The following is a 56,020-nucleotide window of genomic DNA, read 5'->3' as shown; positions in this document are numbered from 1 at the left end:
GCCACACGAACAAGGCGATGGCGCCGGAGGTGTTGACCATGAATAGGAACACCTTATCCGGGGACAGGTAGTTCAGGCCCACGGTCACGAAGCCCACCACGGTGGAGGCCAGAACGGCACTGACAGGGACTCCGCGCTTGGAGATCTTGCGCCAGGACTTGGGAGCATCGCCGCGCGTCGACAGCGAGAAAAGCATCCGGCTGGCCGTGTACAGGCCCGAGTTCAGGCAGGACAGCACGGAGGTCAGAACCAACACGTCCATGATGGTGCCGGCGCCGGGGATTCCAAACAGTTCAATGACTGCAACGTAGGGGCTCTTGGCAACCGACGCATCATTCCACGGCAGCAGCGTCACAACAATGGCAACGGAACCAATGTAGAAGACCAGGATGCGCCACACAGTGGACTTCACGGCCTTCTTCACAGCATCCACGGGGTTCTCGGACTCTCCGGCGGCAATCGTGGCAATTTCAGCACCAAAGAAGGAAAACACCACCACCAGGACGCCCGCCAGCACGGCACCTGGACCATTCGGGAAGAAGCCGCCGTTGCCGGTGAGGTTCGCCAGGCCTGGCGCGTCAACGCCGGGCAGGAATCCCAGGATGGCAGTGACGCCCAGCAAGAGGAAGACGATGATGGCGGCAACCTTGACGGAGGCAAACCAGAATTCAAATTCCCCGTAGGACTTCACGGAGGCCACGTTGGTCAGCGTCAGAAGCACCATCAGGACCAGCGCCCACTGCCACTGGTCAACGCCGGGCACCCAACGGTGCATGATGGCGGCACCGGCGGTGGCTTCCACACCGAGCACAATGATCCAGAACCAGGCGTACAGCCAGCCGATGCTGAATCCGGCCCATCGCCCCAGAGCCTTGTCAGCATAGGTGGAAAAGGAACCGGTTTCGGGATGGGCAGCGGCCATTTCCCCCAGCATCCGCATGACCAGAATGACTACAAGGCCGGCCGCCGCGTAGGCCACCAGAATCCCAGGTCCTGCCTGCTGGATGGCGGCGCCTGATCCTACAAATAGCCCGGCGCCGATGACGCCGGCTATGGCAATCATGGATAGGTGGCGGGGTTTGAGGGTCTTTTATAACTGCTGCTCGGCTTGCATTGGCAAAACTTCCTTTTGGGGTACCCGTTGGCGGCGACGCTGACGCGGGTTTTCGTGAGTGGCATCACGGGGACGACTCAGCCTAAGTCCGGTTTTTCCTGTGTCCGTTGTCCATAGTCCCAGAATGTCTGGTCGAAGTATGGGCAAATGCACTGAAGCCGAGCAAAAAACGGCGATTTGTTTACCAGGAGAAAACAATTAAAGCTGCTTGGCGGGCTTTGCAGCAAACCTTCACCGTCTGCAGCACGTTCCCGGCCCCTGAACTAGGCCAGGGGGGAGAGTGCCAGGAAGAACAACGCACCCAACGCCAAGCATGCAATGGGTGTGGCCAGCCAGGCACGGATGATCTTGCGCAGCACCTGTTTATTGGTGGTTGCAAAGCGCTGGTTGGCCCCGGCGCCTGCAATGGCTCCCGTGACTGTGTGGGTAGTGGACAGTGGCATGTGCAGGCCAATGGCACCCACAAACAACAGTCCCGCACCAATCATTTGGGCCACAAAGCCTCGCATGGGATCGATTCGGACCAGCCGGTGTCCCAGTGTGTAGGAAATCCGCCAGCCGCCGCACAGCGTCCCAGCAGCCAGCAGGACAGCAGTGAAGATGGGAACCCACAGGGGCACCTCCCCGACCCCAATGGAACCGGCGGCAACCAACGCAAACAGCAGGACCGTCGTCGTGCGCTGGCCGTCCTGGAGGCCATGGCCAAAGGCCACCGCGGCACCGGCCACTGACTGGAGCTGGCGTGTGCGTCGGTTGACCCGGTTGGGTGCGGTGTTCTTGGCAGCCCACGATGTTGGGTAGACGGCGGCAAAACCCAGCACGAACGCCACCACGGGGGAGATGAGCAGCGGCAGGAGCACCAGGGTCAGCATGGTGGTGTTGATGCCGTCGAGCGGGGCGTGGCCGGTGATGGCGGACCCCAGCGACGCTCCCACCAGTGCGCTGATGAGGGCATGTGTGGAGGAGGACGGGAAGCCTCGCCACCACAAGTACAGGCCCCACAGGCAGGCGCCAATGAGCGCCGCCAGCAGCAAAAGCAACCCGACCCGGCCCGGCGGCACTGTGAACAGCCTGTCGGCGAAGGCAGCCGTGAGCATCACGCTGAGCAACGCGCCCACGCAGTTGAAAAAGCTCGCAAGAAACAGGGCGACGGATGGCGTCAGGGCCCGGGTCCGCACGGACAGGGCGACGGCGGATGAGGCATCGCGGAAACCGTTCAGGAACGCGAAAAGCGCCGCAGTGACAATGACGGCACCGAGCAGGAACGCTATCAAGGTCACGATTCCTTGACGATAATGCTGCCCACTTGAGTGGCAACTGCGCGCATCTGCCGGCTCGCGGACGCGAACTGGTCGGCGAGGGTTTTGTACTTGGCAAAGGTGGTGGGGCTATGGTCCTTCAGCAGCTCGGACACCAGCACCCGGTGGGTGTGGTCTGCCCGTTTGGCCAGCCGGAGGACCTCCAGCCAGTAGTCCTCCAAGCCGTCCAGATCGTTCAGGGAGCGCATGGCGGTGGCCGTGAGTTCCGCCTGCTGGGAGAGGATCTCAAGCTGGTCGCTGACACGGGCCGGAATCCGGTCCAGGACGTACAGCTCGATAACTTCGGCAGCACCCGTGAGGATTTCGCTGGTCTCATTGAGCACCTGGCCCAAGGAATACAAATCTTCGCGGGGCAGCGGATTGATGAAACTGGTCCGCATGGCGGTGAGCAAGGTGGCGAAGTTGGCAGTGGAGGCGGACTCCTCCTGCCGAAGCGATTCTGTGAGGGCTGGGAAGTCCGCCCGGTCAGCTCCGAGTAGTTCCGCCAGGGTGTGGGTGGCGCTCAGAATGTGTTCTGACATGCTCACCAGCGCTTGCAGCCCTGCGGTCTCCTGGGGAAAAAGTCGAAACTTCACTATGAGGCCTTTGTCGAAAGCGGATTCCTGGAAACCCGAATATTTAGGGCATAAAAGTGGTGTCGAACCGGGAGCGCCTCTCGGCACTGGGCCGCTCTAGGCGGCTATAAAATGGAGCCCGGGGGTTCCACGGTTCGACACCGCTTTCAGTCTTCTACGTCCAGCCCAAAGTGTCAACTGAGGGGCCTTTTTCTAGTCCAGTTCGCCCTTGCGCCAGGACTTGGCGGCACCCTCCAAATCCTCAGCCGTGCGTACCAATTGGTGTGCCTTCCTGGTGAGAGCCGCAGCATGTTCCCCGTGGGCAGCCTCACGTTCAACCGCCATGGTGGCCTGGCCCAACGCAACCACCCGGCAAAAGGCGGCTGAACGCTCCAGCGCAACGTCAAAGTCGCCGTCGAACGCACCTGACAGAATCGCATTGGCCATGGTGGTGATTTCCTCGGCGCCGGGCGGCTCGGCCACACCGGCCACGGCGTTGGCCACCTGGGCCTTTTGCTGGCCGGCCCGGAAGAACACGCTGATGCCCTCGGGGTCTTGCAATGTGGCGGCGCGGAGGGCGTACAGGCGCCACAGGGCACCGGGGAGGGAACGGGCAGGACTCGCAGCCCACATCTCGGCAATGGCTTCGAGGCCCTGTTTGTCCGCGAGCTTTACAAGCCGCTTGGTGACTTCCGGGTCATTGCTGGCCCGTCCGCTGTGCACCAAGGCCCTGGCGGCAAGATGCGCGGCTTCAGACACGCGTGCCGGATCGATGCCCCCAGCGAACTGCTCAAAGTCGGCAGGGGAAAATGGTACCGGCTTGTGCGGGCGGGGCGTGTTGTTGGCTGGTCGATCATTCATGACACGAACACTACTCCCGCTGCCCGGTGTGGTCGAGAGAACCGGCCCGCGGGCGCCAAATCTGTGGAATCGGCTGGTGGGAGGTACGGGTGCAGCGACGCGGACACCGGGATCCGGCCTTCAATTGCATTCTGACGTGTGCTGTGCGGTAGTCTATTGTGCGGACAACTTCTCCATGGATGGATTCATCTTTGGGTGGTTGCCTTTAGGTCGGGCCTTTAGCTCAGTTGGTAGAGCATCGGACTTTTAATCCGTGGGTCGCGGGTTCGAGCCCCGCAGGGCCCACCGATCTTTAGTGAGAATGCCGCCGTTTACCGGATTTGCCACAGTTTGAACTATGGCAAATCCGTCAAACGGCGGCATTTTTGTTGTGCCGCCCCGTCCGGCCTCAGGAGACGCCTGTGTAGCCTCGCGAGGAATCCTCCAGCCCCCGCGCAGACTCCAGGGCGGCAATGAACTCCGCTGAGGTGGTGGGCGTCGAGAACATGGGGTAGTCAAACTTGACAGCAGATTCCCCCTCTTCAACGCTTGTGGCGGCCACAGCATCTGTCAATGTCCCCACGTTGTAGCCGCGCTCATAGGCTGTGAGCATGGTGGATTCAACGCAACAATTGGTCAGGAATCCTGCCAGCGCCACAGTCTTGATGCCCTTGGCCCGCAAAATGAAGTCAAGATTGGTGCTTCCAAACGCATCCAAACCGCGCTTGCCCTCAATGACAATGTCAGATTCCACGGGGGCAAACCTGTCCATGATTTCTGCGCCCCACGCACCCTTGACGAATGCGGTGGCATCCACCACGCCCTTGAGAATCCCATAGGGGTGTTTGGCAATCTCGTTGTACCCGGGGGTGAAGCTGATGGGGGAGTGAATAACAGTCGCCCCGGCCGCGCGGGCTGCTGCCAGAACTTTCTCGGCGTTGTCCAAGGTGCCGTTGGCGTGCATGGAGTCCATGACGGCTCCGTGCAAAACACCGCCTTCAGAGGTGAAGTCATTTTGGAATTCAATAAAAACTACTGCAGTTGAATCGGCATCCAAGAAAAACTCCTGCTGCGTGAGGGGAAATATCACTTGACGTGGCTGAATCTACAGCGAGCGGACGCACATGAACAGTGCCTGCCAAGATGGCAAGATAGTTACATGACAACAACTGCCCCCGCACTTGCCCTGACCATCGCCGGATCCGAAGCGACAGGCGGTGCCGGCGCCCAAGCTGACCTGAAAACGTTCCACGAGCTGGGCGTCTTCGGCATCGTCAACCTGACCTGCATTGTGTCCTTTGACCCCAAGGACAACTGGAACCACCGTTTCGTGCCCGTTGACCAGCAGGTGATTGCCGATCAATTGGAAGCCACGACGGCGGCCTATGGTTCCGCCTCCGGCGCACCCACCGTGTTGGAAACAGTCAAAATTGGCATGCTGGGCAGCCCCGCCACCATCACCACCGTTGAGACAGCCCTGAAGGCGGCGGCATTCAAGCACGTTGTCCTTGACCCGGTACTGATCTGCAAGGGGCAGGAGCCCGGCCACGCCCTGGACACCGACCAGGCTTTGAAGTCCCAGATCCTGCCGCTGGCCACCTTTGTCACCCCCAACCACTTCGAGGCGGAGTCACTCTCCGGCCTGCAGATCAAGAACTTGGAGGACTTGAAGGCGGCAGCGCGCAAGATCCACCAGATCAGCGGGGCAGCAGTGCTCGCCAAGGGCGGCGTGCGCCTTGAGGGAGCAGACGCCGTCGACGTTTTCTTTGACGGTGAAACCCTTGAGGTGCTCAGCGCCCCCAAGGTGGGCGAGGTTGCCGTATCAGGGGCTGGCTGCTCGCTGGCAGCGGCCGTGACGGCTGAACTGGCCAAGGGGGCCACACCGTTGGAGGCAGCCCGCACCGCCAAGGTGTTTGTTACCGAGGGCATAAAAAACCGCGTCACATCCGGCGCGCCGTTCACCGCTTTGTGGCAGGGCGGCGCAGGCGCCTAAAAGCCTGCCCGGCACACTGTTGCCAGCTTCTGCTCAGTGTGCCAAGCTCACTTTATGAGTGAGTTCGCAGCCCAAGAGTCCGATCCCTTTGACGCCACTGTGCGGATGACGCGCAATGATTCCCGGCACCGTTACGAACTGTTCGCAGCCGATGAACTGGCAGTGATTCTTTCCTTTAAGGATTTGCCCGGTCATATAGACCTCATCCACACAGTGGCGCAGCCTGGCTTTGAGGGCCGCGGCCTGGCAAAGATCCTTGCCAGATACGCCCTCGACGACGTGGTGGCATCCGGCAAGCGCATCATTCCGCATTGCCCCTATGTACTGCGGTTTTTGGACAAGCATCCGGAACCGTACACGCAGTACATTGACCTCGCGCAGGACGCCTAGGTGGAACGCCCCACTGCCCTGATTACGGGAGCCACCTCGGGGCTGGGTGCCGAGTTTGCCCAACAACTGGGCCGCACCCAGCATGATCTGGTGTTGGTTGCGCGCGATGTCACCCGACTTGAAGCCAAGGCCGTGCGATTGCGGGCCGACTTTGGCGTTCACGTTGAGGTCCTGCCGGCGGACCTGCTCACTGACGACGGCGTTGCCTCCGTCAGCGCCCGGCTCGCGGACCCTGCCCGAGGCGTTTCGGTGCTGGTTAACAACGCTGGGTTCAGCCTGGTCAAGGCCTTTGAAAACAACAGTGTCGAGGAAGAAACGGCCCACCTGCGTCTTCTAGCCCGAACCCCCATGCAGCTGACCCATGCAGCATTGCCGGGCATGTTGGCGCGCGGCCACGGCCGCATCATCAATGTCTCAAGCGTTTCGGCGTTCATTCCGCGCGGCACCTACGGTGCTGCCAAGGCGTGGCTGACGAGTTTCAGCCGCTTTGCCAATCTGCGTTATGGGCCCAAAGGGGTGGCGGTGACAGCCCTGTGCCCAGGCTTTGTGCACACCGAATTTCACCAACGCATGGGCGCCAGCATGGACGCGGTGCCGTCATGGCTGTGGCTCGACCCCGAGCGGGTGGTCCGCGAAGGGCTGGCCGACAACGCCGCAGGCAAGAGCGTGTCCATCCCGTCCAAGCGGTACGCCACGCTGGTGGCGTTGAGCCGCCTGGTGCCAGACAGGCTCGCAGCAGCGGCCGGCAATCGCGGGCGCTGATCCCTGCGCCCGCCCCCTGAACTGACCCGCAGTAGTGGTCGAAAAAACAAGTTTTTGCGGTGTTTTTCGACCACTACTGCGGGTCACTTGCTGGGAAGCGGCCCTGGGTCAACATCGCGTTAAGAAGGGCCTGTGCGCCGTATGGATCGCGTCAAGAACTGCTTCAGCGTGCGCTTGCGGTGATCTCATTGAAGAAGGGGCAGGGTGGTCAGAAAGACTGCCGCCGATTCTTGAGGGAAGTGAGCGCAGCATGGAAGTTGGCGAAAAGTTGGTGCCGGAGGGCTCTGGGGGCTTGCCGCAGGCGGGGCAGCACCGGGGCTATGTTGCCGTTGACGATGCTGGGGAATTCACGCTGTACCCGACGTCCGCTGCACTGTTGAATGACTTCGAGTATGTGGGCCAAGCAATTTGCATTGTGGGCCGCGACGGCTCCGGGTTCCGGCTCCTGCAAGACGCAGACAGGCAGCTTTCCCTAACAACGGCATTGGGGCCGGTGGACTTCTCCTGGCTGCGCCAGGCCTGGCTAAAGGCCCAGCGGCACAATCCTAGTGAGTACCCGCTGCGCCGGTTCTACCCGGCGGGCAGGGAAACTCTGCTGGCGTGCATGTTTGAAACCCTGTACCTGGAACATGCCATGGAACCGGTTCAATGGAACTGCGTGCTGGATGGGCAGGAAACCCACCCTGTGTCTCTGCAAGACATCGACGGGCGCCTGACCAGCAAGAGCCTGGTGGAGCGGGCCCGGGTGCAAGATCCGTTTGGGCACCTGTACAGGCCCGTGCGGGTGCCTGCCCGCGGTGCGCGCGGCCACAACCGCCACGGGAAAGTCACCATTTTTGTGGAGATTCCCGCGGCGGCCGATGCCGGCCGGCTCAGCGGTCAAACGACCGCCACGGCTGCCAGCGCAATGACACTTGCCTACTCCGGCCTGCCCACCGTGACGGGGATGCCTGCACCGGGCGTCGCCGGCTCATAGGAGTCGTCAAAGGGCATGTGGTCCATGTCCAGCAACGGGTTGTCATCCTGAGTAGCCACCAGCTCCTGTGCCTCCTCCACTGTGGCCACGCTCGGCATGGAACCGGGCAGCGGCTTCTGGGCAGATTCCCGCAGGAAGTAAATGCCCACCGCGCCAATGGCGGAGGTCAACATCAGGTAGTACGCGGGCATCATGGTGTTGCCGGTGAGGGTGATTAGTCCCTTCATGATGAAGGGTGCGGTCCCGCCAAAGATCGCCACAGCAAAGTTGTAAGAGATCCCCATGCCGCCGTAGCGGCTCGAGGTCGGGAACAACGCCGGCAGTGCCGAGGCCAGGTTGGAGACGTAGAAGGTGACGGGGAAGGCGATTAGCGCCAGCCCGAGCATGGTGGACCAGATCGGGCCAAGGCTGATCAGGATGAAGGCCGGGGTGGCCAGCACCACTGTGCTGATGGCGCCGACCCACAAGACCGGACGCCGACCGATTTTATCGGAGAGGCGACCTGTCAGCGGTATGCACAAGGCCATGGCGACCAAGATGGGGATGGTGAGTATGGTCCCGTGCAACTCGTCATAACCCATGGAATCAGTCAAATACGTTGGCATGTAGGACGTGAGGGCGTAGCCCGCGGTGTTGGCTGCTGCCACCAGGATCATGGCCAGCAGGACTTGGCGCCAGTAAACCTTGACCAGGTGGACAGGTCCACTTGAGGTGGCTTCGTCGCTGGCCGCGGCGGATTTTGACTGCTCCTCATTGGCGTCCAAGGTTGCCTGGAACTGCGGGGATTCCTCGATTTTCAGGCGGAAGTACACGGCAATGAGACCCAGTGGACCGGCAATCAGGAATGGCAGTCGCCAGCCCCACTGTTCCATGGCTTCCTGGCCAAGGGTCAGCTGAAGCACCGAGACCAGCGCGGCACCCATGGCGAATCCCATGTAGCTGCCGAGGTCCAAAATGCTGGCAAAGTAGCCGCGTCGCTTGTCTGGGGCGTACTCGCTGACAAAAGTGGTGGCGCCTGCGTACTCGCCGCCGGTAGAAAAGCCTTGGACCAGTTTCAGGAGGACCAGCAGCGCGGCGGCCCACATGCCGATTTGTGCGTATCCGGGCAGTAGCCCGACGGCGAACGTCGAGGCGGCCATGACTATCAGTGTGGTGGCGAGTACCTTCTGCCGACCAATCTTGTCACCGAGCCAGCCAAAGACCACACCGCCGAGGGGGCGGGCCAGGAAGGTGGCGGCAAAGGTGCCCAAGAGGAACAAGGTCCGGACATCCGGGTCTGATTCCGGCAAAAATACCGGTCCCATGGTGCCGATCAGGTATCCGAAGACACCTACGTCGTACCATTCCATGGTGTTTCCGACGACGGTGCCGCCGAGGGCTTTTTTGAGCATGGGCTTGTTGACGATATTTACGTCAGCAACGGCCAGGCGGCGTTTCTTAAGTTTTGGCAGGCGGGGCTTCTTGAGCCGAGCTTGCGATCGATCTGCGGTGTCCTTAACACCTTTTTCCGGTTGAATCATGCTTCGGTCTATGGGCATTTGCTGATCCCCTTAAGGAGGCTGTTTGCTTGCGACTTTCTGCTGCATCGCTACGGGCAGACCTTAAATTCTAGCAGATGGGGCATTTTGCGCCCTTGGAAGGGTTCCTGTCAACCACGTAAAAACCCCGTGTCCAAGACTGTTAGCGGGCCTCGACACGGGGTTTTGGTGCAGGGTTTTAGGCGTCGTGGTTGGTCTCCAAAATGCGCACCAGCGTCTCCAATGAATCGCCGGCGGAATCGTTCTCGGTACGCAGCACAACAACTTCCCCGTGCTCCACGCCCAGGCTCATCAGTGCCAGCATGCTGTCTGCATCCACAGCGTCCTCGGCAGCCTCACCGGCACGGGAAATGGTCACCTCAAAACCCAGATCGCCGGCGGCTTCGGCGAAGATCGAGGCCGGGCGGGCATGCAATCCCACGGTGCTCGCAATGGTGGCTGTTCGTTCAATCATTTCTATCTCCAATACGTGTGTGAAATGTGGGGGCTTAGAGGCCCAGCTCGGCCAGGGCGGGAAGTGCGGCCCTGACCAGTTCGCGAGCCTCGGCCGCGGATGCCGCGGCCACGGCCTGCTCCGCCAGTTGGCGTGCCTGCGCCAGGGTGACGGTGCGCAGGACTGCGCTGACAGCCGGGATGGCGCGTGCCGTCATGGACAGGCTGCTGACGCCCAGCCCTGCCAGTACGACGGCGAGTGCCGGGTCAGCTGCTGCCTCACCACACACTCCCACGGGCTTGGGTGCGGAATCCTCGGTAGCCAACGCCGCCGAGTGCTTGGCTTGGGCGATGGCGCCGTTGACAGTTGCCTGCACCAACGCAAGGACTGCTGGCTGCCACGGGTCATTCAGGGCTGCCAGCGGACCCAGCTGCCTGTCGGCGGCCATGGCGTACTGGGTGAGGTCGTTGGTGCCAAGGCTGGCAAATTCAACCCGGTCCAGCAGATGGCGTGCGGTGAGCGCTGCCGACGGGACCTCCACCATGACGCCGGGTGTTTGCAGCCCGGCCGTGGCGCACATGGCCGCAAAGTCGGCGGCTTCGGCGGGCGTGGAGATCATGGGGGCCATAACCCACACCACTGCCGCGGATTGCTTTGCGGCGTCGGCAATGGCCGCCAACTGGCGGGCCAGAACACCGGGGGTGGTGCTGTCCGTCCGGTAACCGCGAACACCCAGAGCCGGGTTGGGCTCGGTGGAATCGGTGAGGAACGGCAGGGGCTTGTCAGCCCCGGCATCGAGGGTTCGGACCACAACCTTCGCGCCGGGGAACGCGTCGAAAACACCCTTGTAGGCGGCAACTTGTTCGTCATGGCCGGGTTCGGTGTCGTGGCCCAGGAAGCAGAACTCCGTGCGCAAAAGACCCACGCCCTGGGCATTGGCGGCGGCTGCAGCTTGCGCGTCCTTGGCGCCGCCCACATTGGCCAGCAACGCCAGCGCGGTGCCGTCGGCCAGCTGGCCCGAACCGTCAAAGACGCTCAGCAAGGTGGCCTGCTCTGTCCACTTTTGGGCTGCCGCGACATCGTTCTGCCCGGGATGGGTTGAGATGCTCCCGGCTGCGCCGTCCACAAAGACAAACTCGCCGTCCGTCAGCTCTGTGACGCCACGGGCGGCAACCACGGCCGGCAGGCCCAGGCTGCGGGCGATGATGGCTGTGTGCGACTGCGGCCCACCACCGGCTGTGACCAAGGCGATGACCTTTGCGGGGTCAAGTGTTGCCGTGTCTGCCGGGGCCAGATCGTGTGCAACCAGGATGAAGGGAACCGGCGAATCCGGGATTTCCGGGGCAGGCACCCCGCGCAAGGCGGCAACAATGCGGGAGCGGACATCGAGGACGTCGTGGGACCGCTCCGCCATGTAACCGCCCAGGCTGATCAGCATGGCGGCAACAGTGTCCCCGGCATCCCAGATGGCGCGTTCGGCGGAAAGCCCCGTGTTGATGAGCTTGATGGCCGCCTTGATCAGCATGGGATCCGTGGCCATCAAAGCCGTGGCGTCCAGCACTGCCTTGCTGTCGCCGGTGGCCCGGCCGGCCCGCTCCAGCAAGGTCTCCTTGACGCTTGCACCCGCCTCCTTGAGCTTGGCAGCGGCAGCCTCGGCCGACGCCGAACTATCCAACTTCTCGCCGGCGGGAGGTGCGCTCAAGGCAGGGGGCATGATCCGTACCGGGCCTACCACGCGCCCCGGGGTGACGCCGACGCCAACATAGCTTTGCATAAGGCTTCCTTTGAAAGTCAATGCCGGCTCCTAGCTGGACTGGCCGACGAGTTGCGTTGTGGCAACACTATCAACGGGCTTGCGGACGGCCCAGCGTTTGAGCGCGACCACTGCCAATGCCGAGATCACAGTTCCCACCGCGATGGACAAGGCAAACATGCCCAAGTTGCCGATCGCGAAGAACACGAAGAATCCGCCGTGGGGCGCCTGCGAGGTCACATGGAATGCCATGGTCATGGCACCTGTGACGGCGCCGCCGAGCATTGCTGCAGGGATGACGCGCAGGGGATCGGCCGCTGCGAACGGGATGGCGCCTTCGGAGATGAACGATGCGCCCAGCAGCCATGCGGCCTTGCCATTTTCACGCTCGGCCAGGGAGAAACGCTTTTTGTCGATGGTGGTGGCCAGTGCCATGGCCAGTGGGGGAACCATTCCGGCAGCCATGACTGTTGCCATGATTTCCCACGGGGCCTGGCTGGCAAGGGTGCCCGCGCCCAAACCGGCCACGGCAAAGGAATATGCAACCTTGTTGACGGGGCCGCCCAAATCGAAACACATCATGAGTCCCAAGATGATGCCCAAAACCACAGCGGACGCCCCGGTCATGCCGGTCAGCCAACTGTTCAGTGCCACAGTGAGCGCAGCAATGGGTGCGCCGAGGAACAGGAGCATGGCGCCGGAGGCGATGATGGAGCCGAGCAGCGGGATGATGACGACCGGCATGAGGCCGCGCAGCCAGCGCGGAACGCTCCAACTGCCGATCCAGTACGCGGCAAGACCGGCCAGGATGCCGCCCACCAGACCACCGAGGAAGCCTGCGTCCATGAACACGGCAATCGCACCTGCCGTGAAGCCGGGCGCAATGCCGGGCCTGTCGGCAATGCCGAAGGCAATGTAGCCGGCCAGTGCGGGGACCAGGAAGCTCATGGAAAGCTTTCCGATTATGAAGGCGACAGCACCCAGGTACGTGAGCAGTCCGCCGTCGGGCAGGTTGAACAGGCTGTTCTGCAGGACAACGTCCTGGGCAACATCTGTGATGTCGTAGCCGCCCAAGAGGAAGCCCAGAGCGATCAGCAGACCGCCACCGGCCACAAATGGGATCATGTAGCTGACACCCGTGAGCAAGACCTTCTTGATCTTGGTGCCAAGGTGCTCATTGGCGGCGCCAGCCTTTTGTTCGGCTGATTCCTCGGCGCCAAAGTGCGGCACCTTGTGCGCGTTTGGATTCGTGGCGGCCGCAAGTGCCTCCTGAATCATCTTGGCCGGCTCATCAATGCCGCGCTTCACAGGAGCGTTGATCACTGGTTTGCCGGCAAAGCGCTCCTTGCCGCGAACATCCACATCCACGGCAAAGATCACGGCATCCGCTGCGGCAATGATCGCCGGATCCAACGGGGTCACGGCGCCCGAGCCCTGCGTTTCAACCTGCAGGTCAACGCCGGCCTCCTGGGCGGCCAACACCAAGGAATCGGCTGCCATGTACGTGTGGGCAATGCCTGTGGGGCACGCCGTCACGGCAACGAGCCGCAACGGGCGCGGTGCAGCCTGCGGGGCCGCCCCGGCTTCACCGGCAATGGAAACCCCGCCCGCTTCGCGGACGCCCGAAGCCGCTCCCGGGTCCTCATTGCCGGTTTCGCCGGGGGCGGCAGCCGCAGTCGCGCCTGCCGCCGGTGCGGTTGATGCCGCTGCCTTTGGCTTGTCGGCCAGCGCTTCCGCGACGAGGGCTACGATTTCGGCCGGGGTTTCCGCTGCACGCAGGGCTGCTGTGAAGTCCTTTTTGATGAGTGAGCGGGCCAGCTTGGAGAGCAGTTTCAGGTGCTCGTTGTCTGCACCTGCGGGAGCTGCAATGAAGAAGATGATGTCGGCCGGGCCGTCTTTGGCGCCGAAGTCGACTGCGGGGTTCAGGCGTGCCATGGCGAGGGTGGGTTCCAGGACTGCCTCGGATCGGCAATGCGGGATGGCTATGCCGCCGGGAACACCCGTGGCAGTTTTTTGTTCGCGGGCCAGGGCGTCGGCGAACAAACCTTCAACGCCGGAGGCCCGGCCAGAAGTAGCAATGAGTTCGGCGAGGTGGCGGATAACGTCGGTGGTGTCCGTGCCCAGATTGGTGTCAAGGAGCACCAAATCGGTAGTGATGAGAGTTGTCATGTCAGATCTCTTCGGCTGAGGCCAGAGCCGTCACGGTGACGGCGGCGGGGTTGGTTTGTGCAAGGGCCGGAACCATGGTTCCGGGGAGAGAAGCTGCGGCCGCCCCATGGGCCACTGCTTGCTGCAGGCAGGCTTGGGCGGAGTCTCCGCGCAAGGTGCTCAGCAGATATCCGGCCAGGGCACTATCGCCTGCGCCGACTGTACTTTTTGCTTCGATGGCGGGGCCGCGCCCATGCCAGCTGCCTTCATTAGTGACCAAAACGGCACCCCTGGAGCCAAGGGTGGCCAGGACTGCGCCAACTCCCTGACTGATAAGTGAGGATGCTGTGTCCGCTGCCAGTGCAGGGTCGGATTCCAGCTCGGGTCCATTGCCGGTGCCTGCCAGCTCGGCCAGTTCCTCACCATTGGGTTTGATCAAGTCCGGGGAGCTGCGCAGGCATTCGCGCAAAGGTGCACCTGAGGAGTCAACGGCAATCCTCGGGGCGGTGGTTCCGTACGCCGCACGCACCGCGTCAATGACGGTGGCGTAAAAATCGCTGGGCACCCCCGGCGGGAGCGATCCGGCAAGCACAAGCCAGGAGGCGCCGTCAGACTTTTCAACAGTGAGTTCCAGCAACGCCGCAACATGCGCTGGCGTGAGGGTGGGGCCGGGCTCGTTGACTTTGGTGGTGGTGCCGTCGGGCTCGGTGATGGCCACATTGCTGCGCAGTGCCGCGCCGATGGGCAAGGTGATGTGCCCGATGGCTTCCACGGACAAGGCGCGGACAACGGCGTCGTCCGGATCTCCCGGCAGCAGGGCCAGTGCCTCGATGCCGGACGCGGCAAGGGCCCGAACAATGTTCACGCCCTTGCCGCCCGGGTGCTGCGAGGCGGAGTGTGCGCGTTGAACCTCCCCTCGTTCCAGGGGGGCAGCCAGCTCAATGGTGCGGTCAAGGCTCGGGTTGGGCGTCAGGGTGAGGATCATGCGATCACCACATCAACGCCGGCTGAGGCGAGGGCTGAGGCCAGTTCCGGGGATGGTTCGGAGGTGGTGATCAAGGTGTCGATCTCCTCAAGGGTTGCGAAGCGAACAAGGGTTTCGGTGCCGAGCTTGGAGGCGTCGGCCAGGACCACCACTTGGCGGGCCGCCCTGACCATGGCCGTTTTGGTGGCCGCCTCAACGGGATCGGGGGTGCTCAGGCCAAAGTCGGCGTGGATGCCGTTGGCGCCGATGAAGGCGATGTCGGGGCGCAGTGCACCCAGCTGCTCTGTGGCACGGGCACCGACAACTGCGCTGGTCAGGCCCCTGACGCGTCCGCCCACAATGTCCAGCAGGAGGTGGGTGTTGGTGCTCAAGGAGGCGGCGGTGGGCAGGGAGTTGGTGATGACAAGCAGTTCATCCCCTGCCTTGGCGGGCGCCCAGGCACTCAGCCGCTCGGCGAGGGCAGCGGTGGTGGTGCCGGAGTCCAACAGAACCGAGGCCGTGGGTGCATGGGGGATCAGGGCCATGGCGGCGGTGGCTATGCGCTGCTTTTCGTCCAGGCGCTGGCTTTGCCGTTCAGTCAGGCTCAGCTCCGTTCGGGTGAGGCGGTCCAAGGCCACGGCGCCGCCATGAACGCGGCGCAGCAACTCTGATTCCTCAAGCGCAGCCAGGTCGCGGCGCACTGTTTCCTGCGTGATGGCGAACAGTTCAGCCAGCTCATTGACACCAACCCGGCCCTGGGCGCTGACGAGTTCGGCGATTTTCTGGTGCCGTTCCTCCGCAAACATGCGATTCCTTTCACAGCTCTTCTTAGTGCGCGTGACGAGCGTCACGGTGTTGTTTCACATGACTTTATCTGCGTTTATCTTTGATTGTCAACATCTTTCCCACATAAACACAGAAATTCGGGTGTTTGGCGGTGTGGCTGGTCGGCTCGACTCCACGCTTTTCCGGCTCGACTGCGCTTTGGCGGCTTGACGGCGGTTCGCAACCCGCCGCCAAGCCGCCAAAGCGCAGTCATGCGGACATCATGCAGTGGCAGCGCCGCGGCGATCAGTAGTCTTAGGCCATGGATACGGTTTTGTGGTCCCGCCCGGTGCATGAGCGGGCCGGCACGCCGCTGTTGCTGATGCTGCACGGCTATGGCTCCGACGAGACTCGCATGGGCGAGTTGTTTAGCCAGCTGCCACGCAGTATTACGTGTGCAGCACCCCGGGCTCCGCTGGACGTTTCCGGAGACTACGGCTGGTTCCTCCTTGACTACTTTCTGAGCAATGACTTCGCGGAGGTGGTGGGTGCCGCCACTGCCGTCTTGAGCTGGCTGGACACCATGATGGCCAAGCACAAATTCAGTTCCGTATCAGTCCTGGGCTTCTCGCAGGGCATGGCCATGGCCACCACCTTGATGCGGCTGCGCCCGAAGATGTTTACCGCAGGTGTGGGCCTGTCCGGGTTTGTGTTGAAGAATGAACTGCTCGCCGCCATGGAACCGCTGACCACCCGGATCCCCTTCTACTGGGCCCACGACCGCGCTGACCTGGTCATCAACCGGGACGCCACGGCTTTCACGGCTGGCTGGCTGGCGGCAAACACGGATCTCAGCGACTCCGTCTACCGCGGTCTGGGGCACACCATCAGTGCTGTGGAGATGAGCGATGTCTCAGCTTTTCTCACCGGCCATGTGCCCGGCTCGTTCGTGCCGCACGCATAGTGCCCCGGCGCTGAGCAACATTCAACCAAATGGTTGATGGCAGTTGCCGTGTGCCTTCCTAGGCTGGAGTAAAGGCCCGCAGTGGGCCCACCAACAAAAGGGGTACAGCATGAAGAAGCTCTTCTATTCGGCATTCGGTTACATGGTCATTGGCGTGCTCTCGGGGCTGTTTTACCGTGAATTCACCAAGGGCAAGGATTTTGCGGGCACCACCCAGCTCTCCATTGTCCACACCCACCTGCTGACCTTGGGATTCATTGTCCTGTTGATTGTGCTGATCCTGGAAAAGCTGTTCACCCTGTCCGATTCAAAGCTCTTTAACTGGTTCTTTTGGACGTACAACGCGGGTCTGGTCCTGACCGCCAGCATTATGGTGGTCCACGGCATCCTTCAGGTGGACGGCGTCACCGAGGTCTCCGCCGCAATCCCCGGGATCGCCGGATTGGGCCACATCTTCCTGAGCACCGGCATGGTGCTGCTGTTCCTGGCCCTGCGGACCAGGCTGTTTGGGGCCAATGCCAAGCACGACGCCGGAACTCCCGCAGCGCTCACAGCCTAACGTCCCAGCAGGGTCGAGTGTTCACGGCGGGCATCTAGTTTCCCCAGAGTGAACGTCTGGGCCATTGCCAGTTTGGGCGGCTACCCTTGAGGCAAACACACGGCAGGGGATTCGATGGCACGTAAAGACAGCAATCACGGTGGTTTGATGCCCGGACCGGGCTTTGCCCAGTCGGCAGAACGGCACAACCCGGCGTTGGAAATCGCGGCGGGTGCGGCTTTTGATGAGCGGGGCCGCCCCAAACCGGCAGTTCACAGCATGCTGCTCAAGGCGGTGGAGGTGCAGCGCCCGCTGGTTCTGGCGAACTTGCGCCGGCTTCGCAAGCGTCATCCATACGCCACTGCCTTCGAGCTGAGCCAACGGCTGGAGCGCGATTTTCTCTCCGGCGTGGGAACCGGTGGCGCGGCCATTGGCGCCACGGCCATCATCCCGGGGGTAGGCACAGTTGCGGCCCTGTCCATCTCTGCCGCCGCCACCGTGGTCTTTCTTGAGGCGACGGCCTTGTACGCCCAGTCTGTCGCGGAGCTTCATGGGGTTCGGCTGCAGGACCCGGAAGCCGCACAAGTCACCGTCATGGCCATTATTTTGGGCGATGAAGGCATTGCCATGCTCCAGGGGTTGACCGGCCACGCACTGGGCAACGGGAGGACGCCCATGCAAACGTGGGGTAAAACGGTCACGAAGAGCGTGCCCCTGGCGGCAGTGAAGAGCATCATCGGGCCGATGCAGAAGCGGTTCCTGCGGAAGATGGCTGTCAAGGGCAGCGCGTCCGTGGTGGGCAAGGCACTGCCGTTTGGTGTTGGCGCAGTAGTTGGTGGAGTGGGCAACTACATGATGGGTCGGGCCGTGATTGCCTCCGCCCAGCGCGCCTTTGGCCCGCCGCCCATGATGATTCCGCCGGAACTCTTGGCCGAACTTGATGCCGCCCGCAAGCCGCCCAAACCCCCGAAGGCACTGAAAATCAAGGGCCCGAAGCCGCCAAAGGAGTTCAAGAGCTAGAGCAGCCTTGCCCAAAGATGGGGCTGGTGCCCGCACCGCGCCGGCCCCATCTTTGCTCCAGGCCGGCGCTTGCTCGTGCTGCCGCTAGCCGAACACCAGGGTTGCCACGGTGAAGATCGCCAGGCCGGCCAGGGACCCCACCACAGTGCCGTTGATGCGGATGAACTGCAGGTCCTTGCCCACTTGCAGTTCGATCTTCTCGCTCGTCTCCACTGCATCCCAACGCCCAACGGTGTCGGTGATCAGGGAGGTGATCTCGTGCTTGTAGGTGCCCACCAGGTAGGCGGCAGCGTCGGCTATCCACTTGTTGGCCTTTGCAGCCAGCTCGGGATCGTTAACCAGTTTGCTGCCAAAGTCCTGCACCGCCGCGGTGAATTTGAGGCGCAACTCGGAGTTGGGGTCTTCCACTGCGTCGGTCAGCGCCGACTTGATGGTGGCCCAGGTGCGCCCTGCCAATTCCCGGACCTCCGGGTCGCCTAAAACCTGGTTCTTCAGGGATTCGGCCTTGGCAATCATGGCCGGGTCATGCTGCAATTCCTGGGCCAGTTCCTTGAGGTATTCATCCAGTTTCAGGCGTACCTCGTGCCGGGGGTCGTCCTGGACTGCGCGGGCGAACTTGTAGATTTCGGTGTAGATTTTGTCCCCCACCAGTCCGTCCACAAACTGTGGGACCCAGCTGGGGGACCTGTCGGCAACCAGCCCACTGATGGTGGTGTGATTGGCCCGGATCCACGTGGTGGAACGGTCAACCAGGAGATCCACCAGGGCATGATGGTGGCCGTCGGCAAAGATCCGCTCGGCCAGTTTGCCAATGGGCGGGCCCCACGGCGGCTCAAGCACGTGCTTGCGCACCATCGCCTCGATGATGTCCTGGACGTCGTCGTCCTTGAGAACTGCCATGGCGCCGCGGATGGCGGCCGAACCTTCGGTGGCCACGCGTTGGGCGCTTTCCGGCTTAGCCAGCCAGGTTCCCACCTTTTGCGCGATCTCGGTGTTGGCCAATTTCTCCGAGACGACAGCTTCGGAGAGGAAATTGGTTTCCACAAAGTCGCCCAGGGATGCGCCAATCTCGTCCTTGCGGTTGGGGATGATGGCGGTGTGCGGGATTTTGATCCCCATGGGGTACTTGAACAGTGCGGTGACGGCAAACCAGTCGGCCAGCGCGCCCACCATGCCACCCTCGGCGGCCGCGCGAACGTAAGTCAGCCACGGATATTGGTGTTGGAAGGCAAAGGCGAAGCAAAAAACAACCGCCATGAACAGCAACAACCCCAGGGCGATGCGCTTCATGCGCCGCAGGGCAGCGGCCTTTTCCGCGTCGCGATTGCGTGCAGTGGCAGAAGTTGCTGTACCCAGCTGTTGTGTTTGCGCCATGCAGTAAGCGTAGCGTGGTGCCATGACGGTTCAGATCTACGCCCACCGCGGCTCTAGTTCCCACTACGCCGAGCACACGCGTGCCGCCTATTTACAGGCACTGGCCGACGGCGCCGACGGGGTTGAGTGCGACCTTCGCCTCAGTGCCGACGGTGCCTTGGTGTTGTTGCATGACGAGGACGTGGACCGGACCTCCAACGGGACGGGCAAGGTCGCGGAGCTGACGCTGGCGCAGCTGCGGGCCCTTGATTTCAGCAGCTGGCACGGGGCAGAGATCCCGTCAGCCTTTGGCACTGTGGCCACACAATTGCTGACTCTGCCCGAACTCCTTACGATCCTTGCCGGGGCGGGGCGGCCCGTGGGATTGGCCCTCGAATTCAAGTACGGCGCCACCTTTAATCCAGAATTGATTGACGCCACACTTCAGGCGCTGCGACTACACGGGTGGGACCAGAAGTCCTCCAATGCCGGATTCATCAACGTCTCGTTCATGAGTTTTCACCCCGATGCGATGACGTATTTGGCCCGGCAAGTCAGTGCCGGGCAGCTGTGCCAGCTCCTGGAAGAGGTGGACGTTGAAGACGTCCGTGAGGAACTGGAGGTAGGCCCCATAGTTGGCCACACCATGGCTTTTTTCATACGCCGGACCATGGCTGAGGCGGAAAAGCTGGTTGACGACGGCGTTGCCCAGCTCGCCGGACCCGGCGTCGAGTACCTGCGTGCCAATCCGGAAAACGCCGCGAGGTGGCTTGCCGCCGGGCGCACCTTGCGCGTGTGGACAGTGGACAGCGCCGAGGACCTGCAACTGTGCCTTGACGCGCACGTGGCCCAGGTGACAAGCAACAGGCCAGCAGAAATTCGAGCGCTGTTGGAGAATTACCCCGCGAGGCAAAATACACAGCTGGATCTTGACGCAATGTGATTGCATGGAGTCATGGCATCGCGAATTGAAGACTATGCACTGCTGTCCGATCTACACACAGGCGCCCTCATTGGCCGGGATGGGAGCATCGATTGGCTCTGTTTCCCGCGCTTTGACTCTCCGGCTGTTTTTACCGCGTTGCTGGGAACCGCGGACCATGGCCGGTGGCATTTGGCGCCCGCGCACCCCGAAGCGGCTGTGGAATACAGGTCCTACCTGGGGCGTACGTTTGTCCTTGAGACGCTGTGGCGTACCCCCACGGGCACCGCGCGCGTCACCGATTTCATGCCCGTGGGTGACCGCAGGGCCTCCATTGTGCGCCGCGTTGATGGTTTGAGCGGCGAAGTCCAGTTCAACGAGGAAATCACGGTTCGTCCGGGCTACGGCCAGGTGCTGCCCTGGGTGCGACGCGTGACCGAGGACGACGGCAGGGAAGTCATTGTTGCCGTGGCCGGGCCGGACGCCCTGGTGATGCGCGGGGATGAGCTGCCCCACGCCGTCGGCCATCAACACAGCGGGCTTTTCACTGTGCGGGCGGGGGAGCGGGTGGAGCAGGAACTGCACTGGTATCCCTCGCATCGGCCTATCCCGAAGGCGATCGACACAGATCATGCACTAAATCAGACATGCGCCTATTGGGAAGACTGGGCGTCCCGTTACAACCAGGACGGCAAGTACGCCGCCATTGTGGAGCGTTCCCTGCTGGTGCTGCGGGCGCTGACGCATGAGGACACCGGTGGGATTGTTGCCGCTCCCACCACATCTTTGCCGGAGGACTTTGGCGGCGCACGGAACTGGGACTACAGGTTCTGCTGGCTGCGCGATGCGGCGTTGACGCTGGAGGCGATGCTGACGCACGGCTACGCCGATGAGGCGCTCAAGTGGCGTGACTGGCTGTTGCGCGCCGTGGCAGGCAACCCGGAAGACCTGCAAATCATGTACGGGCTCTCCGGGGAGCGGGACCTGGCCGAAGGCGAGCTGAGCCACCTGCCGGGTTACGAGGGGGCCCTGCCTGTCCGGATTGGCAACGGCGCCGTGGGCCAATACCAGGCCGATGTTGTTGGTGAGGTGCTGGTGGCGTTGGAAAAGCTGCGGCTCGCTGGCGGGCATGAGGATCACTTCTCTTGGCCGCTGCAACAAGCCATGCTGGGCTTCATTGAGAATCACTTGGCTGACAAGGACCACGGCATTTGGGAAATGCGGGGGGATTTGATGCATTTCACCCATTCGCGCGTCATGATGTGGGCGGCTTTTGACTGCGCCGTTCGTGCTGTTCGCGACCACGGGTTGTCGGGGTCGGTGGAAAGCTGGGAGGCCACGCGGGAATTGCTGCGTGCCGAGATCTTGGCCTACGGCTTCAACAAGGAGCTCAATACCTTCACCCAGACGTATGGCGGGACCACAACTGATGCGTCCTTGCTGGTTATTCCGCAAGTGGGGTTCGTGGCCTACGATTCCCCGGAAATGCTCGGCACGGTGGCCGCCATGGAGGAGGAACTGGTGGGGGAGAAGGGGCTGATTCTGCGTTACCGAACCGACTCCGGAGTGGATGGGCTGGAGCCGGGGGAGCACCCGTTCCTGGCTTGTTCGTTCTGGTTGGTGGAGCAATACGCCCATTCGGGGCGCCGCCGCGAGGCCGTGGAGTTGATGGATACCCTGGTGGGTCTGGCCAATGAGCTGGGGCTGCTCAGCGAGGAATACGATCTTGGGCAGGACAGGATGGCCGGGAACTTCCCGCAGGCGTTCTCCCACCTGACCCTGGTGCGCGCAGCCGATGCCCTGCACGGCACGGAGCAGCTGAGCCTGGCCACGAATGCCATTCCCATTGTCCGCCGTGTGGACGCAAACCCGGACTTGGCCATACAGCGTGAAACCATGGGCCAATGAAGGCAAGTAACGTCAGCGCATGGGCCTTGGCCGCCCTCTTGGGTGCCAGTGCGGTGAACCACGTCCGCAATCCCAAGTTCTACTACCCCGTAGTTCCGCCCGTTCTCTGCACGGACAAGGCCGGTGAACTGGGCATCATGACGCGCCACCAGTGGGTGCTGGTCTCGGCAGCCCCGGAGGCCCTGGCCGCTGTGGGTCTCCTGCTGCCCGCAACCCGCAAGGCATCCGCCACCGCAACAGCGCTCATGTTTGCCGGGTTCACCGCGGGCCACGTTTCGGCGCTGCGCCGGGCCTTTGGTCCGGACGGGAGCAGCGAGGCCCGCCGCATCCATTCCGTGCGCCTGCCGCTGCAGCTGCCACTCATCGCCTGGGCGTGGAGCGTGCGCCGCGCATGAGGCTTTTTGATTCACCGGCGGCCAAGATTGGCGCCTCGATAGCCATCGCCACGGGACTCTACGGGGTGTCTTTCGGGGCGCTTTCGGTGGCTTCAGGGCTGTCCTTCTGGCAAACGGTGGTGCTGAGCCTGCTGCTGTTCAGTGGCGGCTCCCAATTCGCCTTCATCGGCGTGGTGGCTGGTGGCGGCTCCGGCGTGGCTGCCATGAGCGCTTCTGCGCTGCTGGGCATTCGCAATGGCATCTACGGTATGCAGATCAATTCCCTGTTGCGCCCCGCGGGGTGGCGGCGTTTTGCGGCAGCCCACGTCACGATTGACGAATCCACCGCTACAGCAACAGGCCAGACGGACCCGGAGGAGCAAAAACGCGGCTTCTGGGTGGCCGGCGTGGGGATTTTTGTGCTGTGGAACATCATGACGGCTGTGGGTGCCTACATTGGCGGCGCACTGGGCGACCCTAAACAATGGGGGCTCGACGGCGCTGCCGTGGCAGCGTTCCTGGCCCTCCTTTGGCCGCGCATCAAGGCGTTCCAGCCGGCAGCCATTGCCATCGTGTGCGCCCTGGCGACACTGCTGGCCATTCCCTTTGTTCCAGCCGGCGTGCCCATTTTGGTGGCAGCTGTGACGGCCGGCCTCATCGGTTGGTTCCGGCCCGCCCCCGATCCCGGCCATGACAGTGATGGGATGGAACCGGACATTGACCCCTACGCGCTCCACTCGGGCCACAGGGGCAACGCCAGCCACACGGGACACACAGGCAACGCCAGTCACGCGGACGATGCCGGGGACGGGGAAAAATCATGAGCTTGTGGTTTTGGCTGCTGGTTTCAGTGGTGCTGGCGTACGCCACAAAACTTGTGGGTTACCTGGTTCCGGCGAAGGTGCTGGACAGTCCGAGGATGTCGCACATTGCAGGAACCTTGACCATAGGGCTGTTGGCCTCTCTGACGGTGGTCAATGTGGCTGCCAGCGGCACAAATGTGGTTCTTGACGCCCGGGTGGGCGCCTTGGTGGCGGCAGCCGTTGCGCTCTGGCTCAAGGCGCCCTTTTTGGTGGTCGTCATTGCTGGCGCCGCCGCCGCTGCCCTGCTACGACTGTTGGGTTGGCCCTGAGCCGTACGGGGGCTGTGCGGGGTACTGCTGCGCACCGGGGTACTGCTGTGCGGCGGGATCCGGCTGGCCGTAATGCTGTCCGAAGGTGGCGCCTCCGTACTGTGTGGGGGCGTACTGTTGCTGGCCGTACTGCTGCTCATAGTACTTCTGCTCGGGCGTCCGGTAAGCCGGGCCCAGGTATTTCGCGTCCCCGTAGGAGAGGATGGCGGCAAAGACCACTGGGACAAAGATCAAGCCAACCGTGTAGGCCACATCCTTGCCGAAGGACTTGGCCAGGTCATTGAGCGTGAGAACGGTCCAGTAGATGCCAGCGTAGGGAATGAACTGCAACCAAAAGTTTGATTCCGGCCGCCCCGCAATCTTGACCATGATCCAGGTGTTGTAAAAGGGCACAAAGGCGGCCCATTTTGGCTGCCCTGCCTTGCCGAACAAGCCTGCCCAGGCGAAGCCGCTGGCCAACCAGATGACTAAGAAAATGACAGCATAGATGCCCATGAACAAGGCAAAAATCCCCAGGGTTGCAGCTGAATCCATGGTGGGGTCGCTGTTGTAGGAGTAGTCGTATGGGTCCGGGGCTGGTGCCAGCGGAAGGGCAAGGAGAGAGGAAAGCATACCGGAAACCTTATCCGCACACAGCGGCAGCAGCCAATGGGCAGGAGTGCCCATAATGGAAGCGGAACAAGCACGCAAAAAGGCTAAACAGGAGATTCCCATGATCGTTGCATTTTCAGTGGCGCCCAGCGGCACACCCACAGACGCCCCCGCAGGAACCGGCGACGACGCCTCAGTCCACACGGCAGTGGCGGCAGCTGTGAAGGTTGTCCGGGAATCGGGGCTGCCCAACCACACCAGCTCCATGTTCACCGAAATAGAGGGTGAATGGGATGAAGTCATGGATGTGGTGAAACGCGCAACCGAGGCAGTGGGCCAGTACGGTTCACGTGTTTCCCTGGTGCTGAAGGCGGACATCCGCCCTGGCCACACCGGTGAGCTCAGCGGAAAAGTTGCCCGGCTGGAAGGCGCGCTGGACACCATGGGTGAGTAACCGGCGTCGTGCTTCAAAGGCACCCTGAAATGGCACATGACGGGGGTCATGGCCGGGCGTAGCATTGCACCATGACTGGCCTGGAGCCGAACCACAGCATCCAAGGTGGCGCCCGGGCCATCACAACGCGCAAGTACCTGTTTGCGCTGACCGACGGCGGCGGCACTGTTCCACCGGAACTTGGCGTTGCGCGGAGGCTCGTGGACCGGGGCCACCACGTCACTGTCCTCGCCGATGAATCCATGGGAGGGCAGACGAGGGGCACCGGTGCGGCCTTCCTGCCGTGGTCAGTGGCGCCCACGGGTGAGCTGCGCGACTGGGAACGACAATCCCCCATGAGCCTTGCCCGGAACACTGTGGAGCACATGATCACGGGGCCGGCGCCGGACCAGGCACGTGAGGTGGGGGCGGCCATCGAGCGGATTCAGCCCGGCCTGGTGCTGACCTCATTCTTCGCCTTCGGCGCCATGATTGCCGCTGAAGCGAAGCGGGTCCCCTTCAATGTGCTGCTCCCCAACACCTACGGGTTGCCGGCGAAGGGGATGCCGCCGGGCGGTGCCGGACTGGCGCCGGCGCATGGACCGCTCGGCCGGTTGCGTGATCAGGTGGCGCGCAGCGGCGTCAACTGGCTCTTCGACAGGTACGCACTCGCGCCAGTCAACGCTCTCCGCACCCAATACCGGCTCGACCCGATCGCGACCACGTTGAACCAAGTACAGCATGCCAACCTCCAGCTTATTCTGACCTCCCCGGCGTTTGACTTTCCGGGCGAACTGCCGGAAAACGCCCGCTATGTGGGGCCGGTTCTGGATGACCCGGCCTGGGCTGCCGACGTGAGCTGGACCGAACCACCTGGAGAAGGCCCGCTGGTGCTAGTTGCCATGTCCTCCACCTTCCAAAACCACCAGGCGTGCCTGCAGCGGATCATTGACGCGCTGGGCACCCTTCCCGTGCGGGGCGTGGTGACCACGGGGCCTGCCATCAAGGTGGAAGACCTCAGGGCGCCCGCCAACGTTTCGGTGCTTGCCGCAGCACCCCACGCCGAAGTCATGCGACACGCCAACGTCGTGGTCACCCACGGCGGCCACGGCACGGTCATCAAGGCGCTCGCTGCCGGGCTGCCGCTCGTGGTGCTGCACCATGGCCGCGATCAGGCGGACAACGCCGTTCGGGTGACGGCCCGCGGGGCTGGCATCGCTGTGCCGCGCCGTGCATCGCCCGGGCGGATCGCCGCGGCGGTCTCCACGGTTCTTGGCTCACCCGCCTATGCGGCAGCCGCGGTGGAGCTTGGCCGGGCTGTGGCGCTCGACGCCGACGCCGGCAACGCGCTGCTTCTGGACGCACTGGAGGGTTGAGCCCGCCGGCCGCTGTAGCCTTCGCCCCCTGTTGCCGCTGGAAAAAGAGTTCTACGCTGGGGGCATGGTTGAGCATCGCAGCAGCCCGGGCTGGATCAAGGTAGAAGAGTATTTGTCTGCCACGCTGGTGCACGGCGGGCCGGAGCTGGACGCTGTCATTGGCAGTATCGACGCGGCAGGGATGCCGCGGATCGAGGTGGCGCCCAATGCCGGGAAGCTGTTGATGCTGCTGGCCCGCATTCTAGGGGCCAAACGGGTGCTGGAAATTGGCACGCTGGCCGGGTTTAGCACCATTTGGCTGGCACGTGCCCTGCCCAGCGATGGCCACCTCACCACCTGTGAATACCTCCCCGAGCACGCGTTGGTGGCGCAAAAGAACATCGACCGTGCAGGGTTTGGTGCCATGGTTGACATTCGGGTAGGTGCCGCGCTGGACACGCTGCCCACGTTGCTGGGTGGGAAACCCTACGACTTTGTGTTCATCGATGCGGACAAGGGCAACAACGTGGCATACCTGAAATGGGCGCTCAAGCTGACCCGCCCCGGCGCCGTGATCGTCCTGGACAACGTGATCTGGGAGGGTGCCATCCTTGAACCCGGGGGTGACCCCGATGCTGCGGCCATCCGGGCGTCACTGGAATTCATGGGTTCCAGCGATTTGCTCGACGCCACAGCCATTCAAACAGCAGGCTCCAAGGGCTGGGATGGGTTCGCGATCGCGGTGGTGCGCTAGGGCTGGACTACTCTGGAAGGCGTGACTATCTCGCTGCCTGCTTCCGCCGTCCACCACATGATGGCCCACTGATGGGGCGCCAGCGCACGCCCAAGAATGTCCCGGTTGAGCCGGAAGCGGGCGTCTTGGGGCCCGTGGCCGGAACCTTCGCCACCGATACCGGCACTGCAGAGCTGATCCCCGACGGCGACAACCCCAACGGCTGGTTGCTCATGCTCAACGGGGTGCAAAGCTCGCATGTGGACCTGGCTGATCCGCTCCGCCTGGATTTTGAGTACATGCGCTGGATCATGGCCCTGGTGCAGGACAGGTGGGCGGCGGGGGAGAAGCTGAAGACCCTGAACCTTGGTGGCGCCGCGTGTTCCATGCCGCGCTTCTTGGTGGCCGCCTACCCGCAATCCCGCAACGTGGTGGTGGAAATTGATGGCAAATTGGCCAACTATGTCCGCGACTGGTTTGAGCTGCCGCGTGCCCCTCTGCTTAAAATCCGGGTGGGCGAGGCCCGTGAGGTCACGGAAACACTCGCCGAAGCCAGCCGCGATTTGATCATTCGAGACGTGTTTTCCGGTGCCAAGACACCGCATGCCCTGACCACGGCGGAGTTCACCGCAACCGCCCGTAAGGTACTTATTCCCGGTGGCGTATATGTTGTCAATTGTGGCGACTCCCCTGCCCTGGTGACTGCCCGCCGCGAGGCTGCCACCATCGCCGCGACCTTCACCTACACAGCGATCATTGCCGATCCGCCCATGCTCAAGGGCCGCCGTTCAGGAAACATCATCATTGCCGGAAGCGACGCGCCCCTGGGCGACGGCGCCGGGCTGGCCCGGGTCCTGCTGGGCGGGGCCATGCCGGCACAGCTGTGGGACGACGCCAAGGTGCGCCAGTTCGGCCGCAGCGCAGTGGTCCTGACCGACGAGTAGACGGTTGGGGAGGGTGTCAGCGGCGGGCGGGTGCCGCCGTCGTCCGCTCCACGGGGGACGATTCGTCAACCAGCACCGCACGTTCGCGGCCCGGCCCGCGCACCCACAGTTTGTTGGCGATGGCCAGCAGAACCAGCCAGATGCCGCCAACGTAGAGGGCAACGCGGGTGTCCGGGTAGATGCCCAAAAGCACAATCACACCCACCATGAACGCACCAGTGACCATCGAAGCCAGCGGCCAGAGGGGGACAGGGAAGTTGGACGGCGCCAAGTCCTTGCGGGCAATTTCGCGTTTCATGGCCACGTGTGAGGCCAGGATCATGAGCCACACCCACACCGTGGCGAAGGTGGCAATTGAGGCGATGAGCAAGAAGACGTCCTCGGGGATGGTGGCGTTGAGAACCACACCCACCAGCAATACGCACGTCATGAGGACCACTGTCATCCAAGGGACGCCGGACCGGGAGATCTTACCGAAGACGGCGGGTGCGTGGCCTTGCTGGGACAGGCCGTAAAGGACCCGGCCGGAGCCAAAAATGTCGCTGTTGATGGCGGAAAGGGCTGCCGTGATGACAACAGCGTTGAGGATATGTGCCGCCAGGGGAATGCCCAGCGAGTCAAAGATTTGCACGAAGGGGCTGGTGTCCCCGGTGATTTCATCCCACGGGATCAGCATCATGAGCACGCCCAGCGTCAGTACGTAGAACAGCAAAATGCGCACAGGCACAGTGTTGATGGCTGCCGGTATGGATTTGGCCGGGTCTGCAGCCTCGCCGGCCGTCACGCCAATGGTTTCGATGCCGCCAAAGGCAAACATCACCACGGCGAACGCTGCCAACAGGCCCACCCAGCCGTTGGGCATAAATCCGCCGTGGTCCACAAGGTTATTCAAACCAGCAACAGTTTGGGCGCCCTCCATGTGGAAGCCAAACACGATGATGGCTACACCTCCTGCGATCATGGCAATAATTGCCGAGACCTTGATGAGGGAGAACCAAAACTCCAGTTCGCCGAAGACCTTCACACTGAGCAGATTGATGGCTGCCAGGAAGAAGATGATGGCCAGGACCCAGATCCAGCGCGGGACGTCGTTGAACCAGAAGCCCATGTAGATACTGAACGCTGTCACGTCGGCAATGGCCACAATGGCCATCTCAAAAACGTACGTCCAGCCCGTGATGAACCCGGCCAACGGGCCCAAGTACCGGCTGGCGTATTGGCCGAAGGAACCGGAAACGGGATGGCGAACGGCCAATTCCCCGAGGGCGCGCATCACCATGAAGACGGCCGCGCCGGCAATGATGTACGCCAAAAGAACTGCGGGACCGGCCTTTTGAATGGCACTGGAGGACCCGTAGAACAAGCCCGTGCCGATGGCCGAACCCAACGCCATGAAACGGATGTGGCGGGCGTTCAAGCCACGTTTGAGGACGGAACCATTGGTGTTCATGCGTGAGCTTTCTAACACAGTGGGCAGCCGTAGCAGGGGAGTCCTGCGCCACTAAAGGGGTGGGCAGTGGTGGCTGGCGTCACTTTATGGGGTGGTTTTATGCTGAAAGTGCCCAAATTTGCCCAAGAATCTGGGATTTCAGACTGCAATATTCTATATTGAGAAAAGACTGCTGGCGATTTCGGTGTACAACTAGGAAGCCATGACAACCACTGCACGGACGCCATCCAAAGTACCTGCCGCAGAGAACACCCTGCGCATCCTGAAATTGCTGTCCTCCAAGCGAGGGCCGTTGGCAGCATCCACCATTGCAACCACCCTCGATTTGCCGCGCTCAAGTGTTTATCACCTGCTGGGCGTCATGGAGCAGAGCGGCTTTGTCATGCACCTGCACGAGGAACAGCGCTACGGACTGGGAGTTGCGGCTTTTGAGCTCAGCAGCGCCTACTCACGCCAGGAACCCCTGTCACGTTTGGGCCGGCCCTTGCTGGCGTCGCTGGTGGACAAGATTGGTGAAAGCGCCCACCTTGCAGTGCTGCATGGACGCGATGTTCTCTACATTGTCGAAGAGCGTGCCAAACACCGGCCCTCCCTGGTGACGGATGTTGGCGTGCGGCTGCCCAGCCACCTGACAGCCAGTGGCCGCGCCATTCTGGCCGCCCTGCCCAAATCCCAGGTCCGGGCCCTGTACCCCAATGCGGCCGCGTTCAGCTCCCGCACCGAGGTGCCGGACCCCATCGGCAAGTACTCAACTCTCTCGGCGCACCTCGATCAGGTGCGGCTGCGCGGCTACTCAACGGAGAGCGGCGAAGTTACCGATGGTTTCGCCTCCGTGGCCGCGGCCGTAACGGACCACGTGGGCTGGCCCGTGGCCGCCGTCGCCGTGACATTCCTCGAGGAAAAAGTGCCCGCCACACAGTGGCCGGCACTCGCTGAGCGGGTCTCCAAGGTGGCTGCGGAGCTGTCCACCAGGATTTATGGGCGCAACGAGCGGTAAATCCGGCACGGGGCCGCAAGAATGGTTATGCGATTCGCCTGCCGGAGCAAATGACGCCGAAACGGTCATCCGCTGCTGATATATCAACAGCGGATGACCGTTACTGCGTCACGGAGGCTTCAGTGGTCCATTGCGAGCCCACAGGTGTGAGGAGTCATGCCGGGAATGCCCGGGAAATTGGCGCGTCTGGAATGCCGGACAGTGCGCGCAAGAAGGGGCAGACTTCCGCGCCATAACAGGGAATAGTGGCAACTAAGCTCATTCCCGTCGCGCAAAGGATCCACCATGAACAATGCTGTTCTCCCCGAAAATGTAGTTCTTTCCTCCTCCGGGGTCACCCCCGAGGACGTCATCGCCGTGGCCCGTCACAGCGCCAAGGTGACCATCAGTGCGGAGGCGCTGGCCGGCGTCGCACAGGTCAGGGCCCACATCGACAAGCTGGCCAATTCCGAAACCCCTGCCTACGGCATCTCCACCGGCTTTGGGGCCCTGGCCAGCCGCCACATCCCCGCCGACATGCGCACCCAGCTGCAAAAATCACTCATCCGCAGCCACTCCGCCGGGATGGGGCCGGCCGTGGAGCGTGAGGTGGTGCGCGCGCTGATGTTCCTGCGCGCCAAGACTTTGGCCAGCGGCCGCACAGGTGTGCGCCCCGTCGTCGTGCAGACCATGGTGGACGTGCTCAACGCTGGCATCACGCCGGTAGTTCGCGAATTTGGCTCGCTCGGTTGCTCGGGCGATCTGGCCCCGCTGTCCCATTGCGCGCTGGTGCTCATGGGCGAGGGCGAGGCTGCCGGCCCGGACGGTGTAGTCCGCCCCGTGCCGGACTTGTTCGCCGACGCCGGCATCACGCCCATTGAACTTGCCGAAAAGGAGGGCCTGGCCCTGGTCAACGGCACCGACGGCATGCTGGGCATGCTGCTCATGGCCATCGCCGATCTGCGCCTTCTACTGACGACGGCGGACATCACCGCCGCGCTCAGCGTCGAAGGCCTGCTGGGCACCGATCAGGTATTCGTGCCCGAGCTGCACATGGAATTGCGCCCGCATCCCGGCCAGGCCGCCAGCGCTGAGAACATGCTGCGCGTGCTGGCCAATTCACCCATTGTGGCCTCGCACCGTGAGGGCGACACCCGAGTGCAGGACGCTTACTCGCTGCGCTGCGCACCCCAGGTGGCCGGTGCTGCGCGCGACACCGTTGACCACGCGCTGATGGTCGCCACCCGCGAACTTGCCGCCTCGATCGATAACCCGGTGGTGCTGCCCGACGGCCGCGTGTCCTCCAACGGCAACTTCCACGGGGCCCCGGTGGCGTACGTCCTGGACTTCCTCGCCATCGTCTCCGCCGACGTCGCCTCCATTGCCGAGCGCCGCACCGACAGGATGCTTGACCCTGCCCGGTCCCACGGCCTGCCCGCCTTCCTGGCCGGCGATCCCGGCGTCGACTCGGGCCTCATGATCGCCCAGTACACCCAGGCCGGGCTGGTCTCGGACTCCAAGCGCCTGGCCGTCCCCGCGTCAGTGGACTCCATCCCCAGCTCCGCCATGCAGGAGGACCATGTTTCCATGGGGTGGCATGCCGCCAGGAAGCTCCGCCGTTCCGTGGAGAATCTGCGTCGTGTGCTTGCCATTGAGCTCGTCACGGCCACCCGCGCCATTGACATGCGTACTTCCCTGTCCGACGGCGAACTTGTCCCCGGTCCGGCCGGTGCGGCTGTCCTTGAGGTGCTTCGGGCAACCGTGCCGGGCCCGGGCAGCGACCGCTTCCTGTCCCCGGAGTTGGAGGAAGCCGACCGCCTGGTGGGCTCCGGCGCCATCCGTGCGGCCGCCGAAACGGCAACCGGCCCGCTGAACTAGTCCCCACCTGCTCCCACCGCTCGTGCCTCGCGAACGGGCAGTAGTTGTTGATGTTGGACGCTGACATCAACAACTACTCCCCGTTCGGGTGGCGGGGACTAGTTTGCCGCGAGCACGGCGTCGAGCAATCCCGGGAAGCGCAGGTTCAGTTCTTCGGTGCGCAGGCCGTTCAAAATGGATGTTCCGCGATATTGCTGGGAAATGATGCCGGCTTCGCGCAGTACGCGGAAGTGGTGGGTGGACGTCGATTTGCTCACGGGCAGCGCGAAGGCGATGCACGCCTGGTCGTCGTGGCCACCGGCCAATTGCGCCACAATCGTGCGTCGGACAGGATCGGCCAGGGCGGAGAGGATCGAATCCAAGCTCATCTGCTCCGGGGTTGGGTGCTCAAGGCTGCGTGCTGGACCCATGCTGTATTGCGCTCCTTTGCGAGCCGTTTGCTTGTACGAGATTCATCATACTACGATGAGGCTCGTACTAAGAAAATGATGCGCCAACTTTGGGAGATCCCCGCATGACTGAATTGTTCGAGCCCCTGACCGTCCGTGGAACCACCATCCCGAACCGCGTCTGGATGTCCCCAATGTGCACGTACTCCGCACTTTCGGACGGCTCTGGCGTCGGTGCTCCGAATGATTTCCACCTGGCTCACTACGCTGCACGTGCCGCCGGAGGTGTGGGCTTGGCAGTGGTGGAAGCGACAGGCGTGCTACCTGAAGGCCGCATTTCCCCTTACGATCTGGGACTGTGGGACGACGCCCAGATCCCCGCCCACCGCCGCCTGGCCGCAGCCATCGCCGACGCCGGAGCAGTGCCCGGGATTCAGCTGGCCCACGCCGGACGCAAGGCCTCGATGGAGCGCCCCTGGCTCGGCGGCGGGCCCGTCCCCGCTGCTGAGGGCGGCTGGCCCGTGGTTGGCCCCAGCGGCATTGCATTCCCGGGATATCCGGAACCTGCTGCCATGACCGTGGCGGACATTGCAACTGTTGTTGCTGCCTGGGCGGACTCGGCGCGGCGGGCGCTGGAGGCTGGCTACGAAGTGGTGGAAATCCACGCAGCCCACGGCTACTTGCTCCATTCCTTCCTCTCCCCGTTGAGTAACACCCGCACCGACAACTACGGCGGCAGCCTGGAAAACCGCGCCCGCATTGTCCTTGAGGTGCTCGACGCCGTGCGGGCCGTCTGGCCCGCCGACAAGCCGATTTTCTTGCGCATCTCCACCACCGACTGGGTGGCCGAGGATCCGGAAGACGGCAGGGCTGCCTGGACCGTGGAGGATTCCATAGTTCTTTCGCGCTGGGCCACCGACCATGGTGCCGACCTGATCGACGCGTCCTCGGGAGCCCTGGTGCCGGCCAGCATTCCGCACCGGGAGGACTACCAAACCCGCAATGCGGCGTTGCTGAAGGCCGCGAGCGGAACGTTGGTGGCCGCCGTCGGACGCATTACTGATCCCGCCACGGCCAGCGAGCTGCTGAGCAACGGCTCCGCGGATGCCGTCTTCATTGGCCGGGCTCTGCTGCGCGATGCCTCATGGGCCAACAACGCAGCAACCGTTCTCGGTGCCCGGGGCCGCTTCATGCGGCAGTACGACTACGCCGTGTAAGGTGCTCTGCGGCGCGAAAACACCTTTGAAAACACGGCTCCGGACGTAGCGTTGGGGAACAGTTTTTCACTCTTGCCATAGCTGGGTGGGGCGTGTTTAATGTTGGGTACCCCACTATTCAAACGTATATTCGAATGGGATGCTTCTCGTGAAACTGCTCCAACTGTCCCTGCGCCACGCCAAACCCTATTGGGCGTGGATAGCTGCCGTGCTTGTACTGCAACTGATTTCCACCATAGCGGCGCTGTACTTGCCCAGTCTCAACGCCCAGATCATAGACCAGGGCGTGGCCAAGGGCGACACCGATTTCATCTGGTCCACAGGCGTCACCATGGTGGTGGTCTGCTTTGTTCAGGTCATTACCGCGATTGGCGGCATCTACTTCGGCGCCCGCACGGCCATGGCCATTGGCCGCGATCTGCGCCGGGAGGTTTACCACCGGGTCAACGCCCTGGGCGCGCTGGATGTGAGCCGTTTCGGCACCGCAACGCTGATCACCCGCAACACCAATGATGTCCAGCAAGTGCAAATGCTGATCCTGATGACCCTGAACTTCATGGTCTCCACGCCCATCATGAGCATTGGCGGCATCATCATGGCGCTGCGTGAAGATGTTGGACTGTCCTGGCTCGTGTGGGTTTCAGTTCCGTTGTTGTTCCTGGTGGTTGGCTTTCTAGTGGTGAAACTGCTGCCATTGTTCCGGGAAATGCAGGACAGGATCGACACTGTCAATGGAGTCCTGCGCGAACAGATCGTCGGCATTCGGGTGATCCGGGCGTTCGTACGGGAAAAGTTTGAAGCCCAGCGCTACCGTGACGCCAACCTGTCCCTGACCCGTGTTTCGGTCAAGGTGGGAAACCTCTTTGTGCTCATGTTTCCCGTGATCATGATGATCCTGCACCTGGCCACCGCCGCTGTGCTGTGGTTCGGTGGGCAGCGCGTGGACTCGGGCCAGATGCAAATTGGCTCCCTCACGGCGTTTTTGCAATACCTGCTGCAAATCCTGGTGGCTGTCATGATGGGCGTGTTCATGGTGATGATGATTCCGCGCGCCGCCATCTCGGCCGAACGCCTGGACGAGGTCCTCTCCGCAGAACCCAGCCTGAGAGTTCCCAAGGGTGCCCCGGCGCCTGCAAGTCACGGCGTCGAATTTTCCGGCGTCTCATTTGGCTACCCGGGGGCCGAGCGTCCCGTGCTGAACAACGTGAGCTTCACGGCAAGGCAGGGACAGACGACGGCGATTGTGGGCTCCACAGGGTCGGGCAAGTCGACGCTGTTGAATCTGATACCGCGCCTGTTCGAGCCGCAGAGCGGGAGCGTGAGCATTGGCGGGGTGAGTGTCAGCGATTTCACCCGGCCCCAGATGGCCCAGCTGGTGGGGTTGGTGCCGCAGAAGCCGTACCTGTTCTCCGGCACGATTGCCTCCAACCTGAAGTTTGGCCGGCCCGACGCCAACGATACCGAGCTGTGGGAAGCCCTGCGGGTTGCCCAGGCGAAGGATTTTGTCGAAGAGAAGCCCAAACAACTGAGTGCACCGATTGCCCAAGGCGGCACCAACGTTTCCGGCGGCCAGCGCCAGCGCCTGTGCATTGCGCGAGCCTTGGCGGCACAGCCGCGAATCTTCTTGTTTGACGATTCGTTCTCGGCACTGGATGTCGCCACTGACCAGCGTTTGCGAGAGTCCCTGCACCAGGCCACCAGTGGAGCCACCGTCATTATCGTGGCCCAACGAGTCTCCACCATCAGGGAGGCCGATCACATCATTGTGCTGGACAACGGTGAGGTGGTGGGTGCTGGCAGCCACGACGAACTCCTGGAACGCAATGAGACCTACCGCGAGATTGTTGAGTCCCAGCTGAGCATTGAAGGTGTTGCATAATGGCGCGCAAAGACAAGAACCAGGTGCCTGTGGAGACTGCTGCGCCAGACACAGTCGAGGAAGAGGAGCTTTACCCCGAGTACAAGCCTTCTGAATCTGACGGGGACATGTTCGGTGGGACTCCCGCCAAGAAGGCAGAGAACTTTTGGCCGGCGGCCAAAAGGCTTGTTGGCCTGTTGCGCCCCGAACGGACCATGTTCGCCGTGGTCCTGGTGTTTGTTGCCGCGTCGGTGGTTCTCACTGTCATCGCCCCGAAGATCCTTGGCGCGGCCATGGACGTCATTTTCAACGGCGTGATCGGCTCGCAGCTTCCCGCTGGTGTTCCACTGGAAACCCTGGTGGAAGCCCAGCGCGCTGCCGGCAACGGCCAATTTGCGGACATGCTGGCCAAGGCCAACGTTGTGCCCGGCGCCGGCATTGATTTCGTGGAGCTGAGCCGGCTCATAGTCATAGTGCTGGCCCTGTACTCGGTGGCCTCGGTCTTCATGTGGTTGCAGGGTTTCCTGCTCAATGCGCTGGTCATGCGCGTTGTCTACAAGCTCCGCGAGGATATTCAAGGCAAGCTCAACAAGCTGCCGCTGGGGTACTTTGACACCCGCCAGCGCGGGGACCTGATGTCCCGGGTGACAAATGATGTGGACAACATTCAATCGGCGTTGCAGCAGGCGTTCTCACAGCTGGTGCAGTCGGTTCTGACGGTGGTTGGCATCGGTGTCATGATGTTCATTGTTTCCTGGCAGCTGGGCCTGATTGCCCTCATCGCGCTCCCTCTCTCGGCTGTCATTGCCGGCGTGATTGGCTCCAAGTCGCAGAAACTCTTCGCCGCTCAGTGGAAGCAAACCGGCGCGGTTAACGGCCATGTTGAGGAGACCTTCTCCGGCCTTGAACTGGTCAGGGCCTACGGCCGTGACGAGGAGATGCTGGCAGAGTTCGACGAACGCAACGAACGCCTCTTCAAGGCGTCCTTTGGTGCACAGTTCGTCTCCGGCATGATCATGCCGGCCATGCAGTTTGTCGCCTACATCTCCTACGTGCTGGTCGCCGTCGTTGGCGGCGTGCGGGTCGCCACGGGGCAGATGACCTTAGGTGATGCCACGGCGTTCATCCAGTACTCACGCGAGTTCTCCCAGCCCATCGGTGAGATTGCCGGCATTGCCAACATGATCCAGTCCGGTGTGGCCTCCGCAGAGCGCACCTTTGAAATCCTCGACGCCGACGAGCAGGACGCCGAACAGGACTCTGATCTGTTGCCGGAGCAAACTGACGGGCATGTGCGTTTTGAGAACGTCTCCTTCAGCTACTCCCCGGAGACACCCCTGATCCGCGATGTTTCCTTCACCGTGGAGCCGGGACAGACAGTTGCCATTGTGGGGCCCACGGGCGCCGGCAAGACAACGCTGGTCAATCTGGTCATGCGCTTCTACGAGCTCACGGGTGGGCGAATCATGATCGACGGCGTGGACACCCGCGAGCTGTCCCGCGAGCAGGTGCGCTCCCAGGTGGGTATGGTGCTCCAGGATGCGTGGCTCTTTGAAGGAACCATCAAGGAGAACATCCGCTACGGCCGCCTGGACGCCACTGATGAGGAGATCATCGCCGCAGCCGAGGCCACCATGGTGGACAGGTTTGTGCGTCAGCTGCCCCAAGGCTATGACACGGTGGTTGATGCTGACGGCGGCACCGTCTCCGCTGGTGAGCGGCAGCTGATCACCATTGCCAGGGCGTTCATTGCCCAGCCGTCGCTGCTCATCCTGGATGAGGCCACCTCGTCCGTGGACACCCGCACCGAGCTGCTGGTTCAGCACGCCATGGCGGCGTTGCGCACGGACAGGACATCGTTTGTCATTGCGCACCGGCTCTCCACCATCAGGGATGCCCACACCATCCTCGTCATGGAGAACGGCGACATTGTGGAACACGGCAACCACGCCGAACTGCTGGCCCGCAAGGGTGCGTACTACGAGCTCTACAAGACGCAGTTCCAGGGCGGCCACGAAACCGACGAAGTGGCGGCCGAGGTCCACTGACTTGAACAACTAATAGGTAAACAGGGTGTGTTGGGCAGCTTGGGTGCGGGTGACCTCGTATCCGAGCTGCCCTTAGCACTTTAAGAGTCTGCTGGCGGCCATCTGTGTGGTGTAGGCAGCTTATGCGCCAGCTTGGGAGCCGGGGCCACTTTGGGCATGCGCACTACCGATACCGGGCCTTGCGCCAGTGTCACAGCTGCGCCGCACTGGCTCCTGGCTCGACGCATAGCCAAAGCAGGCGTGCCCAGAATGGGGTCTATGTGCCACACTCCTTTCCACGGCTGCGCATAAGCCACGGCAGAATTTACAGGCGCCCCTGGCGCGGCGAAGCGGCCCACCAACGACCAGTAGAATCCGCGATTTTCGGCGTTTTCTGCGGACTCACGCCCGCGACGGGCCCGGGCGAGGCACGGGACCGGAGAGCGGGTGGGCACTACTGCGGGTTAGTTTGTTTGGGGCTTTAGCGCAGCAGGGTGTCGATCAGCCGGGCAGCCACTTTGGCTGTCCGGTTGTCGATGTCGAACTCGGGGTTCAGCTCCGCCACATCACAGTGAAACAGTTTCCCGCTGGCGGCCACCTGACGGCACACGGCTGCGATCACCGACAGCGGCACACCATACGCTGCCGGGGCGCTCACACCGGGAGCCACGGCTGCCGGTAGTACGTCCAGATCGATGGTCAGGTACACAATGTCCACGGTCTCCAGGAACGAGGACACAAACGCTGCCGTGCGCTCGCCGGAGCAATCCTCATCCAGCAGGTACTTCACGTCCAGGCTGTGGGCCGTATCAAAAAGGGCGCGCGTGTTGTTGGGTTCGCTGATGCCCACGACGGCGTAATTGAGTTCCCGCCCGGCGGCGGCCTCGGCGTGGGCCATCTGCAGGAACGGCGTGCCCGAACTGGGAGCCGGCGCTTGGCGTAGATCAAAGTGGGCGTCAAGGTTCAGCACGCCCAAACGGGCGCCATTGGCCACGGCCGCAGTACCGGCCACCCCCAAATAGCTGGCATAGGCTGTTTCGTGGCCGCCGCCCAGCACCAGGGTGAGGTATCCGGCGTCGAGCAGGCGAGTGAGAGCTGAACCGACCGTGGCTTGGCCCTGCTCGAGGGCGTCGCCGGACACCACCACGTCGCCCACATCGCTGACGCTGCGGGTGCCGTGGAACGCCAGGGAACCCAGCGCAGCGCGGATGGCGGCAGGGCCCGTGGCGGCACCAGTGCGGCCGTGGTTGCGCAGCACGCCGGCATCGGAACAAAAGCCCAGCAGGGCAGCCGGCCCGGGAAGTGTGGCGTCCAGAGAAGACCGGCCTGTGGTTCCCACCGCTTGCCACCAGCGGCGGTGGGCGGGGGAATCGCCGTCGTTCCTTCCCGTCCAAGGGGTTGCCGGCGTGTCAATGGTGAGAGCAGAAAAGTCCATGCTCCCAGCGAACAGCACGGGCGCGCCCGGCGCCAGTCCATCGGGGCCCGCGGCGTCTGGCATGGCAGATTCGGCCCCACAGAAAAAAGAACTGACCCGCAGAAAACGCCGTAAAACTCATCAAAATCGTGAATTTTCGGCGTTTTCTGCGGGTCAGTTGGAGAAGGGGGCTACTTGATCCCGAACAACGCTTCCACTGTGCCGATGCCGAAGAACAGCAGGAAGGCTCCGGCAACGGCCCACATCAAGGGGTGGATTTCCTTGGCGCGGCCCTGGAACAAACGGATCAGCACGAACGCGATGAAACCGGCGCCCAGGCCGTTGGCGATGGAGTAGGTGAACGGCATCAGGGTGAACGTCAGGAAGGCGGGAATGCCAATGCCCCAGTCGGACCAGTCGATCTTGCCCACCTGGGAGACCATCATGAAACCAACCACAACTAGTGCGGGGGCAACAGCCTCAAAGGGAACCAGCTTGATCAGCGGGGTGACAAACATGGCCATGATTAGCAGCAAACCAGTCACCACCGAGGCCAGCCCTGTTCGGGCGCCTTCACCAATGCCGGCGCCGGATTCCACGTAGATCTGGTTGGAGGACGCTGATGCACCGCCACCGGCAATGGCGCCAAAAGCGTCGACCAACAGCACGCGGTCAACGTTGGGGATGTTGCCGTCCTTGTCCACGGAGCCGGCCTCGGCAGCAAGGCCCACCATGGTGCCCATGGCATCGAAGAAGATGCTGAGCAGGATCACAAACGCCAGCAGAACAGCAGCCAGGGCGCCCAACTTGCTGAACGCACCAAAGAGGTTCACCTGGCCCAGCAGGGACAAATCAGGCATTGACCACTGGGAGAGCTGCGGCGAAACCAGGGACCAGCCCTGCGGGTTGGACGTGGTGCCGTCAAAGGAGGGACCAATATGAAGCGTCATTTCCAGGATGTTGGCCAAGATCGTGGAAACTACGATGCCAATCAGGATGGCGCCCTTGACCTTGCGGACCACCAAGCCGATAGTCAGCACCAAGCCAACAACAAACACCAGCGTGGGCCAGCCCATGAGCTTGCCGTCAAAACCGAGACCAACGGGAACGGTGGTGCCCGCAACGTCCGGGATGCGGCGGACAAAGCCTGCATTGACCAAACCAATGAGGGCAATGAACATGCCAATGCCCACCACAATGGCAGTTTTGAGCCCCTCGGGGACCGCCTTGAACACGGCAGTTCGGAACCCTGTGAGCACCAGAATAAACATGGTGATGCCGGAGAGGACCACCAAGCCCATCATGTCCGGCCAAGTCAGTCCGGGGTGGGTTGCCACGGTGACGGCAACAAACGCGTTGACGCCAAGGCCGGCAGCAAGGGCGAAGGGGTGCTTTGCCCAGGCGCCCATGATGATGGTCAAAATACCGGCCACAAATGCCGTGACAGCTGCAACGCGTTCCAGGCCCAGCTCGCCGCCAGTGGAATCAGCGCCGCCCAGGATCAGCGGGTTGAGCACCACAATGTAGCTCATCGCGAAGAACGTGGCGAAACCGCCGCGGATCTCTCGCGAGTAGTTGGAGCCACGGGCCGTGATCATGAAATATTTGTCAACAGCGGACAGCCGGACGTCCGTTTTGCTAGCCATGTAAGAGCCCTCCGGGCGAAGTGAAATGAAATTAAGTTATTCGAGGAAATACTAGCTGGTAACGAGCGGGCGCAGCATAGTGGAGCAGGGTGGGCTTTTCCAGCATTTCCCCGCACGGCGTGATCACCCTATTCCCTGTGCGGCGGCAGCAAACGCCTGACTTCCGCAGGAAACTCTCATGTTTTTGGGATACCGTGAGGATCGAGCGCTCCATCGAACAAAGGAACCCACGCTGTGAAGAGTCCCGTACGTCTTCGGCCGATTGAGACGAATATGACACCCCAAACTCGGTTGAGACGCACTTTCGCGGCCGTCCTGGCTGCATTGTTGATCGTATTGGGGTCATCCACGGCTGCTTTGGCGCACGACGCCGTCACGGGGACGAACCCTGCCGACGGGTCCACGGTGGCGAGCGTTCCTGACAAAATCCAAATCACCATGAACAACAGCCCTGCCGTCATTGGTTCCCAGGTTTTGCTTCTTGACGAGACCGGCCGCAACTGGGCAGAGGGTGATGTTGCGGTGCTGGACACGGTGGCCACTCAGGCTGTCCGCCCCGGGGCCCCGGCCGGAAAGTACACCGTCAAGTGGCGTCTGGTGTCCTCGGATTCGCATCCCATTGAGGGCGAATTCAGCTTCGCCGCCACTGCCGCCACCGCCGCAACAGCTGGCCAGGCCGTGGGTGCCGGACCGCTCCAGTCCGTCCAAGCTCCTACCGAAGCCGCCCCTGCGCCGGTTCAGGACAATTCCTCCGTGCCGTGGAGTGTCTTTGCCTTGATTGGTGCCTTGATCGTTGTGGTGGTGGCCATGGTGGTTGTTGCACGACGCCGTTTGTCCAGCGAAGAGTAGCCGCTGCGGGGCCGCTGGGGTGCTGGGTGGGGACCCGCCCCTGCGGGCCGCCGCACTAGGCCAGTGCCAGGCCCGTCTCCCGGACAGCCACCCGGGAGGAGATGGATGCGCCGGCGCGCTTGGCTTGGTGCAGGATCTCCTGTGTGGAGGGGATGACCAGATCGCCCACACCCACTAAATACAACCCCAGGGCATGCATCCCGGTGCGCAGCTCGGTTGCTTTTGTGACACCCAGGCCGTGCAGGACGCGCCGCAGCTGGTTCAAGGCGCCGCGGGTAAAGACGATGTTGTGGGCGCTCAACGTTCCCGTGGCCGTGTGGACTGTCCAGTGCGGGTTAGCCCGAACGGATCCGTGGTTGCGGGTCAGGGACAGGGCCTGGGTTGAAGGGCGGATGTCCAGCTGGTGGCGGCGGGCGTAGTTCTCCAGGAGCCGCAAGATTTCGCTGCGCTCATTCAACGCGGCCAAGCTGATGCCGCCCGTTGTGGTCGCCGGCGGTGAGTGCTGTTTCAGCGGGGAGAAGGTTTCCACCACAATGGCCTTGACACCCTGCCTGTTGAGTTCGGCTGCCACCGCCAGGGCTGAGAACCCGGATCCAATCACAATGGTGGAGGTGTTTTCGGCAGAGCCGTGCACGGGGGCGTCAGCAAGATCAAGCGCAGCACTGGTGAAGTGCGGTGTGGCAGCAAAAGACGCAGCCTTCATAGCAAATGCCTCCTCGAACGGTAGGAGAACTTACAGGGCACGGCCAAGAGCCACGGCCGTGTTGGTGTTGCGATGGGAATTAGAGCAGAACCCGGTCTAAATAGGCGTTACTGAACACCCGCTTGTGATCGAGAACATCTCGAACCCTACAGAACTTTTCAAGGTCTGGATAGAGCCTGTCCAAGTCTTTCGATTGGAGAAAATGCCACTTGCCCCAATGGGGCCTCCCGCCGTGTGCTGTGAAGATTTCTTCCGCCGCCTTGAAGTACTCATAGGGTGCCGTTTTGATGTGCTGGTGGATGGCAACGTACCCGCTTGCCCGGTCGTAAGCCGTGGAGAGGGCAATGTTGTCAGCGGCTGCGCTGCGCACCTCCACGGGAAAAGAAATGTTCAGGCCCTTGCGCGCAATCATGGCATCGAGTTCGCCCAGCACGGCGGGAATGGTCTCCAGTGCAAATGCGTACTCCATTTCCCTAAACCGCACGGTTCTCTGCGTGGCGAACACCGAGTGGGAGGCGCCGCCAAACTCCCTGTTACCCGTCAACTTCGAGGCCATGCCATTGACTTTCGGGATGGTCGAGGGCACCTTGCCGGTGACATTGCACAGGGCGGAGAACAATGTGTTGGAGACCAGGATGTCATCCACCAGGCGGGCCCTGGCGGACAAGGGTGCCGCGCCCTGGGGCAGGGCACCTGGCGGGTGCCGGGTATTGGTCTTGGTCAACGCCATCTGCGTGTGCGGGAACCAATAAAACTCAAAATGATCGGACGTGAGCTGGCGTTCGGACAAGGATTCCAAAACACCCGCAAGCGGTTCAGGCCGCTCCACCGCGTGCAGCATGAAGGCATCCACGCATTGCAGCGTCACCGAGGTGATGATGCCCAGGGCGCCCAGGCCCACCCGGGCCACCGAAAATATTTCGGCATTCTCAGATTCAGAACAATGCAACACCTCGCCGGATCCACTCACCAGGGTCAGCGCGCGCACCTGGGTGGCAATGCCGCCAAACCTCAACCCCGTGCCATGAGTGCCCGTGGAGATGGCGCCGGCAATGGACTGCCTGTCAATGTCGCCAAGATTCTCCATGGCCAGGCCGTAGGGCTTCAGGAGGGACGGAATTTCATGCAGGCGAGTACCTCCCGCCACAGTGGCCAATTTGGCGGCCCTGTCCACCCTGAGCAGCCCGCTGATGCCGTCCAGACGCAGTTGCACCCCGCTGCTCAGGGCAATGTCGGTAAAACTGTGCCCTGCGCCCACCGCCTTGATGGTGGTGCCGGACTCTGCGGCTGCCATCACCAATGCCGAAACGTCGGCAACAGTGCTGGGCCGTTCAACAGAGCTGGGCGTGCAGCGCTGGTCCCGCGCCCAATTGCGCCACTCACTCATACAAAAGCCTTTCCTTCACCACGGTAGGTGAGCGCCGTGCCCACCCTGTTGCCGCCGTCGAGCATCTCCAACGCATCCACGTGCTCGCAGACCTCGCCGGACTTGGCATGGCGGAACCAAACGTTGTCGCCAAGGCGCAGTTGGGCGGCGGCAGCACCCCGCAAGGGAGTCTGCACCTCGCCGGCCCCCTCGGCGCCCAGCAGGGACAGGCCCGGCGGGTGGACGGGAACGGGTGATCTGTCAGCCCCGGGCGGGCCGGAAGCAATCCAACCACCGCCCAGAACCGTGACCATGTCGGGGGCCGGACGCCTGACCACGGGAGCCGCAAACCCCACGGCATGGGCAGGCTCAAAGCGGGAGTAGCCATCAAAAAGTGTGGGCCCAAACAAGCCCGAACCTGCCGCCAGTTCCGTTACCGAAGAATCCGCAGTTGTCAGCTCCAAGCTGCCGGTGCCGCCGCCGTTGACGAACTCAAGATCGGTCACATTGCGCACGGCCGCCACAATGTTGCCGCGGCGGTGGATGATTTCTGCCATCGAGGACCGCTGAATCTGCCGCAAAATCTGCGACTTGGCCAGATCTGCGGCCTTGTTGCCAGTGTGCGCAGTGTCCTGCAGACCCGCAATCTGGGCTTCATAGCCCATGAGGCCCACCAGCGTGAAGAGCTTGACGCCGCCGCGCTGATGCGAGTTGATGTGCAGGGTCAGAGCAATGGCCTCCGCGCCGGTGCGCACCGGCGATCGGCGCACACCAATATGCCCCAATGACCGTCCTTGCACGCTGGGCCGCCACGACACGTCAAGGTCCAGGCAGAGCCGGATGGGAGCTGCCGGGGTGACATCGGCCAGCGTGGCCGCCATCCACGCAAGGTGCTCGGTGGAATCAACCATCAAGGTGATGCGCTCGCAGGCCACCGGGTCCACAGCCAGAGCGCGCAAGGCCTGCCCATCCGCTGTGGGGTAAGCAACCACCACATCGTCAAAAACATCTGAGGGGTCTGCTGCCAGCCACAGGGCTTCGGGCAGTGTGAACCCCAGAATGCCGGAAAAGCCATCCTGTGCGAGCACCGCACGCAGCACTTCCTTGGAGCGGATGGATTTGCTGGCAACGCGGATGGGCTTGCCCGCAGCCCGGCGCAGCAGGGAACCGGCATTGAAGGAAAGCGCCTGAACGTCCAGTGCCGCCAGCGGGGCCGGAAGGCCGGCGCAGGCGGTGCTGGCGTTGACCCAGTTCCCTGGTGGGGCGGCAAGGTTGCCGTTTTGCCCGCGTGTCACGGCCGACTCAAGCAGCTGCAGCATGGATGCCCACTCTCAAAAGGTGATATTGCTCTCACTCTTCCACAAGTGGGCAGTCCCTGGGTATGCCCGCAGATTACGCGCCATGTCACGCGGCCCGGCGGGGATAACTTGACGGGCTAGGCCTAAACAGCAATAGTCACAGGTACAGGCCGCGAAGGGGAGCCGTCATGGCGTTCTCACCCCTTGCAGCAAGCTGAACAAGGAGGCGCAGCATGAGCACCCCAGAGCAATCACCGCAGGACGCAACACCCGAATCCATCCCGGCCCCCACAGGGATCGTGGTGGGAATCGACGGTTCGGATCAAAGCAATTGCGCCTTGATTTGGGCCGCCCGCCAAGCCAAGCTCCGCAACCTCCCGCTGCACCTTGTTACCGCCTACACGGTCCCCATATTTGCCGCCTCGGGCCTCGATGGCGGTTACGCCACAGTGGACGACGACGTCATCCGCCAAGGCGCGGAGGCTGTCCTTCGCGAGGCTGCCGCGAAAGTGGCGCACTTGGAAGTGGCCATGGATGCCCGGGTTGAAAACGGTGACGCTGCAGGGGTTCTGCTGGAGTTGAGCGAATCGGCGCAATTGCTGGTATTTGGTTCACGGGGCCGTGGCGGCTTCATTGGCCGGCTCCTTGGCAGCGTCAGCTCCGCACTGCCAGCCCACGCGAAGTGCCCCACAGTCACTGTGCCCCTGAGCTGTGCACGGCGCCTGGGCGAAGGTGCCCCGAGCGACAAACCCGCCCCCGTGATTGAAAACGTTGTCACAGTGGGCGTGGACGGGTCCGCGCATGCACGCTACGCCGTTCTGCTCGCTGCTGAACAAGCCGAACGCTCCGGTGCCACCCTGCGCATCATTTGCGCCGTCAAGCCATACACGGGCTCGCTTGCCTGGATGCCCGCGCCAGTGGATCGCGAAGCGCTGTTTACCGAGATTCAGCAGCAGCTCGACGCCGGTGAGAAGTGGATCCGCAGCCATTTCCCCAAGCTGCCCATTGAGGTTGCGCTCATTGAAGGTTCGGCCGTGGAGGAGTTGGTGAAGGCCTCGGAGACCTCGGAATTGGTGGTCTTGGGCACCAGGGGCCGCGGTGGCTTTGCCGGTATGATGCTCGGCTCCACCACCGACGGCGTCCGCCACCACGCCAAGGGGCCCATCATGGTGGTCCGGGACCGTGAAGATCCGCGTCAGGACGACCGCTCGGCGTTTGGCCCGCTCCTGCAGGCATAGAGCTCAACGACCATCACAACAAGGACCCCAGCGCATTGACTGCGCCGGGGCCCTTCGTGTTTCAAAGCAGATTTAGTACCTGGCTGCGTAGGGGAAGAGGCTCATGCCTGACATCCACGACAAGGGGGTGACCTGGATAGGTTGGCCGTAATTCAGTGCCTGCACCACCTGGTTGTTGCCAATGTAGATGGCGATGTGGCCAAACCGTCCCGAACCGTCGTCATCAAACACCAGCAGGTCCCCGTACCGCATTTGTGAAAGTGGCACGCGCTGCGGGGCAGCCCAGAACTGGTCGGTGCCTTGACGCGGCACTGAGATTCCGGCGGAAGCAAACGCCTGCTGAACCAGTCCGGAGCAGTCAAACGCGGTGGGACCGTTGCCACCCCACTGGTACGGCCCGCCAACCTTGGACATGGCGTAATTCACCATGACCTGGGTGTAGGAGCCCGACGGCGGCGGGGTTGGCTTCGGCGTCTCCACGGGTGGAACCACCGGTGGCTTGACCGGCGGCGCCACGGGCGGGGGAGTGGTGGGTGCCGGAGGTTTCGGTACAGGCGGGTTTGGTGCGGGTGGCTGAGGTGCAGGCGGGTTGGGCACTGATGGATTGGGTACTGACGGCTTGGGCGCCACAGCTGGCGGCCGCTCAGGAGCGGGGGCGTTGGTGGAGGCATCAATTTGGGCCTTCAGCGCCTCCTCCTGCGCCTTGCGGGCCAGCGCGTCCACGCGGGCGCCTTCAAGTGCCGAGGTGGTGTTGTGCAGCGTCGCCAGCCTTTGCAACAAGACCTCGCGTTGGCTTTGATTCTCAGCCACGACGGCGGCCTGGGCGTCAGCAGCTCCCTGCGCCTGCGTGCGGGAGGATTCAGCGGCTGCCGTGGCGTCCTGCGCTGCCTTGCTAGCTGCCTCGGCTTGGGCGTTCAAGGCTGTGGAGGTGGCTGCTGCGGCCTGGGCTGCAGCAAAAGTGTGCGCGCGATTGGCGCTCAGGGCCAGCAGGGTTGAGGCCTGGTACAGGGTGTCATCGGCATCTGAGCTGGCCAGGATGGTCTGAACTCCCAAATCCAATCCGCCGCTCTTGTAGAGGCTGCCGGCGAGCTGTGCCAGTTGGGCCTTGGCGTTCTTGTGAGCGCTGGTGGCTTCGGCGGCCTTTGCCGTGGCCGTTTCGGCATCAGCTGTGCGCTCTTTAAGGATCACCAGGGCATCCGTATAGGTGTTGTTGGCGCCCATGGCTACCAGTGTGGATGCCTGCAGGCGGTCATTGGCGGAGCTGAGAATTGCCTCCAGCTTGGCCGATGCAGTGGCCGTGGCAGCCTCGGATTCCTTGGCTTTTGCTATGTCGTCCGGGCTGGGAATGGCAGGACTGAAGGGTTGCAATGCCGTGCCAAGGAGCGCCGCCGTGCTGGCTGAGATGGTGTTGGCCGAGATGGCGGCGGGGGAGGCAAATGACGGGGCGATGAAGGCCGTGGAAGCCAGGGCGGCGCAGCTCAAGGCCGTGGTGCCACGAATTAGAAAGCGCATTCTCATCCAGTTGCCTTACTGTGGAGCGGAAAGTGGGGGCTATTGAAAAGCTCACCGAGCTGGGCCAGTTTTCGCGGAATTTCGCGGGTGGATTGGCACAACAGATCTGACACTACGGCCACTCTAAACGCTTTGGCAACACCAGTAACACCAGCATCAAGAACTACAAGGTTGTGATTTAGCCCCAGCCAAGTTCATGCAAGCGCTCGTCACCGATGCCGAAGTGATGGGCGATTTCATGGGTAACAGTCACCATGACCTCGTGGATGACGTCCTCGGCACTCGTGCAAATCTCCAGGATGGGCTGGCGGAAGATGGTGATCCGATCCGGCAGCGAACCGGATTCCAGCCCGTCGCCACGTTCTGTCAGTGGCACGCCCTCATAGAGCCCCAGCAGCACGGTGTCCGGATGCTCACCGGGTCCGGGGGTATAGTCCTCGGAAATGAAAATCACCACGTTGTCCATCTGGGCCCGCAGCGCTGCCGGGATCCGGACGATGGCGGCCTGAACCGCGGCATCAAATTCCGTCTCAGTCATGGCAAAGGGGCCAAAGTGGGGGATGCCGGCCAGGGGATTCTCATGCATGCTTTCAGCCTAGTGAGCTTGGCCTTGAAAAGGGGCCCCAGACGCTCGTTTTGCGTTCTGGGCAAAATGCCCCTATAGTTTTTGGAGTCCACTTCGGACCGAAGCGCTGGAAACTACGCAGCGGAAAAGAAGCAGACTTAGGCCCCCATCGTCTAGCGGCCTAGGACACCGCCCTTTCACGGCGGCGGCACGGGTTCGAATCCCGTTGGGGGTACTTGCGAGTGAGTGGTAATCGGCTGAGAAAAAAGCTGGTACGCTATAACTCGTGAAAATCACTCGAGAGGGTGAAGGAAACAAAAAGCAGTATCGAGTATGGCCCTGTAGCGCAGTTGGTTAGCGCGCCGCCCTGTCACGGCGGAGGTCGCGGGTTCGAGTCCCGTCAGGGTCGCTTAGGTTGTCTTGGCTAGTTCAAGGGAATCTGGTGACGAGGATTTTCAGATCACCAAGGCTCTGTAGCTCAGTTGGTAGAGCGTTCGACTGAAAATCGAAAGGTCACCGGATCGACGCCGGTCGGAGCCACCAGTAAGACCCCGAGAAATCGGGGTCTTTCTAGTTTAACAAGGAACCCGGCCGAGCACCTCTGAACGCATGATTGTGATCACAGGGCCATATTGGTGTCAGCTTTTGAAGAAGACGCCCGGCCCCATTCATTGCTCCATAAATAAAAGATTGCCCGGGAAACAGATCTCTTTTGTAGATGTTTGCGATCCCTCGCGGCGTTGCCCCTCAACTTTTCGGTGCATAGGCTTACCGTAAAGGAAACAGAAAGGGCCCGTTCATGGACTTGCACAACCAGTCGTCACAGATTCCAACCACCACCAGCGCCGAGGAAACCCAGGGGCGCACTGTCATTGCCGAAACAGCTGTGGCCAAAGTCGTTGGTATTGCTGCTCGCGGTGTTGCGGGAGTCCATGCCCTTGGCTCGGGGACTTCACGGTCCATCGGTGCCATTCGCGAGGTGGTGGGCGCCACGGACCTGACTCAAGGCGTGCGGGTAGAGGTGGGCGAATCCCAGGTGGCAGTGGACATCATCTTGATGGCCGAGTACGGCTACCCCCTGCAAAGCCTGGCCAATTCAGTCCGCAGCGCCGTTTATGCAGCGGTGGAGGACTTGGTGGGACGCAGCGTCATCGAGGTGAACATTGAAATCACAGATGTTTACATCCCCACGGCTGAGGCGGAAAAGCCAGCCGCACGCACCCGGCTTACCGAACGCCTGGGCGCTGCCGTTAAACCCTCAAGCACTGAGGCCACGGAACCTGGCGTACATCTTTCAAAAGAAGCAGGAGAATCGGCATGAGTCTGAGCATAGTGTGCGCGGCATTTGGTGCATTTTTGGCGTTCATGGCTTTCGCCTTCGGGTTTTGGGGGTTCGTGGTCGCGGCACTGTTCATAGCCATTGGCGCCATTGTGGGCCGCGCGGCCGGCGGAAAACTTGATTGGCGCGGTGTCCTCGATGCCCTCACCGGCCGCCGTTCGTCGTCGTGAGTGAAAATGCGCAGCGCCCTGCCGAGGCCCCGGGGACGGCTGGGCTGGCCGGGCACAATCGCGTCAGCACCCAGGCCCTGACATCAGTGGCCAAGGTTGCTGCTGCTGAAGCCCTTGCCGTGCCGCCCGCGCAGGTGCGGGTGAGTTTCTCCGACGACGCCGGGGCGCTGGCTCTCGCCATTTCCGCGCCCATGGGTGCCCCGGCTCTTCACGAGGTGTTGCGCAACCCCGACCGGGTGGCTAGGAGCGGTGGCAGCGTCTTGGCCCGGGCCACGGCTGCCAAGGCGCGCATCCTGGCCCAAGTCGAGTATCTGACCGGATCCCAGGTGAGCCGGGTGGACGTGCGCATCTCCGCCCTCTTGACGCGCGATGACGGGAGGGTTTCATGAGCGATTTCATGACGCGGGTGCTTCGCAGGGAAACCCACTCGCCGCGCTCGGGTTGGTCCGTGGTGGCAGCAATTCTGGTCGCATTGGCGGCCATTTACGCCTTGTTGGAGTCTGTTTTGGCTGCGCTGGGTCAGCCAGCCTGGCTGGTGCATCCCCTCGACGCCCTCACCTGGATTGCCGATCTGCCGGGGCCCTACCCGCAGATCCTGCTCGGCGCAGCAGGATTCCTGATGGCCTTGGTGGGCTTGATTTTCTTGGGCAACGGGCTGCTTCCGGGACGGCGGGCACGGCACGTCATTGACAACCCGCGGGTGGCCATTGTGGTCGATGACGAGGTCATAGCCTCCGCCCTGGCCAAGTGTGCCCGCGTGGCGGCAGGTGTTACCCGCGAACAAGTCATGGTGGTAGTCTCGGCGCGCCTCGTGCAGGTCAACGTCCGGCCCACATCGGGGATCCGTTTGTCGGAGCAAAAGATTCAGGCGGCAGTTGAGTCCCAGCTGGCTGACATGGAGCTGGACCCTCGACCGGCAGTGACTGTGAAATTGGCATCGAGCGGGGTGATTGGAGTATGAACGGCACACCCCGCGGACTCAATAGATTTCTGCTGAGCCTCATCGGCCTGATCCTGCTGGCAGCCGGAGCCGGCCTGATCGTGCTGGTGGCAGTTCCCTCAGCTGCCACGTGGTGGCAAAACTATGCGCACAACCAGGTGGCGTGGCTGCGTGACTACGCGGAGCATTCGCGGCTGATCCTGACCTCCCAAAGCTGGGTTTGGTTTGGTGTGGCCGCGCTGTTGCTGGTGATAGTCATTGTCATGATTTCGTGGATTTCCAGCCAAGGAAACGGCCGCGCCAACACCCTGCTGGACATTTCCGGCACCGCGGACGACGACGGGGCCGCCGGGGCTGTCCGGCTCAGTTGCGCCGTGGCTGAGCAGGCGCTCAAGAGCGCGTTGTTGGAGCGTACAGATGTGTTTGGTGTTTCCGTGACGAGTTATGACTTCCGCCAACAAACAGCACTGAAGGTGCGTGTCCTGCCGCGGCAGGGAGTATCCCCGCATCTTCTGGCCCATGAAATAGCGGAGCTCGTGGTGGCCTTGGATGAGTTATTGGGGTTCGAGGTCCCCGTAGTGCTGAGCATCGGCAGTGCGGCCCGGTCACGGTTCACTAAAGCCGAAAGAGTCCGCTAGGGTAACTTTCATCACCACCCCCAGGTGCAAGAGTACTTGGGGGAGCACGTCAACTGCAGGGGAGAAAAGCATGTCTGAGAACAATTCCGAGAATTCGGCTGTCGACGCAGCCAAGGATTTTGCTGGCGATGCAGCCGGGAAGGTTAAGGACGTTGCCGCGGACGCCACCGAAAAGGCGAAGGAATTTGCCGGCGATGCGGGCGAGAACATTAAGGAATTCGCGGGCGAAACAGTAGAGAACGTGAAGGAATTCACGGAAGATGCTGCGGAGAATGTGAAGGAATTCGCCGGGGACGCCGTGGAGCACGCCAAGGGTCTTGGCGCAAAAATTGCCGGCATCTTTAAGCACGACAAGTAAGTACAGAGCTACTTGTAATTGCGGCGAGCTCGGGGCTGATGGCCCCGGGCTCGCCGCATTTTTTACCGGGTCACCCACACGGCCGAGTTTGGCGCCAACATTGTGTCGGCAACAGCTTCCACTCCGCTGGACATCACCACTTGGGCCCCCGCCGGCAGCTCAACCGGAACAACGCTGACGTTGCCCATGGCAGTTATTGCGCCGTTGCTAAAAGCAACAATGCCTGACGCGGGATCGTGTTCAGGCGCCCAAGTGTGCGTGCCTTGGCCCAGCCGATGTTCTGACCGCAGTTTCAAGGCGTCGCGGTACATCTCCAGGGTGGACCCGGTTACACCGGCTTCCACATCCGCGGCATAGCTGGCAAAGGACTCTGGCTGCGGCAGCCAGGGCTGCGTGGACGGCTCCTGTGAGGTGGCGGCGGAACTAAATCCGTACCCCAGTTCGCCTGCCTTCCATGGCAGCGGGACCCGGCAGCCGTCACGGCCACGTTCAACCCCGTTGGTGCGGAAGAAGGACGGATCCTGGCGCACAGAGGCATCCAAGGCTGTGTGCTCGGGCAAGCCAAGTTCCTCGCCCTGGTACAGGTAAGCGGAGCCCGGCAAAGCAAGCATCAACAGAGTTGCCGCGCGGGCGCGAGCCAGCCCCAGAGCGTCATCCGGTTGTTCGTCCGCAGCGCTGATCCCCTTGGGAAACGTTGTTGGGTCCTTCAGGCCAAAGCGGGAAGGGTGGCGGACAGTGTCATGGTTGGACAGCACCCAGGTGGTCGGTGCGCCGACGCTCGCGTTGGCCGCCAAGGAGTCCTCCACGGCCGAGGCGATGCGTTCGGCATCCCACCCAGCCAGCAGAAACTCAAAGTTAAAGGCCTGCTGCATCTCGTCCGGGCGGACGTACAAGGCCAACCTTTCCGGCTGCTCAACCCAAGCTTCGGCAACCAACATGCGGTCGCCGTCGTACTCCTTCAGGACACGGTTCCAAGCCCGGTAAATCTCATGGACACCGTCCTGGTCAAAGAACGGCGACGGCGGGTCCAGGGCAGGCTTTTCCTGGCGGGCCGGGGGTTGGGGCGTGTCTGTAGTGACCTCGTCGCCGGAGACCATGGCCGAGAGTCCGTCCCAGTCGGGAAGGCCGGGCGCCTTCACCATCCCGTGCGCCACATCCACACGGAAACCGTCCACGCCCCGGTCCAGCCAGAACCTGAGCACGGACTCCATTTCGGCATGGACTTGAGTGTTATCCCAGTTCAAATCGGGTTGCTTGGTGTCGAAAAGGTGCAGGTACCAGTGTCCCGGGGCGCCATCCTCCGCTACACGGGTCCAAGCCGGGCCGCCAAAGATGGACCGCCAATTATTCGGCGGCTCGTTACCGTCAACGCCCTTGCCATCGCGGAAGATGTAACGGTTGCGGGCTGCCGATCCTTCGGGGGAGTTCAGGGCTTCCTGGAACCACTCATGCTCGTCGGAGGTGTGGTTTGGGACCAAGTCCACGATGACGCGCAGGCCAAGCTTGTGGGCCTTGGCCAGCATTTCGTCAAAGTCGGAAAGGTCGCCAAACAAGGGGTCAACCTGGCGGTAATCTGCCACGTCATAACCGGCGTCGGCCTGGGGTGAGAGGTAGAACGGTGACAACCAAACTGCGTCCACCCCCAGCTCGGCCAGATACTCCAATTTGCCGGAAACACCTGGAAGATCGCCCATGCCATCACCGTTGCCATCGGCAAATGAGCGCGGGTAAATCTGGTAAATCACGGCACTGGCCCACCATGGGGTGGCCATTGTCTGCTGAAAAGATGTCATGGTTTCCTCCTGAAACAAAACGGTAACGAAATGATGTAAGCGCTTGCACTATTGCATCACATCTTACTAGTGTGAGCTACACCACCCCAATCAGCGACATGAACAGCGCGCTGTAACTCGGGATTTTCACTTTAGGAGAATGAGCATGGGAACCAAGATTTCAAGGATGTACATGCCGCTGGCTGTTGCCGCGACACTCGCCATGGCCCTGTCCGCCTGTAGCGGCGGGACGGGCGGCGGCACAGAAGGCGGCGGTGGCGGTGCGGCGTCGGAAAACCTGGACGCCCGCGGGCCCATCACCTACGTTCAGGGCAAGGACAACTCCGAGGTGATCCGGCCGCTGGTGGATAAGTGGAACGCGGCCCACCCCAACGAGACTGTCACCTTCAAGGAGCAGACTGACAAGGCCGACCAGCAGCACGATGACCTGGTCCAGCGCTTCCAGGCCAAGAACGGCGACTATGACGTTGCCAGCGTTGACGTGGTGTGGACTGCAGAGTTCGCCGCCAAGGGCTGGCTGCAGCCGCTCAAGGACAAGATGGCGATCGACACCACCGGCTTCTTGCCGGCAACAGTGGAGGCGGCAACCTACAAGGACACCCTGTACGCCGCGCCGCAGACTTCCGACGGCGGCATCCTTTACTACCGCAAGGACCTGGTTGCGACCCCTCCCACCACGTGGGAGGAAATGTTGGCCATGTGCCCCATCGCCAAGGAAAAGGGCATCGATTGCTACGCCGGGCAGTTTGCCCAGTATGAGGGCCTGACGGTGAATGTTGCCGAGGCCATCAACACCGCCGGTGGCACCATCGTTGACAAGGACGGCAAGGCCACGGTGGACACCGCCGAGGCAAAGGCCGGGATGACCAATCTGGTGCAGGCGTACAAGGACGGGAACATCCCCAAGCAGGCGGTGACGTACCAGGAAGAGCAGGGCAGGATCTCCTTCGAGGAAGGGAAATTGATGTTCCTGCGCAACTGGCCGTACGTGTACAACCTAGCGAAGTCGGAGGGATCATCCACGGTCAAGGACACCTTCGGGATTGCCCCGCTGCCCGGCAAGGACGGCCCCGGCGCATCCACATTGGGTGGCCACAGCCTGGCCATCAGTGTTGACTCGAAATACAAGGCCACAGCCAAGGACTTCACGGCCTTCATGATCACTGAAGAAACACAAAAGTTCTACGCGACCCAGGGATCCCTGGCGCCGGTGATGGAAAGTCTTTACACCGATGCGGAGCTCGTTGCAAAGCTTCCGTACCTGCCGGTGCTGCTGACCTCCATCCAGAACGCTGTGCCGCGGCCCGTCACGCCGTTTTACCCGGCCGTGACCTTGGCAATCCAGCAAAACAGTTTCGCCGCCATCAGTGGGACAAAGAGTGTTGATCAGGCTATGACGGACATGCAGGCGGCCATCGCCGCTGCGGGGTCAAAGTAACCCGTCAATAGCGCACGGGCGGCGTTCCCGGCAGTGGTCAAACACGCCGGGAACGCCGCAGTGCCAGTCTTCGCATCACCGCTCGCGTGATGCCACACACAGAGTCGTGGTGAAAGGAAAGTAGCATGTCTACACAGCTTGAGCCGGGGGCGATCCCCGGTCGAAAGACAGCCCGCAAGGGTGGTGCGAACAAGGAAGTCGGCCAAGACCGCAAGGAAAAGACTCAGGGGCGTGCAGCGTCGCTGCTGGTTGCACCCACCCTGATCGTGCTGGCCATCGTCATCTTGTACCCGGTGCTCAACGCCGTCTATATGTCCTTCCAGCAGGATGAGGGTCTTGACCCGGTGACGGGGAGTTTTGTAGCCGGCGGGTTCGCCGGCTTTGCCAACTACATTCACTGGCTGTTCCAACAGTGTGAGACGCCCACGGGCCCTGCCAGCTGCCCGCCCGGAACCTTGGGCGCCCAATTCTGGAGCGCCACGGGTGTCACCTTCTTCTTCACCGTTGTCACAGTCTTCTTCGAGACCGTCCTGGGTTTTTGGATGGCAGTCATCATGGCCCGCGCCTTCCGGGGCCGTACCGTGCTGCGGGCAGCGGTGCTGGTGCCGTGGGCCATTCCCACCGCCGTCACCGCCAAGCTGTGGTTCTTCATTTTCGCCTTCGACGGCATTGCCAACAGCGTGTTCCAAACTGACATCCTGTGGACCGGCAGTCAGGGCCCCGCACAGGCGGCCATCATCATTGCCGATGTCTGGAAGACCACACCGTTCATGGCGCTGCTCATCCTGGCCGGGCTCCAAATGATTCCCGCCGAGGTGTATGAGGCGGCCAAGGTGGACGGCGCCTCCGCATGGCAGCGGTTCCGGCTCATCACCTTGCCCCTGGTCAAGCCGGCGCTCATGGTGGCCATCTTGTTCCGCACCCTGGATGCCCTGCGCATGTACGACCTGCCAGCCATCATGACCAACGGCGCCAATGGCACCACCACCTTGTCCATCCTGGTGGTCCAGCAGATTCGTGTCGGCTTCAATGCGGCCGCGGCTCTGTCCACCATCACCTTCTTGATCATCTTCATCGTGGCGTTCATCTTTGTGCGGTTCCTCGGAGCCAACGCTGTTGAGTCCGCCAGCGGCGGGGCAAAG

General features: G+C 62.4%; 53 protein-coding genes, 4 tRNA genes and 1 pseudogene (2 of these 58 only partly in view). 35 read left to right on the top strand and 23 right to left on the bottom strand.

What is annotated here, in order from left to right:
• The 4 genes and pseudogenes from CVS28_RS07465 to CVS28_RS07450 all read right to left on the bottom strand — a co-directional run.
• Window positions 1–1,114: pseudogene (locus CVS28_RS07465) on the bottom strand (amino acid permease); it reaches 299 nt to the left of the window's first position.
• A 263-nt stretch (window positions 1,115–1,377) separates the two neighbouring features.
• A complete protein-coding gene (locus CVS28_RS07460) occupies window positions 1,378–2,394 on the bottom strand; it encodes an inorganic phosphate transporter (protein ID WP_306418485.1) in 1,017 nt (338 codons plus the stop codon).
• The gene (locus CVS28_RS07455) at window positions 2,391–2,954 is read right to left on the bottom strand and encodes a DUF47 domain-containing protein (RefSeq protein ID WP_243399752.1); all 564 of its coding nucleotides are present in this window, start codon (window positions 2,952–2,954) and stop codon (window positions 2,391–2,393) included. Before CVS28_RS07455 ends, CVS28_RS07460 begins: the two co-directional genes overlap by 4 nt.
• A 246-nt stretch (window positions 2,955–3,200) precedes the next feature.
• Entirely contained in the window at window positions 3,201–3,848 is a 648-nt protein-coding gene (locus CVS28_RS07450; RefSeq protein WP_103465287.1) for a hypothetical protein, read from the bottom strand.
• 212 nt (window positions 3,849–4,060) lie between these two features.
• Between CVS28_RS07450 and CVS28_RS07445 the strand changes: the two genes are divergently transcribed.
• Window positions 4,061–4,133 (top strand) — tRNA-Lys (locus CVS28_RS07445).
• Window positions 4,134–4,236: 103 nt separating this feature from the next.
• Here CVS28_RS07445 and CVS28_RS07440 read toward each other — a convergent pair.
• Window positions 4,237–4,884 (bottom strand): cysteine hydrolase family protein, encoded by a 648-nt coding sequence (locus CVS28_RS07440; RefSeq protein ID WP_103481145.1) that lies wholly within the window; start codon window positions 4,882–4,884, stop codon window positions 4,237–4,239.
• Between the two features lie 102 nt (window positions 4,885–4,986).
• On the opposite strand from CVS28_RS07440, the gene CVS28_RS07435 reads away from it, so the two are divergent.
• From CVS28_RS07435 to CVS28_RS07420, 4 genes are all read left to right on the top strand, one after another.
• Window positions 4,987–5,820, top strand: coding sequence for a hydroxymethylpyrimidine/phosphomethylpyrimidine kinase (locus CVS28_RS07435; RefSeq protein WP_103481144.1), 834 nt, complete (start codon window positions 4,987–4,989; stop codon window positions 5,818–5,820).
• Between the two features lie 54 nt (window positions 5,821–5,874).
• Window positions 5,875–6,210: a GNAT family N-acetyltransferase gene (locus CVS28_RS07430; RefSeq protein WP_103465290.1), complete on the top strand. Its 336-nt coding sequence runs from the start codon at window positions 5,875–5,877 to the stop codon at window positions 6,208–6,210.
• Window positions 6,211–6,972, top strand: coding sequence for an SDR family NAD(P)-dependent oxidoreductase (locus tag CVS28_RS07425; protein WP_103465291.1), 762 nt, complete (start codon window positions 6,211–6,213; stop codon window positions 6,970–6,972).
• 250 nt (window positions 6,973–7,222) lie between these two features.
• Window positions 7,223–7,948, top strand: coding sequence for a hypothetical protein (locus CVS28_RS07420; protein ID WP_103481143.1), 726 nt, complete (start codon window positions 7,223–7,225; stop codon window positions 7,946–7,948).
• Here the strand turns inward: CVS28_RS07420 and CVS28_RS07415 are convergent.
• The 6 genes from CVS28_RS07415 to CVS28_RS07390 form a co-directional block, all read right to left on the bottom strand.
• On the bottom strand, window positions 7,891–9,486 hold the full coding sequence (locus CVS28_RS07415; RefSeq protein ID WP_103465293.1) for an MFS transporter: 1,596 nt from the start codon (window positions 9,484–9,486) through the stop codon (window positions 7,891–7,893). The two genes, CVS28_RS07420 and CVS28_RS07415, sit on opposite strands and share 58 nt — an antisense overlap.
• A gap of 178 nt (window positions 9,487–9,664) precedes the next feature.
• Complete coding sequence (locus CVS28_RS07410) at window positions 9,665–9,940, bottom strand: HPr family phosphocarrier protein (RefSeq protein WP_103465294.1); 276 nt, start codon at window positions 9,938–9,940, stop codon at window positions 9,665–9,667.
• A gap of 34 nt (window positions 9,941–9,974) precedes the next feature.
• Window positions 9,975–11,693, bottom strand: a complete 1,719-nt coding sequence (locus CVS28_RS07405; protein WP_103481142.1) for a putative PEP-binding protein — start codon at window positions 11,691–11,693, stop codon at window positions 9,975–9,977.
• A gap of 30 nt (window positions 11,694–11,723) precedes the next feature.
• Entirely contained in the window at window positions 11,724–13,841 is a 2,118-nt protein-coding gene (locus CVS28_RS07400; RefSeq protein ID WP_103481141.1) for a PTS fructose transporter subunit IIABC, read from the bottom strand.
• Window position 13,842: 1 nt separating this feature from the next.
• A complete protein-coding gene (locus CVS28_RS07395) occupies window positions 13,843–14,805 on the bottom strand; it encodes a 1-phosphofructokinase family hexose kinase (RefSeq protein ID WP_103481140.1) in 963 nt (320 codons plus the stop codon).
• On the bottom strand, window positions 14,802–15,590 hold the full coding sequence (locus CVS28_RS07390) for a DeoR/GlpR family DNA-binding transcription regulator (RefSeq protein WP_103481139.1): 789 nt from the start codon (window positions 15,588–15,590) through the stop codon (window positions 14,802–14,804). Before CVS28_RS07390 ends, CVS28_RS07395 begins: the two co-directional genes overlap by 4 nt.
• Before the next feature lie 281 nt (window positions 15,591–15,871).
• On the opposite strand from CVS28_RS07390, the gene CVS28_RS07385 reads away from it, so the two are divergent.
• The 3 genes from CVS28_RS07385 (at window position 15,872) to CVS28_RS07375 (ending at window position 18,071) form a co-directional block, all read left to right on the top strand.
• Window positions 15,872–16,513 (top strand): alpha/beta hydrolase, encoded by a 642-nt coding sequence (locus CVS28_RS07385; RefSeq protein ID WP_103481138.1) that lies wholly within the window; start codon window positions 15,872–15,874, stop codon window positions 16,511–16,513.
• A 109-nt stretch (window positions 16,514–16,622) separates the two neighbouring features.
• Window positions 16,623–17,072, top strand: coding sequence for a DUF2871 domain-containing protein (locus CVS28_RS07380; protein WP_103481137.1), 450 nt, complete (start codon window positions 16,623–16,625; stop codon window positions 17,070–17,072).
• 114 nt (window positions 17,073–17,186) lie between these two features.
• Window positions 17,187–18,071 carry a hypothetical protein gene (locus CVS28_RS07375; RefSeq protein WP_207767479.1) on the top strand — a complete coding sequence of 295 codons (885 nt, stop codon included), beginning with the start codon at window positions 17,187–17,189 and terminating at the stop codon, window positions 18,069–18,071.
• A gap of 84 nt (window positions 18,072–18,155) precedes the next feature.
• On the opposite strand, the gene CVS28_RS07370 is transcribed toward CVS28_RS07375, so the two are convergent.
• Window positions 18,156–19,445 (bottom strand): DUF445 domain-containing protein, encoded by a 1,290-nt coding sequence (locus tag CVS28_RS07370; RefSeq protein ID WP_243399750.1) that lies wholly within the window; start codon window positions 19,443–19,445, stop codon window positions 18,156–18,158.
• Window positions 19,446–19,467: 22 nt separating this feature from the next.
• Here CVS28_RS07370 and CVS28_RS07365 point away from each other — a divergent pair, with 22 nt between their 5' ends.
• The 5 genes from CVS28_RS07365 to CVS28_RS07345 are packed head-to-tail and all read left to right on the top strand — an operon-like array spanning window position 19,468 to window position 23,760.
• Window positions 19,468–20,367, top strand: a complete 900-nt coding sequence (locus CVS28_RS07365) for a glycerophosphodiester phosphodiesterase (RefSeq protein WP_103465302.1) — start codon at window positions 19,468–19,470, stop codon at window positions 20,365–20,367.
• A gap of 12 nt (window positions 20,368–20,379) precedes the next feature.
• Window positions 20,380–22,254, top strand: a complete 1,875-nt coding sequence (locus CVS28_RS07360; protein WP_103465303.1) for a glycoside hydrolase family 15 protein — start codon at window positions 20,380–20,382, stop codon at window positions 22,252–22,254.
• Window positions 22,251–22,649, top strand: coding sequence for a DoxX family protein (locus tag CVS28_RS07355; protein ID WP_103465304.1), 399 nt, complete (start codon window positions 22,251–22,253; stop codon window positions 22,647–22,649). Before CVS28_RS07360 ends, CVS28_RS07355 begins: the two co-directional genes overlap by 4 nt.
• Window positions 22,646–23,452: an AzlC family ABC transporter permease gene (locus CVS28_RS07350; RefSeq protein ID WP_103465305.1), complete on the top strand. Its 807-nt coding sequence runs from the start codon at window positions 22,646–22,648 to the stop codon at window positions 23,450–23,452. Before CVS28_RS07355 ends, CVS28_RS07350 begins: the two co-directional genes overlap by 4 nt.
• Window positions 23,449–23,760, top strand: coding sequence for an AzlD domain-containing protein (locus CVS28_RS07345; protein ID WP_103481135.1), 312 nt, complete (start codon window positions 23,449–23,451; stop codon window positions 23,758–23,760). Before CVS28_RS07350 ends, CVS28_RS07345 begins: the two co-directional genes overlap by 4 nt.
• Here the strand turns inward: CVS28_RS07345 and CVS28_RS07340 are convergent.
• Entirely contained in the window at window positions 23,737–24,372 is a 636-nt protein-coding gene (locus tag CVS28_RS07340; protein WP_133159078.1) for a DUF5684 domain-containing protein, read from the bottom strand. The two genes, CVS28_RS07345 and CVS28_RS07340, sit on opposite strands and share 24 nt — an antisense overlap.
• A 100-nt stretch (window positions 24,373–24,472) precedes the next feature.
• Between CVS28_RS07340 and CVS28_RS07335 the strand changes: the two genes are divergently transcribed.
• The 4 genes from CVS28_RS07335 to CVS28_RS07320 all read left to right on the top strand — a co-directional run bounded on the left by CVS28_RS07335 (window position 24,473) and on the right by CVS28_RS07320 (window position 27,816).
• Window positions 24,473–24,805 carry a thiamine-binding protein gene (locus CVS28_RS07335; protein WP_103481228.1) on the top strand — a complete coding sequence of 111 codons (333 nt, stop codon included), beginning with the start codon at window positions 24,473–24,475 and terminating at the stop codon, window positions 24,803–24,805.
• A 71-nt stretch (window positions 24,806–24,876) separates the two neighbouring features.
• On the top strand, window positions 24,877–26,160 hold the full coding sequence (locus CVS28_RS07330; protein ID WP_103481134.1) for a glycosyltransferase: 1,284 nt from the start codon (window positions 24,877–24,879) through the stop codon (window positions 26,158–26,160).
• A gap of 64 nt (window positions 26,161–26,224) precedes the next feature.
• Complete coding sequence (locus CVS28_RS07325; protein WP_103481227.1) at window positions 26,225–26,893, top strand: O-methyltransferase; 669 nt, start codon at window positions 26,225–26,227, stop codon at window positions 26,891–26,893.
• A 71-nt stretch (window positions 26,894–26,964) separates the two neighbouring features.
• On the top strand, window positions 26,965–27,816 hold the full coding sequence (locus CVS28_RS07320; protein WP_103481133.1) for a spermidine synthase: 852 nt from the start codon (window positions 26,965–26,967) through the stop codon (window positions 27,814–27,816).
• 16 nt (window positions 27,817–27,832) lie between these two features.
• Here the strand turns inward: CVS28_RS07320 and CVS28_RS07315 are convergent, their stop codons facing one another.
• On the bottom strand, window positions 27,833–29,266 hold the full coding sequence (locus CVS28_RS07315) for an amino acid permease (RefSeq protein WP_103481132.1): 1,434 nt from the start codon (window positions 29,264–29,266) through the stop codon (window positions 27,833–27,835).
• A gap of 202 nt (window positions 29,267–29,468) precedes the next feature.
• Here CVS28_RS07315 and CVS28_RS07310 point away from each other — a divergent pair, with 202 nt between their 5' ends.
• Both CVS28_RS07310 and hutH read left to right on the top strand, forming a co-directional pair.
• Window positions 29,469–30,263: an IclR family transcriptional regulator gene (locus tag CVS28_RS07310; RefSeq protein ID WP_103481131.1), complete on the top strand. Its 795-nt coding sequence runs from the start codon at window positions 29,469–29,471 to the stop codon at window positions 30,261–30,263.
• A 285-nt stretch (window positions 30,264–30,548) separates the two neighbouring features.
• A complete protein-coding gene (gene hutH / locus CVS28_RS07305; protein ID WP_103481130.1) occupies window positions 30,549–32,120 on the top strand; it encodes a histidine ammonia-lyase in 1,572 nt (523 codons plus the stop codon).
• 98 nt (window positions 32,121–32,218) lie between these two features.
• Here the strand turns inward: hutH and CVS28_RS07300 are convergent, their stop codons facing one another.
• Entirely contained in the window at window positions 32,219–32,530 is a 312-nt protein-coding gene (locus CVS28_RS07300) for an ArsR/SmtB family transcription factor (RefSeq protein WP_103465313.1), read from the bottom strand.
• A gap of 104 nt (window positions 32,531–32,634) precedes the next feature.
• On the opposite strand from CVS28_RS07300, the gene CVS28_RS07295 reads away from it, so the two are divergent.
• From CVS28_RS07295 to CVS28_RS07285, 3 genes are all read left to right on the top strand, one after another.
• Window positions 32,635–33,726: an NADH:flavin oxidoreductase/NADH oxidase gene (locus CVS28_RS07295; RefSeq protein ID WP_103481129.1), complete on the top strand. Its 1,092-nt coding sequence runs from the start codon at window positions 32,635–32,637 to the stop codon at window positions 33,724–33,726.
• A gap of 148 nt (window positions 33,727–33,874) precedes the next feature.
• The gene (locus CVS28_RS07290) at window positions 33,875–35,605 is read left to right on the top strand and encodes an ABC transporter ATP-binding protein (protein WP_103481128.1); all 1,731 of its coding nucleotides are present in this window, start codon (window positions 33,875–33,877) and stop codon (window positions 35,603–35,605) included.
• Window positions 35,605–37,632, top strand: coding sequence for an ABC transporter ATP-binding protein (locus CVS28_RS07285; protein WP_103465316.1), 2,028 nt, complete (start codon window positions 35,605–35,607; stop codon window positions 37,630–37,632). The genes CVS28_RS07290 and CVS28_RS07285 overlap by 1 nt, the downstream gene beginning before the upstream one ends.
• A 460-nt stretch (window positions 37,633–38,092) precedes the next feature.
• On the opposite strand, the gene hutG is transcribed toward CVS28_RS07285, so the two are convergent.
• The gene (hutG, locus tag CVS28_RS07280) at window positions 38,093–39,046 is read right to left on the bottom strand and encodes a formimidoylglutamase (RefSeq protein ID WP_103481226.1); all 954 of its coding nucleotides are present in this window, start codon (window positions 39,044–39,046) and stop codon (window positions 38,093–38,095) included.
• Between the two features lie 170 nt (window positions 39,047–39,216).
• Window positions 39,217–40,671: an NCS2 family permease gene (locus CVS28_RS07275; RefSeq protein WP_103465317.1), complete on the bottom strand. Its 1,455-nt coding sequence runs from the start codon at window positions 40,669–40,671 to the stop codon at window positions 39,217–39,219.
• Between the two features lie 273 nt (window positions 40,672–40,944).
• Between CVS28_RS07275 and CVS28_RS07270 the strand changes: the two genes are divergently transcribed.
• Complete coding sequence (locus tag CVS28_RS07270; RefSeq protein ID WP_103481127.1) at window positions 40,945–41,520, top strand: copper resistance CopC family protein; 576 nt, start codon at window positions 40,945–40,947, stop codon at window positions 41,518–41,520.
• Window positions 41,521–41,575: 55 nt separating this feature from the next.
• Here the strand turns inward: CVS28_RS07270 and CVS28_RS07265 are convergent, their stop codons facing one another.
• From CVS28_RS07265 to CVS28_RS07255, 3 genes are all read right to left on the bottom strand, one after another.
• Window positions 41,576–42,223, bottom strand: coding sequence for an NAD(P)/FAD-dependent oxidoreductase (locus CVS28_RS07265; protein ID WP_103481126.1), 648 nt, complete (start codon window positions 42,221–42,223; stop codon window positions 41,576–41,578).
• Window positions 42,224–42,302: 79 nt separating this feature from the next.
• Entirely contained in the window at window positions 42,303–43,610 is a 1,308-nt protein-coding gene (locus tag CVS28_RS07260) for a D-arabinono-1,4-lactone oxidase (RefSeq protein ID WP_103465320.1), read from the bottom strand.
• Entirely contained in the window at window positions 43,607–44,908 is a 1,302-nt protein-coding gene (locus tag CVS28_RS07255; RefSeq protein ID WP_207797174.1) for a type III PLP-dependent enzyme domain-containing protein, read from the bottom strand. Before CVS28_RS07255 ends, CVS28_RS07260 begins: the two co-directional genes overlap by 4 nt.
• A gap of 212 nt (window positions 44,909–45,120) precedes the next feature.
• Here CVS28_RS07255 and CVS28_RS07250 point away from each other — a divergent pair, with 212 nt between their 5' ends.
• Window positions 45,121–46,125, top strand: coding sequence for a universal stress protein (locus CVS28_RS07250; RefSeq protein WP_103481125.1), 1,005 nt, complete (start codon window positions 45,121–45,123; stop codon window positions 46,123–46,125).
• Window positions 46,126–46,197: 72 nt separating this feature from the next.
• Here the strand turns inward: CVS28_RS07250 and CVS28_RS07245 are convergent, their stop codons facing one another.
• Window positions 46,198–47,643 carry a C40 family peptidase gene (locus CVS28_RS07245; RefSeq protein ID WP_243399749.1) on the bottom strand — a complete coding sequence of 482 codons (1,446 nt, stop codon included), beginning with the start codon at window positions 47,641–47,643 and terminating at the stop codon, window positions 46,198–46,200.
• A 172-nt stretch (window positions 47,644–47,815) separates the two neighbouring features.
• Entirely contained in the window at window positions 47,816–48,223 is a 408-nt protein-coding gene (locus tag CVS28_RS07240) for a metallopeptidase family protein (protein ID WP_103481123.1), read from the bottom strand.
• A 141-nt stretch (window positions 48,224–48,364) separates the two neighbouring features.
• On the opposite strand from CVS28_RS07240, the gene CVS28_RS07235 reads away from it, so the two are divergent.
• The 9 genes from CVS28_RS07235 (at window position 48,365) to CVS28_RS07195 (ending at window position 51,647) form a co-directional block, all read left to right on the top strand.
• Window positions 48,365–48,437, top strand: a tRNA-Glu gene (locus tag CVS28_RS07235).
• 100 nt (window positions 48,438–48,537) lie between these two features.
• Window positions 48,538–48,611: transfer RNA gene (locus tag CVS28_RS07230), tRNA-Asp, on the top strand.
• Between the two features lie 58 nt (window positions 48,612–48,669).
• Window positions 48,670–48,745 (top strand) — tRNA-Phe (locus CVS28_RS07225).
• A gap of 256 nt (window positions 48,746–49,001) precedes the next feature.
• Complete coding sequence (locus CVS28_RS07220) at window positions 49,002–49,523, top strand: Asp23/Gls24 family envelope stress response protein (protein WP_103465325.1); 522 nt, start codon at window positions 49,002–49,004, stop codon at window positions 49,521–49,523.
• Window positions 49,520–49,711: a hypothetical protein gene (locus CVS28_RS07215; RefSeq protein ID WP_103465326.1), complete on the top strand. Its 192-nt coding sequence runs from the start codon at window positions 49,520–49,522 to the stop codon at window positions 49,709–49,711. The genes CVS28_RS07220 and CVS28_RS07215 overlap by 4 nt, the downstream gene beginning before the upstream one ends.
• Window positions 49,708–50,100 carry a hypothetical protein gene (locus CVS28_RS07210; RefSeq protein WP_207767480.1) on the top strand — a complete coding sequence of 131 codons (393 nt, stop codon included), beginning with the start codon at window positions 49,708–49,710 and terminating at the stop codon, window positions 50,098–50,100. Before CVS28_RS07215 ends, CVS28_RS07210 begins: the two co-directional genes overlap by 4 nt.
• The gene (locus CVS28_RS07205; RefSeq protein ID WP_103481122.1) at window positions 50,097–50,672 is read left to right on the top strand and encodes an Asp23/Gls24 family envelope stress response protein; all 576 of its coding nucleotides are present in this window, start codon (window positions 50,097–50,099) and stop codon (window positions 50,670–50,672) included. The genes CVS28_RS07210 and CVS28_RS07205 overlap by 4 nt, the downstream gene beginning before the upstream one ends.
• Window positions 50,669–51,289: a hypothetical protein gene (locus tag CVS28_RS07200; protein ID WP_103465328.1), complete on the top strand. Its 621-nt coding sequence runs from the start codon at window positions 50,669–50,671 to the stop codon at window positions 51,287–51,289. The genes CVS28_RS07205 and CVS28_RS07200 overlap by 4 nt, the downstream gene beginning before the upstream one ends.
• Before the next feature lie 70 nt (window positions 51,290–51,359).
• On the top strand, window positions 51,360–51,647 hold the full coding sequence (locus tag CVS28_RS07195; RefSeq protein ID WP_103481121.1) for a hypothetical protein: 288 nt from the start codon (window positions 51,360–51,362) through the stop codon (window positions 51,645–51,647).
• Between the two features lie 62 nt (window positions 51,648–51,709).
• Here the strand turns inward: CVS28_RS07195 and CVS28_RS07190 are convergent, their stop codons facing one another.
• Entirely contained in the window at window positions 51,710–53,440 is a 1,731-nt protein-coding gene (locus CVS28_RS07190) for a glycoside hydrolase family 13 protein (RefSeq protein WP_243399748.1), read from the bottom strand.
• Between the two features lie 145 nt (window positions 53,441–53,585).
• Between CVS28_RS07190 and CVS28_RS07185 the strand changes: the two genes are divergently transcribed.
• Both CVS28_RS07185 and CVS28_RS07180 read left to right on the top strand, forming a co-directional pair.
• Window positions 53,586–54,878, top strand: a complete 1,293-nt coding sequence (locus CVS28_RS07185; protein WP_243399747.1) for an ABC transporter substrate-binding protein — start codon at window positions 53,586–53,588, stop codon at window positions 54,876–54,878.
• A gap of 125 nt (window positions 54,879–55,003) precedes the next feature.
• Window positions 55,004–56,020, top strand: partial view of a carbohydrate ABC transporter permease gene (locus tag CVS28_RS07180; protein ID WP_103465331.1) — the 5' portion only. It continues 15 nt past the right edge of the window; the window shows 1,017 of its 1,032 coding nt (coding positions 1–1,017); the start codon lies at window positions 55,004–55,006; the stop codon falls past the right edge of the window.

It is taken from the genome of Arthrobacter glacialis (genome assembly GCF_002909415.1).
Taxonomy (GTDB): Bacteria; Actinomycetota; Actinomycetes; order Actinomycetales; family Micrococcaceae; genus Specibacter; species Specibacter glacialis.
Note: the sequence above shows the minus strand (reverse complement) of the source record. Positions and strands in the feature narration are given on the sequence as shown.

Coding starts and splice junctions, on each gene's coding strand:
- CVS28_RS07350 (WP_103465305.1), top strand. CDS start 22,646: ATGAGGCTTTTTGATTCACCGGCGGCCAAGATTGGCGCCTCGATAGCC.
- CVS28_RS07450 (WP_103465287.1), bottom strand. CDS start 3,848: ATGAATGATCGACCAGCCAACAACACGCCCCGCCCGCACAAGCCGGTA.
- hutG (WP_103481226.1), bottom strand. CDS start 39,046: ATGGACTTTTCTGCTCTCACCATTGACACGCCGGCAACCCCTTGGACG.
- CVS28_RS07405 (WP_103481142.1), bottom strand. CDS start 11,693: ATGCAAAGCTATGTTGGCGTCGGCGTCACCCCGGGGCGCGTGGTAGGC.
- CVS28_RS07360 (WP_103465303.1), top strand. CDS start 20,380: ATGGCATCGCGAATTGAAGACTATGCACTGCTGTCCGATCTACACACA.
- CVS28_RS07310 (WP_103481131.1), top strand. CDS start 29,469: ATGACAACCACTGCACGGACGCCATCCAAAGTACCTGCCGCAGAGAAC.
- CVS28_RS07340 (WP_133159078.1), bottom strand. CDS start 24,372: ATGCTTTCCTCTCTCCTTGCCCTTCCGCTGGCACCAGCCCCGGACCCA.
- CVS28_RS07355 (WP_103465304.1), top strand. CDS start 22,251: ATGAAGGCAAGTAACGTCAGCGCATGGGCCTTGGCCGCCCTCTTGGGT.
- CVS28_RS07320 (WP_103481133.1), top strand. CDS start 26,965: ATGGGGCGCCAGCGCACGCCCAAGAATGTCCCGGTTGAGCCGGAAGCG.
- CVS28_RS07220 (WP_103465325.1), top strand. CDS start 49,002: ATGGACTTGCACAACCAGTCGTCACAGATTCCAACCACCACCAGCGCC.
- hutH (WP_103481130.1), top strand. CDS start 30,549: ATGAACAATGCTGTTCTCCCCGAAAATGTAGTTCTTTCCTCCTCCGGG.
- CVS28_RS07275 (WP_103465317.1), bottom strand. CDS start 40,671: ATGGCTAGCAAAACGGACGTCCGGCTGTCCGCTGTTGACAAATATTTC.
- CVS28_RS07250 (WP_103481125.1), top strand. CDS start 45,121: ATGAGCACCCCAGAGCAATCACCGCAGGACGCAACACCCGAATCCATC.
- CVS28_RS07330 (WP_103481134.1), top strand. CDS start 24,877: ATGACTGGCCTGGAGCCGAACCACAGCATCCAAGGTGGCGCCCGGGCC.
- CVS28_RS07410 (WP_103465294.1), bottom strand. CDS start 9,940: ATGATTGAACGAACAGCCACCATTGCGAGCACCGTGGGATTGCATGCC.
- CVS28_RS07295 (WP_103481129.1), top strand. CDS start 32,635: ATGACTGAATTGTTCGAGCCCCTGACCGTCCGTGGAACCACCATCCCG.
- CVS28_RS07385 (WP_103481138.1), top strand. CDS start 15,872: ATGGATACGGTTTTGTGGTCCCGCCCGGTGCATGAGCGGGCCGGCACG.
- CVS28_RS07430 (WP_103465290.1), top strand. CDS start 5,875: ATGAGTGAGTTCGCAGCCCAAGAGTCCGATCCCTTTGACGCCACTGTG.
- CVS28_RS07260 (WP_103465320.1), bottom strand. CDS start 43,610: ATGAGTGAGTGGCGCAATTGGGCGCGGGACCAGCGCTGCACGCCCAGC.
- CVS28_RS07365 (WP_103465302.1), top strand. CDS start 19,468: ATGACGGTTCAGATCTACGCCCACCGCGGCTCTAGTTCCCACTACGCC.
- CVS28_RS07255 (WP_207797174.1), bottom strand. CDS start 44,908: ATGCTGCAGCTGCTTGAGTCGGCCGTGACACGCGGGCAAAACGGCAAC.
- CVS28_RS07270 (WP_103481127.1), top strand. CDS start 40,945: ATGACACCCCAAACTCGGTTGAGACGCACTTTCGCGGCCGTCCTGGCT.
- CVS28_RS07375 (WP_207767479.1), top strand. CDS start 17,187: ATGGCACGTAAAGACAGCAATCACGGTGGTTTGATGCCCGGACCGGGC.
- CVS28_RS07315 (WP_103481132.1), bottom strand. CDS start 29,266: ATGAACACCAATGGTTCCGTCCTCAAACGTGGCTTGAACGCCCGCCAC.
- CVS28_RS07265 (WP_103481126.1), bottom strand. CDS start 42,223: ATGAAGGCTGCGTCTTTTGCTGCCACACCGCACTTCACCAGTGCTGCG.
- CVS28_RS07195 (WP_103481121.1), top strand. CDS start 51,360: ATGTCTGAGAACAATTCCGAGAATTCGGCTGTCGACGCAGCCAAGGAT.
- CVS28_RS07185 (WP_243399747.1), top strand. CDS start 53,586: ATGGGAACCAAGATTTCAAGGATGTACATGCCGCTGGCTGTTGCCGCG.
- CVS28_RS07245 (WP_243399749.1), bottom strand. CDS start 47,643: ATGAGAATGCGCTTTCTAATTCGTGGCACCACGGCCTTGAGCTGCGCC.
- CVS28_RS07380 (WP_103481137.1), top strand. CDS start 16,623: ATGAAGAAGCTCTTCTATTCGGCATTCGGTTACATGGTCATTGGCGTG.
- CVS28_RS07325 (WP_103481227.1), top strand. CDS start 26,225: ATGGTTGAGCATCGCAGCAGCCCGGGCTGGATCAAGGTAGAAGAGTAT.
- CVS28_RS07190 (WP_243399748.1), bottom strand. CDS start 53,440: ATGACATCTTTTCAGCAGACAATGGCCACCCCATGGTGGGCCAGTGCC.
- CVS28_RS07215 (WP_103465326.1), top strand. CDS start 49,520: ATGAGTCTGAGCATAGTGTGCGCGGCATTTGGTGCATTTTTGGCGTTC.
- CVS28_RS07240 (WP_103481123.1), bottom strand. CDS start 48,223: ATGCATGAGAATCCCCTGGCCGGCATCCCCCACTTTGGCCCCTTTGCC.
- CVS28_RS07390 (WP_103481139.1), bottom strand. CDS start 15,590: ATGTTTGCGGAGGAACGGCACCAGAAAATCGCCGAACTCGTCAGCGCC.
- CVS28_RS07300 (WP_103465313.1), bottom strand. CDS start 32,530: ATGGGTCCAGCACGCAGCCTTGAGCACCCAACCCCGGAGCAGATGAGC.
- CVS28_RS07435 (WP_103481144.1), top strand. CDS start 4,987: ATGACAACAACTGCCCCCGCACTTGCCCTGACCATCGCCGGATCCGAA.
- CVS28_RS07455 (WP_243399752.1), bottom strand. CDS start 2,954: ATGTCAGAACACATTCTGAGCGCCACCCACACCCTGGCGGAACTACTC.
- CVS28_RS07395 (WP_103481140.1), bottom strand. CDS start 14,805: ATGATCCTCACCCTGACGCCCAACCCGAGCCTTGACCGCACCATTGAG.
- CVS28_RS07415 (WP_103465293.1), bottom strand. CDS start 9,486: ATGCCCATAGACCGAAGCATGATTCAACCGGAAAAAGGTGTTAAGGAC.
- CVS28_RS07345 (WP_103481135.1), top strand. CDS start 23,449: ATGAGCTTGTGGTTTTGGCTGCTGGTTTCAGTGGTGCTGGCGTACGCC.
- CVS28_RS07200 (WP_103465328.1), top strand. CDS start 50,669: ATGAACGGCACACCCCGCGGACTCAATAGATTTCTGCTGAGCCTCATC.
- CVS28_RS07205 (WP_103481122.1), top strand. CDS start 50,097: ATGAGCGATTTCATGACGCGGGTGCTTCGCAGGGAAACCCACTCGCCG.
- CVS28_RS07370 (WP_243399750.1), bottom strand. CDS start 19,445: ATGGCGCAAACACAACAGCTGGGTACAGCAACTTCTGCCACTGCACGC.
- CVS28_RS07335 (WP_103481228.1), top strand. CDS start 24,473: ATGATCGTTGCATTTTCAGTGGCGCCCAGCGGCACACCCACAGACGCC.
- CVS28_RS07420 (WP_103481143.1), top strand. CDS start 7,223: ATGGAAGTTGGCGAAAAGTTGGTGCCGGAGGGCTCTGGGGGCTTGCCG.
- CVS28_RS07400 (WP_103481141.1), bottom strand. CDS start 13,841: ATGACAACTCTCATCACTACCGATTTGGTGCTCCTTGACACCAATCTG.
- CVS28_RS07285 (WP_103465316.1), top strand. CDS start 35,605: ATGGCGCGCAAAGACAAGAACCAGGTGCCTGTGGAGACTGCTGCGCCA.